This is a genomic window from Megasphaera jansseni (genome assembly GCF_047974155.1).
In the GTDB taxonomy this organism is placed as follows: Bacteria; Bacillota; Negativicutes; order Veillonellales; family Megasphaeraceae; genus Megasphaera.
Genome location: NZ_JBHYRR010000023.1, coordinates 1 through 51,190 on the forward strand (window position 1 = coordinate 1; position 51,190 = coordinate 51,190).

75 protein-coding genes, 1 tRNA gene and 1 pseudogene are annotated in these 51,190 nt (G+C 46.0%); 68 read left to right on the forward strand and 9 right to left on the reverse strand.

What is annotated here, in order from left to right; all coding sequences use genetic code 11:
- A tRNA-Arg gene (locus tag ACE418_RS09210) sits at nucleotides 1-77 on the forward strand.
- Here ACE418_RS09210 and ACE418_RS09215 read toward each other — a convergent pair.
- From ACE418_RS09215 to ACE418_RS09225, 3 genes are all read right to left on the reverse strand, one after another.
- Nucleotides 64-1,674 (reverse strand): recombinase family protein, encoded by a 1,611-nt coding sequence (locus ACE418_RS09215; protein WP_416450337.1) that lies wholly within the window; start codon nucleotides 1,672-1,674, stop codon nucleotides 64-66. The genes ACE418_RS09210 and ACE418_RS09215 overlap by 14 nt on opposite strands.
- A gap of 75 nt (nucleotides 1,675-1,749) precedes the next feature.
- Nucleotides 1,750-2,310: a hypothetical protein gene (locus ACE418_RS09220; RefSeq protein ID WP_416450338.1), complete on the reverse strand. Its 561-nt coding sequence runs from the start codon at nucleotides 2,308-2,310 to the stop codon at nucleotides 1,750-1,752.
- Between the two features lie 19 nt (nucleotides 2,311-2,329).
- Nucleotides 2,330-2,758 (reverse strand): helix-turn-helix domain-containing protein, encoded by a 429-nt coding sequence (locus tag ACE418_RS09225; protein WP_416450339.1) that lies wholly within the window; start codon nucleotides 2,756-2,758, stop codon nucleotides 2,330-2,332.
- A 184-nt stretch (nucleotides 2,759-2,942) separates the two neighbouring features.
- Here ACE418_RS09225 and ACE418_RS09230 point away from each other — a divergent pair, with 184 nt between their 5' ends.
- The gene (locus ACE418_RS09230) at nucleotides 2,943-3,158 is read left to right on the forward strand and encodes a helix-turn-helix transcriptional regulator (RefSeq protein WP_113856250.1); all 216 of its coding nucleotides are present in this window, start codon (nucleotides 2,943-2,945) and stop codon (nucleotides 3,156-3,158) included.
- A 69-nt stretch (nucleotides 3,159-3,227) separates the two neighbouring features.
- Nucleotides 3,228-3,554: a hypothetical protein gene (locus ACE418_RS09235; RefSeq protein WP_416450340.1), complete on the forward strand. Its 327-nt coding sequence runs from the start codon at nucleotides 3,228-3,230 to the stop codon at nucleotides 3,552-3,554.
- On the opposite strand, the gene ACE418_RS09240 is transcribed toward ACE418_RS09235, so the two are convergent.
- Complete coding sequence (locus ACE418_RS09240; protein ID WP_416450341.1) at nucleotides 3,522-4,052, reverse strand: hypothetical protein; 531 nt, start codon at nucleotides 4,050-4,052, stop codon at nucleotides 3,522-3,524. The genes ACE418_RS09235 and ACE418_RS09240 overlap by 33 nt on opposite strands.
- Nucleotides 4,053-4,128: 76 nt before the next feature.
- Here ACE418_RS09240 and ACE418_RS09245 point away from each other — a divergent pair, with 76 nt between their 5' ends.
- The 47 genes and pseudogenes from ACE418_RS09245 (at nucleotide 4,129) to ACE418_RS09475 (ending at nucleotide 35,104) form a co-directional block, all read left to right on the forward strand.
- Nucleotides 4,129-4,566: an HNH endonuclease gene (locus ACE418_RS09245; RefSeq protein WP_416450342.1), complete on the forward strand. Its 438-nt coding sequence runs from the start codon at nucleotides 4,129-4,131 to the stop codon at nucleotides 4,564-4,566.
- Nucleotides 4,550-4,942, forward strand: a complete 393-nt coding sequence (locus tag ACE418_RS09250; RefSeq protein WP_416450343.1) for a hypothetical protein — start codon at nucleotides 4,550-4,552, stop codon at nucleotides 4,940-4,942. Before ACE418_RS09245 ends, ACE418_RS09250 begins: the two co-directional genes overlap by 17 nt.
- A gap of 195 nt (nucleotides 4,943-5,137) precedes the next feature.
- Nucleotides 5,138-5,347, forward strand: coding sequence for a hypothetical protein (locus ACE418_RS09255; protein WP_294001933.1), 210 nt, complete (start codon nucleotides 5,138-5,140; stop codon nucleotides 5,345-5,347).
- Nucleotides 5,348-5,493: 146 nt separating this feature from the next.
- Nucleotides 5,494-5,661 (forward strand): hypothetical protein, encoded by a 168-nt coding sequence (locus ACE418_RS09260; RefSeq protein ID WP_278967795.1) that lies wholly within the window; start codon nucleotides 5,494-5,496, stop codon nucleotides 5,659-5,661.
- On the forward strand, nucleotides 5,630-6,241 hold the full coding sequence (locus tag ACE418_RS09265; protein WP_416450344.1) for a hypothetical protein: 612 nt from the start codon (nucleotides 5,630-5,632) through the stop codon (nucleotides 6,239-6,241). Before ACE418_RS09260 ends, ACE418_RS09265 begins: the two co-directional genes overlap by 32 nt.
- 129 nt (nucleotides 6,242-6,370) lie before the next feature.
- Nucleotides 6,371-6,745, forward strand: coding sequence for a hypothetical protein (locus ACE418_RS09270; protein WP_416450345.1), 375 nt, complete (start codon nucleotides 6,371-6,373; stop codon nucleotides 6,743-6,745).
- Between the two features lie 12 nt (nucleotides 6,746-6,757).
- Complete coding sequence (locus ACE418_RS09275) at nucleotides 6,758-8,542, forward strand: PcfJ domain-containing protein (RefSeq protein WP_416450346.1); 1,785 nt, start codon at nucleotides 6,758-6,760, stop codon at nucleotides 8,540-8,542.
- Nucleotides 8,543-8,545: 3 nt separating this feature from the next.
- Nucleotides 8,546-9,430: a DUF3102 domain-containing protein gene (locus tag ACE418_RS09280; RefSeq protein WP_416450347.1), complete on the forward strand. Its 885-nt coding sequence runs from the start codon at nucleotides 8,546-8,548 to the stop codon at nucleotides 9,428-9,430.
- Nucleotides 9,431-9,625, forward strand: a complete 195-nt coding sequence (locus ACE418_RS09285; RefSeq protein ID WP_416450348.1) for a hypothetical protein — start codon at nucleotides 9,431-9,433, stop codon at nucleotides 9,623-9,625. It abuts the gene before it with no gap.
- A 148-nt stretch (nucleotides 9,626-9,773) separates the two neighbouring features.
- Nucleotides 9,774-10,613, forward strand: a complete 840-nt coding sequence (locus tag ACE418_RS09290) for a rolling circle replication-associated protein (RefSeq protein WP_416450349.1) — start codon at nucleotides 9,774-9,776, stop codon at nucleotides 10,611-10,613.
- The gene (locus ACE418_RS09295; RefSeq protein ID WP_292017201.1) at nucleotides 10,561-10,980 is read left to right on the forward strand and encodes a RusA family crossover junction endodeoxyribonuclease; all 420 of its coding nucleotides are present in this window, start codon (nucleotides 10,561-10,563) and stop codon (nucleotides 10,978-10,980) included. Before ACE418_RS09290 ends, ACE418_RS09295 begins: the two co-directional genes overlap by 53 nt.
- A gap of 12 nt (nucleotides 10,981-10,992) precedes the next feature.
- Entirely contained in the window at nucleotides 10,993-11,496 is a 504-nt protein-coding gene (locus ACE418_RS09300; RefSeq protein WP_416450350.1) for a hypothetical protein, read from the forward strand.
- Nucleotides 11,493-11,717 carry a DUF551 domain-containing protein gene (locus ACE418_RS09305; protein ID WP_416450351.1) on the forward strand — a complete coding sequence of 75 codons (225 nt, stop codon included), beginning with the start codon at nucleotides 11,493-11,495 and terminating at the stop codon, nucleotides 11,715-11,717. The genes ACE418_RS09300 and ACE418_RS09305 overlap by 4 nt, the downstream gene beginning before the upstream one ends.
- Before the next feature lie 2 nt (nucleotides 11,718-11,719).
- A complete protein-coding gene (locus ACE418_RS09310; RefSeq protein ID WP_416450352.1) occupies nucleotides 11,720-12,349 on the forward strand; it encodes a hypothetical protein in 630 nt (209 codons plus the stop codon).
- Entirely contained in the window at nucleotides 12,346-12,819 is a 474-nt protein-coding gene (locus ACE418_RS09315; protein WP_416450353.1) for a hypothetical protein, read from the forward strand. The genes ACE418_RS09310 and ACE418_RS09315 overlap by 4 nt, the downstream gene beginning before the upstream one ends.
- A 548-nt stretch (nucleotides 12,820-13,367) precedes the next feature.
- Nucleotides 13,368-13,883, forward strand: coding sequence for a hypothetical protein (locus ACE418_RS09320; protein ID WP_416450354.1), 516 nt, complete (start codon nucleotides 13,368-13,370; stop codon nucleotides 13,881-13,883).
- Nucleotides 13,867-15,810: a phage terminase large subunit family protein gene (locus ACE418_RS09325; protein WP_416450355.1), complete on the forward strand. Its 1,944-nt coding sequence runs from the start codon at nucleotides 13,867-13,869 to the stop codon at nucleotides 15,808-15,810. Before ACE418_RS09320 ends, ACE418_RS09325 begins: the two co-directional genes overlap by 17 nt.
- Nucleotides 15,804-16,043 (forward strand): DUF6148 family protein, encoded by a 240-nt coding sequence (locus tag ACE418_RS09330; RefSeq protein WP_416450356.1) that lies wholly within the window; start codon nucleotides 15,804-15,806, stop codon nucleotides 16,041-16,043. The genes ACE418_RS09325 and ACE418_RS09330 overlap by 7 nt, the downstream gene beginning before the upstream one ends.
- Nucleotides 16,044-16,058: 15 nt before the next feature.
- Nucleotides 16,059-17,678, forward strand: coding sequence for a phage portal protein (locus ACE418_RS09335; protein ID WP_416450357.1), 1,620 nt, complete (start codon nucleotides 16,059-16,061; stop codon nucleotides 17,676-17,678).
- Nucleotides 17,659-18,756 (forward strand): head maturation protease, ClpP-related, encoded by a 1,098-nt coding sequence (locus ACE418_RS09340; RefSeq protein WP_416450358.1) that lies wholly within the window; start codon nucleotides 17,659-17,661, stop codon nucleotides 18,754-18,756. Before ACE418_RS09335 ends, ACE418_RS09340 begins: the two co-directional genes overlap by 20 nt.
- A complete protein-coding gene (locus ACE418_RS09345) occupies nucleotides 18,756-19,094 on the forward strand; it encodes a head decoration protein (RefSeq protein ID WP_416450359.1) in 339 nt (112 codons plus the stop codon). Before ACE418_RS09340 ends, ACE418_RS09345 begins: the two co-directional genes overlap by 1 nt.
- Nucleotides 19,095-19,112: 18 nt before the next feature.
- Nucleotides 19,113-20,165: a major capsid protein gene (locus ACE418_RS09350; RefSeq protein WP_416450360.1), complete on the forward strand. Its 1,053-nt coding sequence runs from the start codon at nucleotides 19,113-19,115 to the stop codon at nucleotides 20,163-20,165.
- Nucleotides 20,166-20,179: 14 nt separating this feature from the next.
- Nucleotides 20,180-20,431, forward strand: a complete 252-nt coding sequence (locus tag ACE418_RS09355) for a hypothetical protein (protein WP_416450361.1) — start codon at nucleotides 20,180-20,182, stop codon at nucleotides 20,429-20,431.
- Nucleotides 20,428-20,757, forward strand: coding sequence for a hypothetical protein (locus ACE418_RS09360; RefSeq protein ID WP_416450362.1), 330 nt, complete (start codon nucleotides 20,428-20,430; stop codon nucleotides 20,755-20,757). Before ACE418_RS09355 ends, ACE418_RS09360 begins: the two co-directional genes overlap by 4 nt.
- Nucleotides 20,741-21,292: a hypothetical protein gene (locus ACE418_RS09365; RefSeq protein ID WP_416450363.1), complete on the forward strand. Its 552-nt coding sequence runs from the start codon at nucleotides 20,741-20,743 to the stop codon at nucleotides 21,290-21,292. The genes ACE418_RS09360 and ACE418_RS09365 overlap by 17 nt, the downstream gene beginning before the upstream one ends.
- On the forward strand, nucleotides 21,289-21,795 hold the full coding sequence (locus ACE418_RS09370) for a hypothetical protein (RefSeq protein ID WP_416450364.1): 507 nt from the start codon (nucleotides 21,289-21,291) through the stop codon (nucleotides 21,793-21,795). The genes ACE418_RS09365 and ACE418_RS09370 overlap by 4 nt, the downstream gene beginning before the upstream one ends.
- Entirely contained in the window at nucleotides 21,788-22,084 is a 297-nt protein-coding gene (locus ACE418_RS09375) for a hypothetical protein (RefSeq protein WP_416450365.1), read from the forward strand. Before ACE418_RS09370 ends, ACE418_RS09375 begins: the two co-directional genes overlap by 8 nt.
- A gap of 2 nt (nucleotides 22,085-22,086) precedes the next feature.
- On the forward strand, nucleotides 22,087-23,526 hold the full coding sequence (locus ACE418_RS09380; protein ID WP_416450366.1) for a phage tail sheath family protein: 1,440 nt from the start codon (nucleotides 22,087-22,089) through the stop codon (nucleotides 23,524-23,526).
- Between the two features lie 13 nt (nucleotides 23,527-23,539).
- Nucleotides 23,540-24,067 (forward strand): phage major tail tube protein, encoded by a 528-nt coding sequence (locus ACE418_RS09385; protein ID WP_278967835.1) that lies wholly within the window; start codon nucleotides 23,540-23,542, stop codon nucleotides 24,065-24,067.
- A 15-nt stretch (nucleotides 24,068-24,082) separates the two neighbouring features.
- Nucleotides 24,083-24,451 (forward strand): hypothetical protein, encoded by a 369-nt coding sequence (locus ACE418_RS09390; protein ID WP_416450367.1) that lies wholly within the window; start codon nucleotides 24,083-24,085, stop codon nucleotides 24,449-24,451.
- A 32-nt stretch (nucleotides 24,452-24,483) separates the two neighbouring features.
- Nucleotides 24,484-24,630 (forward strand): hypothetical protein, encoded by a 147-nt coding sequence (locus ACE418_RS09395; protein WP_416450368.1) that lies wholly within the window; start codon nucleotides 24,484-24,486, stop codon nucleotides 24,628-24,630.
- Nucleotides 24,623-27,022 (forward strand): phage tail tape measure protein, encoded by a 2,400-nt coding sequence (locus ACE418_RS09400; protein WP_416450369.1) that lies wholly within the window; start codon nucleotides 24,623-24,625, stop codon nucleotides 27,020-27,022. Before ACE418_RS09395 ends, ACE418_RS09400 begins: the two co-directional genes overlap by 8 nt.
- Nucleotides 27,015-27,218, forward strand: a complete 204-nt coding sequence (locus ACE418_RS09405; RefSeq protein ID WP_416450370.1) for a tail protein X — start codon at nucleotides 27,015-27,017, stop codon at nucleotides 27,216-27,218. Before ACE418_RS09400 ends, ACE418_RS09405 begins: the two co-directional genes overlap by 8 nt.
- A 4-nt stretch (nucleotides 27,219-27,222) precedes the next feature.
- On the forward strand, nucleotides 27,223-28,380 hold the full coding sequence (locus ACE418_RS09410) for a phage late control D family protein (RefSeq protein ID WP_416450371.1): 1,158 nt from the start codon (nucleotides 27,223-27,225) through the stop codon (nucleotides 28,378-28,380).
- Nucleotides 28,370-28,831: a baseplate assembly protein gene (locus ACE418_RS09415; RefSeq protein ID WP_329991444.1), complete on the forward strand. Its 462-nt coding sequence runs from the start codon at nucleotides 28,370-28,372 to the stop codon at nucleotides 28,829-28,831. Before ACE418_RS09410 ends, ACE418_RS09415 begins: the two co-directional genes overlap by 11 nt.
- Before the next feature lie 12 nt (nucleotides 28,832-28,843).
- Complete coding sequence (locus ACE418_RS09420) at nucleotides 28,844-29,320, forward strand: phage tail protein (protein WP_329991443.1); 477 nt, start codon at nucleotides 28,844-28,846, stop codon at nucleotides 29,318-29,320.
- Nucleotides 29,320-29,625 (forward strand): GPW/gp25 family protein, encoded by a 306-nt coding sequence (locus tag ACE418_RS09425; protein ID WP_416450372.1) that lies wholly within the window; start codon nucleotides 29,320-29,322, stop codon nucleotides 29,623-29,625. The genes ACE418_RS09420 and ACE418_RS09425 overlap by 1 nt, the downstream gene beginning before the upstream one ends.
- Nucleotides 29,622-30,737, forward strand: a complete 1,116-nt coding sequence (locus ACE418_RS09430) for a baseplate assembly protein (protein ID WP_416450373.1) — start codon at nucleotides 29,622-29,624, stop codon at nucleotides 30,735-30,737. Before ACE418_RS09425 ends, ACE418_RS09430 begins: the two co-directional genes overlap by 4 nt.
- Nucleotides 30,730-31,371: a phage tail protein I gene (locus tag ACE418_RS09435; RefSeq protein ID WP_329991439.1), complete on the forward strand. Its 642-nt coding sequence runs from the start codon at nucleotides 30,730-30,732 to the stop codon at nucleotides 31,369-31,371. The genes ACE418_RS09430 and ACE418_RS09435 overlap by 8 nt, the downstream gene beginning before the upstream one ends.
- Nucleotides 31,355-31,915: a phage tail-collar fiber domain-containing protein gene (locus tag ACE418_RS09440; RefSeq protein WP_416450374.1), complete on the forward strand. Its 561-nt coding sequence runs from the start codon at nucleotides 31,355-31,357 to the stop codon at nucleotides 31,913-31,915. Before ACE418_RS09435 ends, ACE418_RS09440 begins: the two co-directional genes overlap by 17 nt.
- Before the next feature lie 10 nt (nucleotides 31,916-31,925).
- Nucleotides 31,926-32,240, forward strand: a complete 315-nt coding sequence (locus tag ACE418_RS09445; protein ID WP_416450375.1) for a hypothetical protein — start codon at nucleotides 31,926-31,928, stop codon at nucleotides 32,238-32,240.
- Between the two features lie 11 nt (nucleotides 32,241-32,251).
- Nucleotides 32,252-32,533, forward strand: coding sequence for a hypothetical protein (locus ACE418_RS09450; protein ID WP_416450376.1), 282 nt, complete (start codon nucleotides 32,252-32,254; stop codon nucleotides 32,531-32,533).
- Nucleotides 32,533-32,664 (forward strand): annotated as a pseudogene (locus ACE418_RS09455) (hyaluronate lyase N-terminal domain-containing protein); the annotation flags it as partial. The gene ACE418_RS09450 and the pseudogene ACE418_RS09455, both read left to right, overlap by 1 nt.
- Before the next feature lie 96 nt (nucleotides 32,665-32,760).
- Nucleotides 32,761-33,582 (forward strand): hypothetical protein, encoded by an 822-nt coding sequence (locus ACE418_RS09460; protein ID WP_416450399.1) that lies wholly within the window; start codon nucleotides 32,761-32,763, stop codon nucleotides 33,580-33,582.
- An 11-nt stretch (nucleotides 33,583-33,593) separates the two neighbouring features.
- Entirely contained in the window at nucleotides 33,594-33,902 is a 309-nt protein-coding gene (locus ACE418_RS09465; RefSeq protein WP_416450377.1) for a hyaluronate lyase N-terminal domain-containing protein, read from the forward strand.
- A gap of 14 nt (nucleotides 33,903-33,916) precedes the next feature.
- The gene (locus tag ACE418_RS09470) at nucleotides 33,917-34,408 is read left to right on the forward strand and encodes a gp53-like domain-containing protein (RefSeq protein WP_416450378.1); all 492 of its coding nucleotides are present in this window, start codon (nucleotides 33,917-33,919) and stop codon (nucleotides 34,406-34,408) included.
- Between the two features lie 267 nt (nucleotides 34,409-34,675).
- A complete protein-coding gene (locus tag ACE418_RS09475; protein WP_416450379.1) occupies nucleotides 34,676-35,104 on the forward strand; it encodes a hypothetical protein in 429 nt (142 codons plus the stop codon).
- A gap of 1,059 nt (nucleotides 35,105-36,163) precedes the next feature.
- On the opposite strand, the gene ACE418_RS13640 is transcribed toward ACE418_RS09475, so the two are convergent.
- The 4 genes from ACE418_RS13640 to ACE418_RS09480 form a co-directional block, all read right to left on the reverse strand.
- The gene (locus tag ACE418_RS13640) at nucleotides 36,164-36,433 is read right to left on the reverse strand and encodes a gp53-like domain-containing protein (RefSeq protein ID WP_458575132.1); all 270 of its coding nucleotides are present in this window, start codon (nucleotides 36,431-36,433) and stop codon (nucleotides 36,164-36,166) included.
- Nucleotides 36,376-36,609, reverse strand: a complete 234-nt coding sequence (locus ACE418_RS13645) for a gp53-like domain-containing protein (RefSeq protein ID WP_458575133.1) — start codon at nucleotides 36,607-36,609, stop codon at nucleotides 36,376-36,378. Before ACE418_RS13645 ends, ACE418_RS13640 begins: the two co-directional genes overlap by 58 nt.
- Nucleotides 36,605-36,904: a gp53-like domain-containing protein gene (locus tag ACE418_RS13650; RefSeq protein WP_458575131.1), complete on the reverse strand. Its 300-nt coding sequence runs from the start codon at nucleotides 36,902-36,904 to the stop codon at nucleotides 36,605-36,607. Before ACE418_RS13650 ends, ACE418_RS13645 begins: the two co-directional genes overlap by 5 nt.
- Before the next feature lie 158 nt (nucleotides 36,905-37,062).
- A complete protein-coding gene (locus ACE418_RS09480) occupies nucleotides 37,063-37,314 on the reverse strand; it encodes a gp53-like domain-containing protein (RefSeq protein WP_416450380.1) in 252 nt (83 codons plus the stop codon).
- A gap of 1,128 nt (nucleotides 37,315-38,442) precedes the next feature.
- Between ACE418_RS09480 and ACE418_RS09485 the strand changes: the two genes are divergently transcribed.
- On the forward strand, nucleotides 38,443-38,640 hold the full coding sequence (locus ACE418_RS09485) for a hypothetical protein (protein ID WP_416450381.1): 198 nt from the start codon (nucleotides 38,443-38,445) through the stop codon (nucleotides 38,638-38,640).
- A gap of 193 nt (nucleotides 38,641-38,833) precedes the next feature.
- Here ACE418_RS09485 and ACE418_RS09490 read toward each other — a convergent pair whose 3' ends face one another.
- Entirely contained in the window at nucleotides 38,834-39,874 is a 1,041-nt protein-coding gene (locus ACE418_RS09490; RefSeq protein WP_416450382.1) for a tyrosine-type recombinase/integrase, read from the reverse strand.
- 51 nt (nucleotides 39,875-39,925) lie between these two features.
- Between ACE418_RS09490 and ACE418_RS09495 the strand changes: the two genes are divergently transcribed.
- The 17 genes from ACE418_RS09495 (at nucleotide 39,926) to groL (ending at nucleotide 51,028) form a co-directional block, all read left to right on the forward strand.
- Entirely contained in the window at nucleotides 39,926-40,375 is a 450-nt protein-coding gene (locus tag ACE418_RS09495; RefSeq protein ID WP_416450383.1) for a hypothetical protein, read from the forward strand.
- Complete coding sequence (locus ACE418_RS09500) at nucleotides 40,376-40,510, forward strand: hypothetical protein (protein WP_416450384.1); 135 nt, start codon at nucleotides 40,376-40,378, stop codon at nucleotides 40,508-40,510.
- On the forward strand, nucleotides 40,507-40,953 hold the full coding sequence (locus ACE418_RS09505) for a phage holin family protein (RefSeq protein ID WP_416450385.1): 447 nt from the start codon (nucleotides 40,507-40,509) through the stop codon (nucleotides 40,951-40,953). Before ACE418_RS09500 ends, ACE418_RS09505 begins: the two co-directional genes overlap by 4 nt.
- Nucleotides 40,950-41,534 carry an N-acetylmuramoyl-L-alanine amidase family protein gene (locus ACE418_RS09510; protein WP_416450386.1) on the forward strand — a complete coding sequence of 195 codons (585 nt, stop codon included), beginning with the start codon at nucleotides 40,950-40,952 and terminating at the stop codon, nucleotides 41,532-41,534. Before ACE418_RS09505 ends, ACE418_RS09510 begins: the two co-directional genes overlap by 4 nt.
- Nucleotides 41,535-41,566: 32 nt before the next feature.
- A complete protein-coding gene (locus tag ACE418_RS09515; RefSeq protein ID WP_416450387.1) occupies nucleotides 41,567-41,857 on the forward strand; it encodes a hypothetical protein in 291 nt (96 codons plus the stop codon).
- A 325-nt stretch (nucleotides 41,858-42,182) separates the two neighbouring features.
- Nucleotides 42,183-42,326 carry a hypothetical protein gene (locus ACE418_RS09520; protein WP_350635843.1) on the forward strand — a complete coding sequence of 48 codons (144 nt, stop codon included), beginning with the start codon at nucleotides 42,183-42,185 and terminating at the stop codon, nucleotides 42,324-42,326.
- A 32-nt stretch (nucleotides 42,327-42,358) separates the two neighbouring features.
- Nucleotides 42,359-42,508: a helix-turn-helix domain-containing protein gene (locus tag ACE418_RS09525; protein WP_416450398.1), complete on the forward strand. Its 150-nt coding sequence runs from the start codon at nucleotides 42,359-42,361 to the stop codon at nucleotides 42,506-42,508.
- 311 nt (nucleotides 42,509-42,819) lie between these two features.
- Nucleotides 42,820-43,227: a UPF0158 family protein gene (locus ACE418_RS09530; protein ID WP_416450388.1), complete on the forward strand. Its 408-nt coding sequence runs from the start codon at nucleotides 42,820-42,822 to the stop codon at nucleotides 43,225-43,227.
- An 18-nt stretch (nucleotides 43,228-43,245) separates the two neighbouring features.
- Nucleotides 43,246-44,220: a thiamine-phosphate kinase gene (gene thiL / locus ACE418_RS09535; RefSeq protein ID WP_416450389.1), complete on the forward strand. Its 975-nt coding sequence runs from the start codon at nucleotides 43,246-43,248 to the stop codon at nucleotides 44,218-44,220.
- A gap of 11 nt (nucleotides 44,221-44,231) precedes the next feature.
- Nucleotides 44,232-44,702 (forward strand): tRNA (adenosine(37)-N6)-threonylcarbamoyltransferase complex ATPase subunit type 1 TsaE, encoded by a 471-nt coding sequence (tsaE, locus tag ACE418_RS09540; protein ID WP_416450390.1) that lies wholly within the window; start codon nucleotides 44,232-44,234, stop codon nucleotides 44,700-44,702.
- The gene (gene tsaB, locus ACE418_RS09545; RefSeq protein WP_416450391.1) at nucleotides 44,686-45,396 is read left to right on the forward strand and encodes a tRNA (adenosine(37)-N6)-threonylcarbamoyltransferase complex dimerization subunit type 1 TsaB; all 711 of its coding nucleotides are present in this window, start codon (nucleotides 44,686-44,688) and stop codon (nucleotides 45,394-45,396) included. The genes tsaE and tsaB overlap by 17 nt, the downstream gene beginning before the upstream one ends.
- Entirely contained in the window at nucleotides 45,387-45,860 is a 474-nt protein-coding gene (gene rimI, locus ACE418_RS09550) for a ribosomal protein S18-alanine N-acetyltransferase (RefSeq protein WP_416450392.1), read from the forward strand. Before tsaB ends, rimI begins: the two co-directional genes overlap by 10 nt.
- A 17-nt stretch (nucleotides 45,861-45,877) precedes the next feature.
- On the forward strand, nucleotides 45,878-46,888 hold the full coding sequence (gene tsaD / locus ACE418_RS09555) for a tRNA (adenosine(37)-N6)-threonylcarbamoyltransferase complex transferase subunit TsaD (RefSeq protein ID WP_416450393.1): 1,011 nt from the start codon (nucleotides 45,878-45,880) through the stop codon (nucleotides 46,886-46,888).
- Between the two features lie 32 nt (nucleotides 46,889-46,920).
- The gene (locus ACE418_RS09560; RefSeq protein ID WP_416450394.1) at nucleotides 46,921-48,333 is read left to right on the forward strand and encodes a histidine kinase N-terminal domain-containing protein; all 1,413 of its coding nucleotides are present in this window, start codon (nucleotides 46,921-46,923) and stop codon (nucleotides 48,331-48,333) included.
- Between the two features lie 3 nt (nucleotides 48,334-48,336).
- A complete protein-coding gene (locus ACE418_RS09565; protein WP_416450395.1) occupies nucleotides 48,337-48,927 on the forward strand; it encodes an ANTAR domain-containing response regulator in 591 nt (196 codons plus the stop codon).
- 136 nt (nucleotides 48,928-49,063) lie between these two features.
- Nucleotides 49,064-49,345, forward strand: a complete 282-nt coding sequence (gene groES, locus ACE418_RS09570) for a co-chaperone GroES (protein WP_020723787.1) — start codon at nucleotides 49,064-49,066, stop codon at nucleotides 49,343-49,345.
- Nucleotides 49,346-49,396: 51 nt separating this feature from the next.
- A complete protein-coding gene (gene groL, locus ACE418_RS09575) occupies nucleotides 49,397-51,028 on the forward strand; it encodes a chaperonin GroEL (RefSeq protein ID WP_416450397.1) in 1,632 nt (543 codons plus the stop codon).
- The last annotated feature ends 162 nt before the right edge of the window (nucleotides 51,029-51,190 follow it).

A 51,190-nucleotide genomic window follows, 5' to 3' on the forward strand; every position in this document is an offset into this window, starting at 1 on the left:
GACTCGGTAGCTCAGCTGGATAGAGTGACTGACTACGAATCAGTAGGTCTAGGGTTCGAATCCCTACCGGGTCACCAAACAATCTTCACTCGAACCCCGCAGCATTTTGACTGCGGGGTTTTCGAGTATATTGGGAACTGCAGTGTAGTTATAATATATGTCTACACGCTTTCCAGTCACTACGACACGACGGATGAAGTCATCGAAGGTATCGAGGCTATATCCGTCTTTTTTATTTGCCCGTTCTGTCAGCTGGTTCAGATAATAGACGACCGCTTCTTCAGTAATTGGGATAATATGAGTGTCTAATTTAAGGCCGTCAAGTTGCGCATTTAGATCTGTGAGCTGTTTTTCATAGGTCTCAATATTGTTTGTTATGGTTTGGGAGATAAGGCCGTTTTCAACGGCTTTTACGCTGTTTTTTAATCGTTTTTCAATATCTTTGATTTGAGATTCCAGGCGCAGTTGTTCCGCCGGCTTATGTTCCAGTTCGGCCTTTTGGATGGCCATACACTGGTCTGCAATGCATTTTACGGCGTCTTTGTTTTTGAGTATGTTGATAGTGGTATCAAGGACTAATTTTTCCAGCTTGTCACGGCTTATGTTTTTGGCATCACAGGCAATCTGAGACCGCGCAGCTTTTTCTGATTTATTATTTTTGGAAGAGCATTGGTAATAGTAGTACGTGGTGCCTGTATGACTCTTGCCACAATATCCGGTCATGGGAAGTCCGCACGTGCCACAGTAGATTTTCCCTGTCAGGGCATACTGGGGTGACACGCGGCGGGCGGTATTGCTTTTTCGTTTGCGAGATTCAAATAAATTCTGCATAGCTGTATATTGCTCCTGTGTGATGAGTGCCGGGGCATAATCAGGATAGGATGTACCGGCCCAGGTAAATGTTCCCGTGTAGATCTGATTCTTGAGGATGCGGTTCAGGCTGTTGCGCGTGAAGTTGCATCCTCTCTGGGTTTTGATACCCAAGCTATTTAATTTGCTCAAAATATCTGTCGTTTTTACACCTGATAAGTACTTATCATAGATTTCGGAAACCAGATGGCCTGTTGTGGGACTGATGGCCAGTTTATTTTCCGATGTGAGTTCATAGCCAAAGGGAACAATGCCACCAATCCACTTGCCTTCAAGGAGATTTTCCGTCATTCCCCGTTTGACTTTTTGGGATAATTCGGCACTGTAATATTCGGCCATACCTTCAATAACGGACTCCAGAAGGATTCCGCTGGGATCATCTTTGATATTTTCCTTGGCCGACAATACTTTGACTCCATTTTTCTTGAGGCGGTGTTTATATATGGCCGAATCGTAGCGACTGCGGGAAAATCTATCGAGCTGATAAACGATTACATAGTCAAATAGATGTTTGGCACTGTCTTTGACCATTTGCAGGAATGACGGGCGCTGATCCGTGCGGGCAGACATGGCCCGGTCGATATAGGTATTGATAATATTGATTTCATTGGCCTCTGCAAAGGCCCGGCATTCACGAATCTGGCCATCAATGGATTCTTCCCGCTGTTTGTCACTGCTGAAGCGGGCGTAAATAACTGCATTTTTTGTCATAATATAATCAGTCCTTCTTTCTAAAACAAGGCTGATTATGGTATAATAAATACGTAAATCAGCCCAAGCAAACACAAGATTTACACTTGCCATGCAGTACGCCAATGCTGCTGGCACCCCCGTTTCCTGTTAGAGCAGAAAACGGGGATTTTTTTATTTTGACAGAAACTATTTATTTACCCAATTATGGACTTTTTCTATAGAAGTTTTTGCATCTGCTGCGGACGGAGCGCCAGAATAGCTGCTTACGAAATCATCATAAGTTCCATTGGGATTGTTTTGCAGAAATTTAGTGTAAAGTATGTATACCTTATAATCATTCTCACTGGGCTTATTATCCCAGTCTTTATCCACACGAATGTTCTTTGTTACTTTTCCGTTTACGGTTTGCATGCTTCCATATGAGTATGGAACTCCAGCTACATCTGTATCAGAAAAATTAACGAATACATTCTTAGCGCCAGTAGTGGATTGAGCTGTCGTAAACAGCGCATTGCCAACTTTTTCCAACTGCGCTTCCGATACTGGAGCATCTTTGATAACAGCTAAGTAAGCAACTTTGTTAGATTTTTTATCTGTTGTGATTGCCTGATATTCAGGCATCGCTACGTCGCTTTGCGTCGTCTTAGGCTGTGGTGATGATTTTCCGGTGTCGGATCCACATCCCGCAACTGAAATCGTCACGATGACTGCACACAATAGAGCAGCTGCCAGTTTTGATTTTTTCATAAGAATCAACTCCTTTTTTTCATACATCTGTTTTTTTACCGTCATAAGGTAACTGGGATTCTGCTACCATCAAGTTATCTTTTTCGGGCTTTTTTTTTGTAGATTCTGAGGCCAATTTAAATTTGATAAAATCGCATACTGATGATTGAGCTTCTGGCGATAGCATACGGAATTCAATTATTAGTTTTTTTTCTTGCTCAGTATACTCTGAAATGAGGGATGGAGAGGTAACTAAAGAGATTGGAACAATATTACCTTTTGAAAGTTCATCTACGCTAATGCCAAAATAACTGCAAATTTTAATAATATTACTAATACTTGCATTATCGACTCCACGTTTAAGGATGCTAGTCATAGTGGAATAAGGAATATTAATTGTAATACAAAAGTCTCTTAAACTTTTATGCTTTGATAAAATTAATGATTTTAATTTATCTTCTATAGTCACAATTATCACTCCACCTTAAATTGAACAACCTATTTCTAAACATATCATAGCATTAGAATACCGAAAAATCAATATAAATTAACGAATATTCGTAAATACATATTGACATTAACGAAAATTCAAATATAATATAATTAAAGTTAACGAATTTTCGTTAATACAGGCGATATAAGGAGGTGAAAAAATGTATTATCCGAATTTAGAAGCAGAATTAAAAAGAAAAAATATCAGACGAATAGATTTAGCTAAAGCATTGGGATTAGCATTGTCTACAATATCTGATAAGTTGACAGGCAAAAGCGACATTAGCCTTGCATTAGCAAAAAAAATAAAGGATTTTTTAGGGGTGGATACTCCTTTAGAAGTTTTGTTTGCTACCGAAGGCAATAAAGTTGCCTAAATCAGGCAGTACTAGAGAGAAGGGAAAACATGGAAGGAATTATTTTGAAGTGATTAAAGAGGTGAGGACATGGACATGGTGAATGAAAAAGAGCCTCGCATGAACGAGGCTCAAAAAGAACTTCTGAGGCAATATCAAGAGTACTGTAAGGGAACGCTTAGCCAGGAAGAGAAGAAAAGATTTGAAAAAATATACCGACTGCTATACATACAAGGATTTCAGAAAGAAAATAGTTGCCTTTTATATATCTTATGGTGTTGCCTTTTTGCACTGCTCATAGATGCCGGATATAAGGCCGTAATTGGTGGAGATTGGATAACACCATTAGCAGGTTTAAGCGGGATGATCGTTTTTGGATTCATATTATTTTTTATTGCCGGTATTACTCCTGATTAAGTATTTGTTGGCAATGATCTTGATTAAAGGGGGTAATGCAAAGAACAAAATAAAGCTTGAAACAGCAAATTTGCCAATATATTCATCAATAAATTTTATGCGTTGGGAAAGGGTATGATGAATAGATTGTGATTCAAATTCTAATTGATTTAAGTCAGTGGAGGAAATTCCTTTTTTTACCAATGCCCCTTGAATCAATATGTCATAAGCAAGCATTTGTACACGTAGAGAATCATCAAAAATTTCGATGTAATTTAACGTGTAGGGTTCAAGAAGATGAAATTGGGAGCAAGAGTTTTCAATGGTTGACTGACTGTGCTTCATGTTTTTAATTATTTCATTATTTAGCTGAATCCACCAAAGGTAATTTTGATATATTTGTTTATCCTTATTCACGGTTTTACGCCAATTTTTATAAAAATATACCACTATGCTGAAAATGGCTGAACCAATTCCAGTAAAAACAATTTCAAGCATTGTATTCGTTTCCTCAAGCATTGTATTCGCCTCCCGTTGATATGAGTATAACACGGAGGGAAAGAAAACGGAAAGGAGATAAAAAGGAGGTGACAAAATGACCGATGAAGAACTTGCCCGACACTGGGAAGATGCGCAGGCCAGACAACGGGAACAAAAAGCCAGAGAACGGGAACGGAGACATAAACCGATTCCGAAAGCTATTAGACAACAGGTGTATGAAAAGTTTGGTGGCCATTGTGCCTACTGTGGGGCACCACTTGCATACAAGGATATGCAGGTGGATCATATCGAGGCGCATTCCGTAGGAGGTGCGGATGAACTGGAAAATTATAATCCAGCCTGCCGGATGTGCAATTTTTACAAAGGTACTATGACTATTGACCGGTTTCGCGATGAACTGGAAAAGGTCCAGGGACGACTCAAAAAAGTATATATTTATCGATTGGCCTTGAAATATGGGCTGATAGAAGAAAAAGAAAATAAAGTTGTTTTTTATTTTGAAAGGCGGTGCGGTAATGGAAGCAACGAATAAATGGACATACGCATTAGGGGATGAAGAAAACTATAATGGCATCTTCTTTGATAGTAAAGAGGACGCCTTGGATGAAGCTATGCAAGAAGCCAGACTGGAAGATGTTTCGACAGTATGGGTTGGACAAGTAGAACGATTCCAGCCGGTCATCAGTATTGCAGACGAATTATTCTATCAGTTGCAGGAACAGGCATACGAAGAAGCCGATGACTATAGCATCGGATGGCTGGATAATGTCACGAAAGATGACCAAGACGAACTGGATGAAGCTATTAAAACATGCTTTATCGACTGGCTGAATGCACATCCGGAATATAAGCCGAATTTTTTTACAGTCACGGATGCAGAATGCATCAAGGTACAGAAGGAGCGATGAGATGTATACGTTGTCGGACTTTATTAAAGAATTTGGGAATCCTAAGCGGATTATTACACGCCGGAAGCGGAATGCGGACGGTGTATATCGTGTCAGATGGCCAAAAGCCATGATGCACTATTACACATCTCATCACTGGGATGGAAAAACGGTACAACTTCAAAATGGAATCATCGTCAAAAAGGGGGACTTCTTATGACAACAGATATACCGGCCTGGGTAAACAGCAACTACGAACTGTATCAGATCCAGATGCGCCGGCAGCAAATGCTGGAGGACCGCATCAGAGAAACATACGCCGAAGATTATGGCGACCCGTTAACGGCGGGAGAAATTATCAAGGCAGGGCTGGGAGCAGCCGCGTTTCTTGGATCCTTTGGTATGGCCGTCATCATTATGTCGTAGAAATAGAAAAGGCTCTGTGCTGGAACACAGAGCCAATGTCCTGCCAGGAGCTATTTTACCGGCAGGCCTATAAAATTGTTGATTCATTATAACACGATATGAATTTGCATTGCAAGATAGATGTAGAAATAAAAGGAGGAATTGGAATGTATACGACAACACTGGCAGAAAAAATAGTGGAATTTTATCGCAATCCGGAAAATATGAGGAAATTCCGGGAATGGCAGAAAAAGAGGCATGAAGAAGAACAGCGGGAAGCGGCAAATACGAAACTGGTTGCGGATGATGTGCCGGCAGCAGGAGGAGCATTATGAGAGAGGTCATGAACACTATCCGGCAATCTATTGGAATTTTCCTGGGGATGCAGTTATTCTTGGTGTTCATCCTGGCAAAAGTAGGAATGAAATTGGCCGTCAGATTATGCCGGGGACTTCGTTCGTTGATATAGGAGGATATTTGATGCTTGCTTTATATTTATCTCATCCATATGGGGGCAAAGAATCGAACGCCATGGATGCGGACAGGATTGCAATGGAACTGCAGTTAAAATTTCCGCAGATTGCTGTATTTTCACCCATCCACGCTGTACGCAATGATTATGAAACTACTCCTTATCCTATCGGGCTGATGTACACATTAGAACTGCTATGCCGATGCGATATTATTTATTTTTCTGGTGATTGGATGAATAGTTTAGGCTGCACGACAGAATATCTGCAAAGTAAGGCCATGGGAATTGAACAGGTCACAAGCGTTGCAGAATTAGAACAGCGGTTGGAGCACATGGAACTAGGAAAAAATAGGAACAACAGGAACCGGCACCCGATTAACCTGTTGTATGTAAGGAAGCTGATTGATCATGCAAAAGATTTGCTCTGGCAAGAAAGACAATAACGGAATAAAACATATCAGATTACGGCTGGCGTGTATGGGAGTACTGACATTTGCCTTCTGGTATGGACTTATTTCATTAACGATTTGGGTAATACAAAATTTATTTTAATGCAAAAAGGGCTGATTTACATGGATATGAATCAAATCATAGAACGTTGGCAGAATGAATATGATAACAGCACGGATGCCTGTATCCGGATGATAGGGCAGACGGCTATCTATTACATAAAAGAGCATCCGGAAGAATCCGAAAAAATAACAGATGACCTTACTTTGAAGGGATGCATGGATTTCATGCGGGAACGGGCCAGGAAAAACCAGAAAAATAATGTCGGAGTGGCAACGATGGAAGACCTGTATGACTATTTCCATTTTGGTGGTAGAATCGTGCAGCCATTATTATCGGCACAGGATGTCGAACGGTGCATGCCTGGCCAGACCGTACATCCGGTAACACATAATGAACCGAAACGGGTAACACTTGATATTGATGACCTGTTATAGGAGGTGGATGAAATGAAAGCATATGAAATCACGCCTTCAGAACTGGAAAATGAATTTTACTCATTTCAATGTTCAAAGAAAGAATTACATTGGATCCTCACTCATACGATGGACAGTCAGTATATCTGTGTCACCCGTGGAGCTATGGCCAAAGAAGAATATCTGAATCAACATCCGGAACTGAGAAATACCAATGGTCATGCGGTAACCAATAAGACGAGATTTGGATATTGTACGTTCTGTCATCATTCCTTCCGGATTCCGGATAACTGGACGATAGAAAAAATGGATACATGGTATCCATTCAAACGATATAGCTGCCCGTATTGCCATAAAGAGCATCAGCTGATATACGCTGGCAAGGGCATGATGAATAAAGTATTAGGAACCTATGTGACATTCTTTTCCCGGAGCCGGAAGAATAAAGATGTTATCCTGGCAAAAAATGTAGTAGCGTATCTGCCTATGGATCAGGGATACCGGAATGTCCGGCCGATAGCATATGTTGTCGGGATGATGCGGATGGAAATTGGCAAAGGAACAATCTATTATTGCCGGGACGTGGATTATGCCGGCGGACAGTTTAAAACGCCGTTCTGGTATTCAGCAGGAGACGATGGCATCGGTACCCCGTGGAACCGGGTAGAACACATAGGACCAGGCGATGTATATAAATGGGCAGACCGTGGATTAATCGATTATGTAGATTGGGATAGCCTGGATGATATATGTCAGACATCAGCCTGGCGATATTGTGCGGTGAAATATTTCCGGAATTATTATGAAGGATGGTCTGAGGGAGCAGAGTATGCATACGTATCAGTGGCATATCTGGATTTATATTCCCGGTTCCCGCAAATCGAATATATGGTTAAAGGCGGGCTGATTGGGTGCGTCTTGCGTAAGATACATGGCCAGAGCACCTATCCAGCTATCAAGTGGCAACAGTATAAATCTCCTAAACAGATGATACGGTTTGTGCTGACAAAGAGGGAAAAGAAACATCTCTATGAACTACAGGAAGAACATACCCCTATGTCAGTGAACGCATTGAATATGTTAACGGTTATGCAACAGACCGGGAAGCGATGTACGTTGGAAGAAGCCAGTATGATGCAAGGCGCTTACTCGAGCATGAAGGATAACGGCTTACTGAATGACAAGAATCTGCCATCGGCTCATCAGATTATCATGTATTGTGAAAAGCAGTTCGATAAGATGACGCGTGAACATGGGAAGCCGGGCCTATCTCTTAGAGCCTGCATCTGTGATTATTTGGACTATTACAAGGAAATCAAAGAACTGGGATATGATCTGACAGACCGGCAGTATCTCCGGCCACGTGATTTATACGAAGCGCATCGGCATTCATCAGAAGCGGTCCGGCTAAAGATGAGGGCCGATATCGAAAGACGGCACCGGCAGTATGCAGAACAGCAGGTAGCGATGCTGGAAGAACGGAATAAGAAACTGCAGTCGTACTGCTTCCATTCGGATCTGTTTTTCATCCGGCCGTTGCAGACTGTTGAAGAATTCATACGGGAAGGAGCTGTCAACCATAACTGTGTAGCAACATATACCGATTCACATGCCAAAGGCGATACCACAATCCTGGCTGTACGGCAAAAAGCAGCGCCGGATGACGTATTTTACACGATGGAAGTACGCGACAATCAAATCATGCAGTGCCGGACAAAAAACAATGAACCAGCCCAGGCTGGGACGGCTGTATATGCTTTTGTCCAACAATATGAAAAAGAAATTTTACAACCCAAACGTATAAAAAGAGGTGCATAGAGGATGACAGATATCATCAATGTAGAAAGTACGGCCATCGGTGTCCGGACAGCGGATACGATTGCCACGGAAATAAACACGATAAAAAGGCAGACGCAGAAAATCATGCTGGCGTCGTCTATTGAAATCGGAAAGAGATTGACTGAAGCCAAAGACATGATTGACCATGGCGCCTGGGGGAAATGGCTGCAAGATAATGTGAATTATTCCGAACGTACAGCCCAGAACCTGATGCGGGTATATGACCAATACGGCGACAAATTCGGGATGACGGAAATGGACAGTTTATTTGCATCCGGTGCGCCCAATGTATTTGAAGAATTGTCATATACGCAGGCGCTGGCGCTTTTGTCACTGCCGACAGATGCAGAACGGGAAGAATTCGTCAAGGAAAATGATGTGGCCAGCATGTCTACGCGGGAATTGCAGGAAGCAATCAAAGCCCGAAAGGAAGCGGAAGACCGGGCAATAGATGCAGAAAAACGCGCATGGGAAGCGAAAGAAAAATTAAAGGAAGCGGAAAACCGGGCATTGCAGGCTGAGGATAAAGCCCGGAATGCGGAACAATCTGATTTGTATGACGAACGACTGACAGCCGCAGAACGTGAACGGGATGTACTGCAGAAACGTGTACTGGAATTAGAAGCCAGGCCAGCGATATCCGATGCAGGCCAGAAAGAAATTGAAAAGTTAAAGAAGAAAATACACGTACTGGAAGCAGCCAGTACAGATGAAGACCGGATGAAATTTACAGCACACATGAAAATCATACAGAACGCGTTCAATGCGATGCTGTCAGACATCGAAAATATTACAGACAATGAAAAACGTACAAGATATATGAGTGCGGCACAAAAAATGCTGGAAAAGTTGGGAGAGTTTTTATAAATGAACAGGAATGAATTCGAGACATGGGTATTGAATCGGATCCATGAGGTAGGAATCAGAGAACATGTCTGCCTGAAGGAAAATAATCATGCATATTACCGGTTCGTTTTGAAGAACGGGGAAGAACATTATTTTAAAGATTTATCCAATGACCAATTGCAGTATCTGGGATTACGAATTGAAAGTGATAAGTAGAACCAGATACTGCAGTAGGTAGTCTCAGTTATATATACATAATTATATGGGAAAGTGAAATTTTTTAGAGGTGTCGGCCTCTTTGCGGGCTTGTAATGGGAATTAAGATATCGACGTTGCAAAATAATCATAGGAGGGACAACCAAGTATGAGTTTTGTGAGAGAAAAGAAAACCATATGTGGAGAAAACTACATAGAGATGGATCTGTTTGAGATGACCAACATGCATCTAAAAGGTAAGCCGGATAAACGGAAAAATGCATCGACTATGAAACAGATTGCCCAGAACAATAAAAATGCACGCAGATATTTCATCCAGCTCGTGAATACGAATTTTGGAGAAAATGATTTCTGCATCCATGCTACCTATGCCAGGGCGTGCATGCCATCGACTGTAGAAGAAGCAGAGAAAAATGTGACAAACTACATGAGACGGATTAAGGCCAGGAGAAAAAAAGAGGGTCTGCCATCACCACGATATATCATTGTCACGGAATACCGGACGAAAGAGGATGGACGGCCTACAAGAATCCATCATCACATTATCATGGACGGGATGCTTGACCGGGATATGGTGGCTGATTTATGGAGAGCTCCCCGGAAAAAAGGAGAGCATAAGGGACGAAAACTGGGAATGGTGAATGTGGATAAGCTGCAGCCTGATGAATATGGCCTGGAGGCATTAGCCAGATATCTGACAAAAGGGCTGACGGGGAAAAAGAAATGGCATCCCAGCAAAAATTTGAAAAAGCCAGTTGTACGGAAAAATGATTACCGGTACAGCCGGAAAAAGCTGATCAGCCTGACAAGCCAGACAGACTGCCCGGACGTATGGCAAAAATTATATCCGGGATACCTGTTGACGGAAGCCAGCGCCGTATTTACCACTGATGCGGGATGGCATATTACCGTAAAAATGAGGAGGGATATAACCTATGCTAAAAATCACAATTCCGGCCACTCTTCCCGGGCTGAACGAATATGTTAAAGCCAATCGTTCGAATGTCTATAAAGGAAGCAGAGTGAGCCGGGATGCCCACTATATTTGCAGACTGGGAGCCTTGCCAATCAGAGGAAAGATGCTGGCAAAATGTATGCCTGTCTTCCGGTGGTATGAGCCAAACCGGCGCCGGGATAAAGACAATATTGCCATGGCCAAAAAGTTCATACTGGACAGCCTGCAGGAAATGAATGTGCTGGAAAATGACGGATGGACACAAATCATGGGATTCATTGATGAATTTTATATCGATGCGATGAACCCCAGAGTGGAAGTGCTGTTATTCGAGCCAGCTGATGCGGATGAATTCTTTAAGGAACTGAAGAGATGGACACTGATGCTATGGAACCGATAGGAGGGGAGTACCATGCTGATTACCGATATTAGCAAGCAGGTAGGAAAAAATGGGACAAAAATCAACATATCCTATTTGAAGGACCGGGATGGGATTGTAGATAAATACACGTTGACAAGTGTAGAATTACCAAGGCCGGAAATGCTGGATATATGGAGCGCCATCAATATAGCCTTTCAGCGGGTAAATCCTGCCTATAACGATGAAGAAACATGGCTGGAATTTGATTTTCACAAATGCAATATCAAATATGGTGAGGACCGGCAGGGGAAGACTGTCATTAAAGCATACAAACTGACGGGAACAATGTTGTGGGATTATATGGGATTCTGCAATATTGTTACGGACTGGTTGGCACCTCAACAGAACATGGAACTGACGGCAGCTGTTGATAAGCTGACGGTTGAAGCGTCTCTATATGCTAAAGGAAAGCGGGCACAGATGCAGCTGTTTGATGACAAGACGATACAGGATGCAGAAGTGATTGACAGCCGGAGAGGAGTGATGAAGAAATGAGATGGGTAGATGTCAGAGATTGTATGCCGGATCCGGAAGACAGAGTGCTGGTAGCTATGCATGTACAGGCCGTGAAACCGGTGGTGGCTGTCGGGCAATTCCGCAAAGATTATTGGATCATCGACGAATGTTCCAGACCTGTCAGGCTGAATGAAGTGCAGTACTGGGCACCGATTCCCATGATTCCACGTGAAAGAAAATTGGAAGGAAAGGGGAAATGACTATGATCGCTGCCAGCATAAAAGCGTATGAACATGAACAACATTTGTGGATCTATGAAGATGCAGGAGCCCAGTTTTCAGAAACGCTTCTTTTCATGGCTCTTCACGATGAATTCGGCTTTGGCCAAAAACGTATGGAGCGAATCGTAAAATACTGGAATGAACTGCCGGAAAAGGAAATGAATTTACGGGAATGGATACAGTGCATAGCGAAATATGGATACGACAATAAAGAAATGGACCGGAGGTATGCCGTGAAAGTCCTGCCATTGGCATCGTCTGGGTTGATGCGGAGGAATAAGATTAACGGCAGGGAATACAAAGACCGGATTCATAACGTAATTTTAGGAGCCGTTGTGATTACCTATCATATCCTCATTCAGCATTTCCGGTTTGATGCGGACCAGTTGCAGAGATTATCCAGGCGCCTATATGGATATGCCTATGCATTACGTGATGAAGCATTGAGAATCACCATCTACGATTTTATGGCCATCATGAAAAAGGAATGTGGCATTGGCTATGATATCCTGACAGAATACGAAAAGCAGAATGGGAAAATAAAAGTCGGCCCAAAGTGGGGAATTAATATGATAACAGGAAAAGCAAGGAAGAGAGATGAAAACATATGACTAATGAGCAATTGATAGCTAAGACGTATTTAGAGCAGTTAGGGACTATTGGAGGTGAGATTGAAGCACGCAAGTATGCGATTGAAAAGGAATGGAAAATGGTGGTGGGGGGAATGGGGAACGGACATCTGACATCGCAGATTTCCCTGGCCCCGGCCCACGGTACGAAAAAGTACGGATGGAATGCAGAGAATATCAACCACTATTTGAAATTGCGGGATGAGCAACAGCATAAAATCCAGGAGCTGATAAAGAAGCGGAATGTACTCATGCAGATGATTGATGATATTATCGAAGTACGATTGCGGACATTATTGATTGAACGGTATGTGAATCAGAGGAGTTGGGGAGAAATAGCGAGATTCATGAAATACTCTGAGGCATATACCCGGAAAGAGCTGCATGAAATTGCTCTGGAAAGTTTCTACAAAATTCTGGTTCATTCGGATTTTTACAAATCAAGAAAATAAAATTACAAATACCCCCGTTTATCCCCGTTTATCCCCGCTTTCAATGTGATATAATGTATGGTGTAAATAAAGGATGAGGAAGGAAGCCTGCGATGGCTTCCTTCTTTTTATACCCAGCTTGCGGGAACGGAGGGATGGTTATGAGAGTAGACTGTAATAACTATCGTTGTGCTCATAACAAGCATGGTATATGTATGGCAACTCATATCATCCTACATAGAGAGCGATGTTTGTCGTTCTTGTACAAGCGGCATGCACCTGACAACCGGACAGCATTAAACCACGGACCTGTACGACAAGGGAGCAGGAGACGCGTGTTTCGATAACCATATTGCATAGAAATAGTGAAAAATTGCGGGTCCTTTGGGTTAACAATAAACGCTTGCGCGACCGCGGCGCCCAAAAAGCGCTTAGATTTTTGGCTTTTTTCAGGCTTATTTATAAAAATATTAATGGCTTATATGCAATATGGGTATAATAAAATGTGTATTAATTAGCCTTATTTATTCAGCGAACAAAAATTTTTATAAAAAATATAAGAATGGAGTATGGGTGTGAAAATCTCGAAGGACTTGAAAAAGCTGACAACTACACAAACAGAATTGGCCAGAGCCCTGGGATTGACACAGCCACGGATACACCAGCTGATCCAGGATGGCATAGTAGAACGGGATGACCATGGTGCTGTGCTGGTAATTGCCAGTCTGCAAAACTATTATCGGACGCAGACAGGCGGAACAGACGGCGATGAACTGGATTATATGGAAGAGAAAGCAAAACACGAGAAAATCAAACGTGAGATTGCAGAACTCAAGTTGGCCATGATGGAAGGAAACGCTTACAGCGCAAAAACAGTTGAATTGGTAATGACAGAAATGCTGTCAAACCTGAGAACACAGCTACTGGGGTTACCGACAAAACTGGCTCCTCAGCTGGAAGGGAAGAAAAAAGAGCGGATTTATACTATTCTGACACACGAGATAGAAGAAAAGCTGTCTGAATTGAGCGAATACAGCCCAGATCTGTTTATTGATGAAGAGGTGGTGGATGATGATGAAACATAGACTGAAAACAGCTAATGAGTTATGGAAATACGCATCTATCCATGGATTAAAGCCGCTGCCAAAGACGTCTGTCAGTGAATGGGCTGATACATATCGTTATTTATCACAAGGTGTCTCAGCAGAGCCTGGGAAATGGAGAACAGAACGGGCAGAATACCAAAGAGAAATCATGAACGCATTCACCGAGCCTGGTATTCATCGGGTCGTTGTTAAATCGGCGGCACAAATCGGGAAAAGCGATATCATGAATAATGTTATCGGTAGGTTTGCCCATCTGGATCCGGCCACTATCATGATGATACAGCCGACGATTGATATGGCTCAGGATTACAGTAAATCACGTATTGCTCCCATGATACGCGATACGCCGGTGCTTAGTCAGATTTTCTACAATGTCAAAAGCAAACAGGATAACCAGACCGCAAAAACCCGCGATGGAAATAATACAATCCTCAGCAAGATATTTCCGGGCGGAAGGCTTATCATGTGTGGGGCTAATAGTCCGGCCGGCCTGGCAAGCCGCCCCATCCGTATTTTGCTTGCGGACGAAGTAGACAGATTTCCGGATAGCGCCGGAACAGAAGGTGATCCGGTCGATTTAGCGGCTAAGCGTATGACGACATACTGGAATCGCGTTATGGGGCTTTTTTCCACTCCGACCAATGAAGGGAGCAGTCGCATTGATTTAGAGTACAATGCTGGCACCCAGGAAGAATGGCAGCATGCCTGTCCAAATTGTGGAGAATGGCATCTGATACGGTATATTGATATCGTTACTGATGCGGATGAGTATCAGAGTGCTGACGGGGCGAAGCATGTTGTAGTAAAATCAGTAAAATGGAGATGTCCGGAATGTGGGTTTGAGTTTACCGAACGACAGATGAAAAACGCCAAACAAAAATATATAGCGAAGAATAAAACTGCGGTGCAAAATGGCATTCGCAGTTTTTTTGTCAATGCATTTACGTCTCCGTGGCTGAGTTGGAACGATATCATGCGCGAATGGCTGGAAGCCAAAGGAGATCCGGCTAGAGAAAAAGTTGTCGTTAATACCCGATTTGGGGAAAGTTATCGAGTCCCAGGGGCATTTGAAGATCATGAAATTTTTATGCGGAGAAGAGAAGCCTATGGTGCAGAACTGCCAGACGGCGTGCTTATGCTGACTGCAGCTGTCGATACACAGGACAACCGGTTGGAGTATGAAGTGTGCGGCTGGGGAAGCGGTGAAGAAGCCTGGGGGATAAAGAAAGGCATCATTTTAGGCAAGCCGGACCAGGAATCAACGTGGAATGAATTAGATTCTATCTTAAACCATACCTATACGTTTACTGATGGAACCGGGCTAAAGATTTTACGGACATTTATTGATTCCGGCGGGCACTATACAGGCAGTGTATACCGATACTGCGAGCGAAACTTTGCGAAGCAGCGGTTTGCCATTAAAGGGTATGCGAACAGTCCTGGTATACCGCTTAACTACAAAATAGGTAAGGCTCATAACACTCCGATTCCGCTTGTTATTCTGGGGGTAGACGATGGTAAGCAACAAGTCATGAACCGGTTGGCAATCAGTCAGCCAGGACCACAGTATATGCATTTTCCTTTGGATGAAGATGATACAGGATTAGCAAATCGGGGATATGACGAACTGTATTTTAAAGGGATTATCTCAGAACACAAACGGCGGATAAAAAAGAATGGCGTTATCCGTGAAATATGGGAAACGACTGCTGGTGTACGCAATGAACCTCTGGATTTGAGGGTATATAACCTGGGATGCATGTACAGTTGTCATCCCGATTGGGAACAGATGACAGAAATACTTTCTGCAGCCAAAGAAGGAAAATCGGTAAAGACGAGACTGGAAGTGCCAAAGAAAAAAAGAAAAGCAAGAAAAAAAGCAAGCAAAGCAACTGATATATGGTAGGTGGTGATGGAATGAGCAATACGGTGCAGAATGAACGATTAGCACGATATCTGGAAGCAGAAAAAGCGGTTCTTATGGGACAGTCATATACGATTGGTACACGCACTCTGACTCGTGCAGATCTATCTACAATCCGGGCAGCCATTGATGACTTGATTGCCGGCGGTGCCCAGCTAGATGGGACGGAATCGGTACAAACAGGAAGAGCCAAAAGAATTGTCTTTTTAGGTTAGGAGGGCTAAGGCTACATGAGAAAAAAGAAAAAAATGGTATCAAAAGCGAAGGCGAGAATGCCGACGAAAGAAATTACCAATAGTGGCTATTCGGAGGGCGGGGCGTCCCATAAGAGTAATATCCTCAAGGCATACCGGCCAGTAAAATATTCGTCTAAAGCAGACATCAACGCCAATCTGTATACGCTTCGGAACCGCAGTGCAGATCAAGCGATTAATACGCCAATTGGGTCGGCAGCAATCAATACCAGCGCTTTGCATACGATAGGCGTTGGTCTGCATGTATTTCCGCGCCCTAAATTCAAGATACTGGGGATGGATGCCGAGACAGCGCGTGACTGGTCGAGAAAAGCTGCTCAGGAATTTGATTTATGGGCATCATCTACGGCGTGCGATATATCTCATCGCAACAGCTTCTATGATTTGCAGGATATCAATTATACGGGGTATCTCGTAGATGGAGACGCTTTCTGTCTTTTCCGGCGCAAACCACCTACTAAAGACTATCCATATTCATTGCGGTTGCAGTTACTGGAAGGAAATCGGATTAGTAATCCTTTGGGGCGTGACTATTATGGGGTAATGGGCCCCTATGCTGTAGAAATGGCCGCACCGACTTCAGGAAATAGAATTATATCCGGAGTCGAGATAGACATGGATGGAGCGGTTGTTGCATACTGGGTGTCCAATAAAGTACCGGGGGATCCAGTCGATGTAGGACGGGTAGCAGACTGGGTACGTATCAAAGCGTTCGGCGATATATGCGGCATGCCGAATATGGTACAGACATGTCACGATACCAGGCCGGAGCAGTATAGAGGTGTACCGTACCTGGCTCCGGTAATTGAGACATTGAAGCAGGTTAGCCGATATACATCAGCAGAACTTACCGCAGCTATTGTAAAATCATTTTTCGCATTATTTTTTACAGAAAGTAATACCAGCGGGGCGACATTAAATGACATTTTGGGAACAGCCAGAAATGATGATCCAATGGCGCCCGTTATCGATGTTGACGAATATGCATTGGGGCCGGGGACAATGAACGCCTTGCCACGAGGCGTAGATGTAAAAAGTGTTGATGCGGCCAGAAGCATGTCTACTTTTGACACATTTACAACGAAATTGCTGGAAATGGTCGGAAGCGCGATTGGACAGCCGTATGAAGTGTTGATGAAGCACTTTACCTCATCCTATTCGGCTTCAAGGGCTGCATTGCTACAGGCCTGGGAAGAGTATAAACGCCGGCGTGTCTGGTTTGCACGCGATTTTTGCCAGCCAGTATACGAAATGTGGCTTGCTGAAGCGATTGCCATGGGACGGATTGAGGCGCCAGGATTCTTTACGGATCCGCTAATCAGGAAGTGCTGGTGCAATGCCAATTGGTATGGACCGACAATGAGCATTCTCGACCCGCTCAAGGACGTAAACGGCAGCGCTTTGCGCACGCAATACGGATTGAGCACACGGGAACGGGAAGCGGCAGAAATGACCGGTACAGATTTTGAGGAAAATATCGAACAACTGGCGTATGAACAACGGCTGCTTGAGAAATACGGCATTGCCGGGGGCGATGAAACAACTGGGGATGCCGGGAAAGGAGAAAAAAAGACAAATGAAGGAGAAAATAAATAAATTTTGGAAATTTGTCAATGAAGCGGAAGGGAATGCAGCAGAACTGCTGATTTACGGAGCCATTGCCAGCCAAAAACCATGGTACAGCGATGATGATGATAGTGTCTACCCCACACAGTTCCGAAACGATTTAAAGGCCTGTGGCGGGAAGAATCTGACCGTCCGTATCAATTCCGGTGGTGGGGATGTATTCGCGGCACAGACTATCTATACCCTGCTGAAAGGGTATACAGGTGACGTTACCGTACACATCGACGGTATGTGCGCCAGTGCGGCGACGCTGATTGCTTGTGCGGGTGACAAGATTGTCATGCCCCGGAATGCCTTGTACATGATTCACAATCCGAAAACGTTTGCGTTCGGTGATTTTGGTGCGGACTACATGCGCCAGACGGCAGATATCCTGGATACAGTTAAGCAGACCATCGTCAACGTATATGTAAGTAAGTGCAATGGGGAACTGACTGCGGAAGAAATCGGCCACATGATGGATGATGAGACCTGGATGACAGCAGATGAAGCGGAAGCGTACGGTTTCATTGACGAAATTGATGATTATATCGTCACGGCAGAAATCAGGAACAACATGTTATTCATGAACGATATTGCTTATCACGGTCATGGTGATATCCAGAAGATTTGTGAAATGATTGGAGAGAAAAAGCACATGAAAAATAATGATCTTGTAGCAAAAATTGCGAATGTACTAGGCATCAGTCCTGCAGAACCGGCAGTGCAGGAAAACCAGGCAGAAAAACAACGTATTGCCGGCCTGGAAGCACTGAAAACGGACAATGTATATGGTAATGCAGTCATTGACCAGGCTATCAAAGAAGGAAAGACAGCGGCGGATGTGAAGTCGCTCATTGATGCGGTAAACGCAGTCGAAGCACCGAAGAACGAAGCAAGTGAAGCCTTAGACAGCATCCGGGCTCTGATTGAGGATCAAATGCGCTCTGGAAGTCAGGAGGTCAAGCCAAGCCCAAAGGCCGGTATGGGAACGAGCAAAGAAAATCAGAAAATGCAGGATATCAATGATGTGGTTACGGCTGCAAACAAGATGAGAGGTGTCAAATAATGGCAATCAAGGAGACAATGAAATTTACACATGAACAAATGTATGGCGGGCCAGAAAAAGAAATTCTAATGGCTAATGTCACCATTACGCCGGGGACGGCAATGGCAAAAGGCACGCTCATGACAATTACAGGGAAAACAGCAGCAGCAACGGCTAAAGATGGTAATGCCAATGCGGTTTTGGCATATGACATCGACGAAAAAGCAACGACAGCTACTGTATATGTATCAGGACGCTTCAACCGCAATCAGCTTCATGTAACAGCAGATGGAGATACGGTAGCTGCGCATGAAGAACAGTTGCGGGATTATGGGATTTATCTGACTAGCAATGTGTAACTAAAGGAGGAATGTACAATGGCTATTGATTATAGAGACACAATTTCGTTATTACAGGCTATGGAACGCATTACACCGCCTGCCTCTTTTCTACTTGATACGTTTTTCCCGGTCATTCCGCAGGTAGCCGTACAGACGCGGATTGCCGTAGAATACCGCAAACGCGGCCGTCGTCTGGCTCCATTTGTGACTCGTGGTGGAAAGGGTATCAACCTTAATTTGGAAGATTCCAAGTCGGACATCTATACACCGCCGATGATTGGGCCGCGTCGTATCCTTGACCCGGATCGCGTCAATGAACGTGGCTTTGGGGAAAATATTTACAGTACCGTTACGCCGGCACAGCGTGCAGCTGCACAACAGGCAGAAGATCTGGTGGAACTGCAGAACAGCATCATCAATCGCAAGAGCAAGATGGCAGCGGATTTGTTGCAGACAGGGAAGTGCGATATTTACGGATATGCTGATGATGGGCAGACTGCGTTATTGGATACGGTAAGCTATGATTTTGATCATACAGTTGTGCCCAGTACCAAATGGGATCAGGCGGGAGCCACTATTTTCAGTGACATCAAAAACGCCTCGGAAATGGTACAGGAAGATGCAGGATTAGTGCCGACTATCATGGTATGCGGTAAAAATATCGCAGACTATATGCTGGGAAATGATCAAATTATGAAATGGCTGTCTGTGCCATTAGCCAGTAATTTGTCTCTCATGAGCATCCAGCCGTCTATTGTCAGCCCGCAGGTTATGCGTGTGGGAATGATTCAGGCACTGAATCTCGAAATTTATACCTATGCGGAAACCTATGTGGATGATGATGGCAATGTGCAGAACTTCCTGGATCCGGATACAGCCATTCTGGCGGTACCTGGCAGAGGACGGCAGCTTCATGGTGCAGTTACTCTGGTCAATGATGCGGGCAATGGTTATGATACGTATGCCGCCCAGTATGTACCGTACTATATGGGCTCCAAAGAATCCCAGCAGGTCGCACTGGCCATGTACAGTCGTTGTGTGTTGGCCCCGGAATGCGTGGATGACTGGGCTGTTATTAAAGCTAAATAGATGGAGGTAGCATCATGGATATTATGGTTATGCATGGAGCACTCAGTGCCGGCGGTAAGCTGTACCGGAAAGGTGATATTATCACGGTTGACGATGCAAAAGGTGAAGACCTGATGAAACAACATCCGGATCAGTTTTGTCAGGCTGTAGGCAATACAGATAAGCCAGATGTCAATGTACCGGATAAAAGTGCTCCCAAGGTACCGGAAAAAAGCGCTGAAGCCGAATTACCATCTGCTGATTTATCAGCAGTAGTCACAAAATGAGCGGATTCAGAGACATGGTTTCGGCAGATCTCGACATTTTCATTAATGGCGACGAGTTTGCCGAAGACCATGATTTAAATGGAACGCTGTGTAAAGCTGTTATTGATACGATGGACAGTAAAGAAAATTTCTTTAATAGCCAGACGTATGAGCCATACGGTGGTATATCTGGACGATTGATGAAAGTGTATGTTAAGGCGTCGGATTTGCCGGAAATTCCAGCAGAAGGAACGGTATTCAGGGTAGACGATGAACCATTGATAATCAATAAAGCTTCAGTAGAAATGGGTATTGTTGTTATTACGTTACATGGATCTGAGGGATAATGACATGATATCAATTGAGGTACGCAACCAAGATATAGCAAAATTGGAAAAAACACTGGCACAGTTTTCTGGGGATAAGCTTGCCGCATGTATTGACAGAGCGACATACCGCGGGGCATTGCATGCCAGGAAAGTAGCAATCAAGCAGATACGAAGCATTTACACCATTAAATCCGGAGAACTTCGGAACGCAGCACCCATTAAACGGAGCGGTTTAGTATCTACCATTGATATCAAAGGCCCGTTTTTGCCAGTTGAACATTATCGTGCAGCCAGCAGGGCTAAGGGCATATTCGTAACTATTAAAAAAGGGAGTGGTGCATTGGTACCCATGTCGTTCTCTAAAGGTGGCAAGGGAGGAGTTTTCCGTAAAAGAATCGGGCCTAAACGATATCCCATTGAAGGCTTGCATGGGCCAGCCATCCCCCAGCTATATGGCAATAAGGCCGTAGTGGAACTAATGGAACAGGAAGGGATGAACGTTTATGCAGAACGCCTGATGCACGAATTAGAGCGATTGGTTGGTGAGGCATGATGTCACAAATCGTAACACCATGGCAATGTGCGTCAGAAATCACGGATTGGCTGAAAGAACAAATCAAATCCTCATCGGAGTATTCGAAATTGCTTGATGTAGAAACAGGAAATATCAAGATATATCCGGGATTCCTGCCTTATGTAGCAGATAAAAAATCGAAAGAGAAATTATGTCCGGCTGTTGTCATCCGGCCAACGACCATATCCGACCTGGAAATGGAATCTACGGCATCTATGGCTGTATTAGTAACGACATACGATGAAGATATGATTAATGGCTGTCAGAGCTTGTATAGATTAATGGAGGTAATTAGGGAGCTTCTATTGGACAACAATCCCATCAATAGGCGATGGGAAATAAAGAACGGAACTATGGAATCTACCATCCCGGATGAACAGCCATATCCTATGTGGTGGGGGCGGATTGATTTTGATGTCAATGTGCAACAGCCACGTACAGTCAGTGAATTTATATTAGGAGGGCCGAAACGTTTTGGATGAGACTAATGAAAAAAAGACACAAAATGCGGTAGCAGAAGAAACAAAAGCTGTTGAAAACGCATATACAGGGCCGGTGATATACGTAGGACCGAGCTTCCGGAATTCCAGACTGAATCACTGTATGATTTTTTCTGAGATTCCCGTGCCGGAAGGTGAAGACAGCGTATTGAAGCATCTTTTTGTCAAACCGGCAGAATTAAATGATGCATTGAGGGCCGTAGAGAAGAAAGGGACGGCACTCAACACATTTTACCAGAAAGCAATCAGAAATAATAAAGGGGGTAATTAATAATGGCGTTTTTCCATGGCATCAAGACATCGGAAATTGATACTGCGGTTGTAGCTACGGCTCAGACAACGGCCGGACTTCCGGTCGTATTCGGCACAGCTCCGGTACATTTGGCAGAAGAGCCGAAAATCAACGAACCAGTCATCTGCTATTCCTGGTCCGAAGCGAAGAAATATTTAGGCTACCACGAAGACTGGGATAAATACACGTTGTGCGAGCCGATGTATGCAGAATTCAAACTCTTTGCCGTTGCTCCAGTGGTATTCATCAATGTACTGGACCCGGCCAAACATAAAAAGAGTGTATCCAGTACATCAATCACGGTAAGCCGGAAATCGGCAACCATCAATGATGACGTTATCCTATCTTCGTTAACAGTATCGGCTACATCGGCAGGATCCGCCGCAAAGGCAGGGACTGACTATATTGCCGCGTACGATGATGACGGGAATACAGTAATCTCTGTTCTGGAGGGAGGAGCCCTTGCAGACGCCAGGAATATTTACGTTGCCTATGATGCGGTCGATGCGTCGTTGGTCAAAGACGCAGATATCATCGGTGGCGTAGGTACGAATGATGCGGTCACAGGGCTGGAATTGATTAACTACATTTACAGTAGATTTTCGCTTGTGCCGGGCATTATTGCTGCACCGGGCTGGTCTCAGCATCCGGAAGTAGCCGCTGTGATGCGGGCCAAATCCCGCAATATCAACGATGTATTCCGTTGCAGTATTCTGACCGATATCGATACGACGGAAGTAAAATCGTATAGCGGCTGTAACCTTTGGAAAAGTGGCAATGGTTATACCGGCGTTGCTGAATCTGTATGCTGGCCAATGGGAAAAATGGGCAATCATTGCTATTACATGTCCACTATTGAAATGGGCGTAATTGGCCAGGTGGATGCGTCGAATGATGACATTCCCTATGAATCGCCTTCCAACAAATCTGTACCAATTACAGGACTGTGTCTGAAAGATGGTACAGAAGTTACGTTGGAACTGACGCAGGCCAACTTGCTTAATGGCCAGGGCATTACCACGGCACTGAACTTCGGCGGTGGTTGGAGACTTTGGGGCAATTATACGGGGGCTTATCCGGGCTCTACGGATCCAAAAGATACGTTCCTTGCTGTCCGGCGTATGTTTGACTGGGATGACCAGGTATTCATCCTGACCTATTGGCAGCGTCTCGACAAGCCTGGTGTTCCTCGCAATATTCAGATTATTTTGGATTCTGAACAAATCCGCCTGAATGGACTGAAATCACGAGGCTATATTCTGGATGGCAGTATTGAATTTTTGGAAGAAGAAAATCCAACAACGGATCTGGAAGCGGGCATATTCAGATTCCACAAGAAGCGCACGCCGCCGATTCCGATGCAGGAAATCGATACTATTTCAGAATATGATGTCAACGCGTTCAACGCATTGTTTGAATAGAGGTGAATAGCACATGGAAATTAATAAAATGCCGGAAGTCCTGAATGATTTCAGGATTTATGATGAAAACAGCGACACATTATATGGTGTGGCCAAGATTGAACTGCCTGATTTCAAAAGTATTACGGCGACCATTAAGGGGGTAGGTGTCGGGGGAGAAATCGAAGCACCGGTGTTAGGGCAGTTCGAGTCTCTGGAAACAAAGCTTACGCACAACATCAATGACAAATGGAACCTGACCATGGTAGGCGGCAGGGCCGTAGCTCTGGAAGCCAGAGCGGCCAATCAGTACTGGGACAGTGCCAATAACAATTACGTAATGGAAAAGGTACGAGTGGTTATCCGTGGCCGGACTAAACAGATGTCCGGCGGCTCCTGGGAACCAGCATCTACAACCGATGCTGAAAATACGATTGAAACGACGTATATCAAGTACGAAGTCAATGACAAAACGCTCCTGGAAGTAGATAAGTATGCATATAAATTTGTTGTCAACGGCACGGATATCATGCAGCCGATTCGCGATGCTTTGGGCATCTAAATGGGAGGAATCTAAATGAAGAAAGAAAACGAAGAAGCAAAAGTTGTTGAAGCGGAAGTCATCCAAGACAAGCAGATGGCCCTGCCCAGTGACCAGGTTATCCACCTGACGCGTGCTTTGCCTGATGGAAAAGATATCTTATATCTGGATTTTGATAAAATTACGGGATATACCTTGCTCAAATGTGAAAAAGAAGCAAAAAAACAGGATGCAAGTATTGTCGTGCCGGCATTGTCCCAGGTTTATCAGTCCCATGTAGCTGCTGTAGCAGCAGGTATCAAATACGATGACATTTTGTCTTTGCCGGCAAAAGACTTTACGGCCATCATGATTAAGACGCAAGGTTTTTTGCTAGGTACGGCCTCACCGAACGACAAGGAGTAACAGCCGGGCTGTTTATGAGGAATACTGTCAGGATGGCAAAATATACGCATACTCCGATAGATTTTTTCCTGGATTTGCCTGTCGAGGAGTATGCATCCTGGCAATCTATCATCAACGCTGAAATCGAAAGAGAAAATAAAGCGATAGAAAGCGCTGGGAAAGGAGGACGCCGTGGCTAATAGAGTACTTGAAATGGCCATTGCGATAAAGGGACAGCTGGATGGCAGCGTTGGCAGTGCCATGTCGCGGGCTGTTGCTCAGGCCAAACAGATGCAGTCACAGATTAAAACTGCAAACCGGGAACTGCAGAACTTGCAGAAACAGGCGGCTAAACAGCAAAACAGCAAAGGATATGTCGAATATGATACTGAATTGGCTGTTTTACAAGCTCAGGTCAGAAAGAACGAGCTGGCCAAGCAATACGAAGGGACAATGAACCGTATCAATGCAAAGCAAAAGGCATCGGCAAATTTATCCCAGGCTGTAAGCAATCTCAAAGCCGGAGCTGTCGCCGCGGCGGCTATTGCGGCACCTCTGGGCATTGCAGCCAATGAAGCCATTAAGTATGAATCGGCCATGGCTGATGTCAGGAAAACAGTAGATTTTGACACGCCTGAGCAATTCAAGCAAATGGGTGCTGATATCCTCCAGATGTCACAGGAATTACCTATGTCAGCAGAAGGCATTGCGCAGATTGTTGCCGCTGGTGGACAGGCAGGCATTGCCAGAGAAGATTTAAAGCAGTTTGCCACTGATGCGGTGAAGATGGGCATTGCCTTCGACATCACTGCTGACCAGGCTGGCGAAATGATGGCCAAGTGGCGCACGGCTTTTGGTATGAGCCAGGGAGAAGTTGTACAATTGGCTGATCAGGTCAATTATTTGTCGAATACAACAGCGGCAAGCAGTGATTCTATCTCGGATATCGTTACCAGAGTCGGTCCGTTAGGTCAGGTCGCTGGCATGAGCGCTGCCCAGGTAGCTGCTGTTGGCGCGTCCATGGCTTCCGTCGGCGTGCAATCTGAGGTGGCGGCAACGGGCATCAAGAATATGGCATTGGGCCTGGTGGCTGGTGAAGGGGCAACCAAGACACAGGCAGAAGCATTTCAACAGTTAGGTCTATCAGCGACAGATGTAGCTAAACGGATGCAGGAGGATGCACAGGGAACGATTATTGATGTGCTGTCCCGGGTTAAACAATTACCAAAGGAAATGCAGGCCTCTGTATTGAGTGACTTGTTTGGCAAGGAATCCATTAATGCTATTGCACCATTACTGACCCAGCTGGATAATTTGAAAGATAACTTCAATAAAGTCGGCGATGCAACTCAGTATGCGGGCAGTATGGACGCAGAATATCAGGCGCGAGTAGGGACTACGGCCAATCAATTACAACTGGCTAAAAACAATTTAGTGGCGTTGGCCATTAATGTTGGCAGTATCTTATTGCCAGCTATTTCTTCTGTGGCCGGAGCCCTGGCAACAGCGGCAGGCGGCATTGCATCGTTTATTTCTCAACATCAGACTTTGGCAACTGTAATCATGGGAGTCATAGGAGCCGTACTTGCATTGACTATGGCCGCTCTGACTATCCGTACCGCAGTGGCTTACTATAGATATATGGTTGAATCTATCCACATGGTACGAGATGCTCACGTTGCAGCTACTATTGCCAGTAGAGCATCTACTGTGGCCACCATTGCTGCCGGCGCAGCACAAAGAGCGTTTGCAATGGGCGCACGGATTGCCGCTGCGGCACAAATGGCACTCAATGCCGTTATGGCCATGAATCCGTTTGCCTTACTTGTCATCGCTATTATGGCTGTGGTAGCGGTATTAGTGTATTTGTGGAACACCAATGAAGGGTTCAGGAACGCATGCATTGCGGCCTGGGATGCTATTAGTTCAGCCGTATCCAGTGCATGGCAAGCCGTATCTGATGCGGCCAGTGCGGCCTGGGATTATATTACCAGCGCTGTATCAAGCGCTTATAGCTTTATTGTTGGTATTTTTGACTCCATCATGGCCGTGGCCGTATCTGTTTGGGACGCTGCTGTCAGCGCTGCGCAAAGTGCCTGGGATAGTATTACGTCAGCGGTCGGCCAGGGCGTGCAATGGTGTATTGATCAATGGAATACCTTGACAGAAGTATTGTCCCATCCTATTGACGCTATTGTGAACTTTATCAAAAGTGGCGACAGCGATGCTGCATCTGCTGCCGGACAATCCGCAAACGGTGGCGTATTTACTCGGCCCTACCTGACATGGGTAGCAGAAGCGGGACATCCGGAAGTAATCGTGCCGATTACCCATGACGCCAATGCCTATAATTTATGGGCAAAAGCCGGTCAAATGCTGGGCGTATCGCCGAATACGCCGGTCAATGTATCGGCCCCGGCTGTTTCCGGAGGAAGTGGCCGGCAGTATACATTCAGCCCGACTATTGTTGTACAGGGCGGCAGCCCAAATACAAAGCAGGAAATATCCCAGCTTATGGACCAGAAGATGCGTGAATTTGAACAGATGATGAAGCGGGTAGAAGCAAATAGGAGGCGGTTGAGCTATGAGTAATACATACAGTACCGTGCAAGGCGATATGTGGGACATGATTTCATACCGTGTGTATGGATCTGAAAAGTACGTAAAAACATTACTGGAAGCCAACCCGCAATTTCGTGATGTCGTAGTGTTCCCGGCAGATATTGTGCTGACGTGTCCGGATGTTAACCTGACGAATACATCGACATTGCCACCATGGAAGCGGTGATTGAATGGCTGTATTGCAATCGTTACAGAAAAAAATAACAAAACTGAAAGAACAGGCAACGGCCGGTTTACTGGCGCAAGAGCACATCGGCCGGCGTGCCTGGCTGATTGTAACGTATAATGGCAAAGATATATCCGAATCGTTGGCACAGTACGTACTGAGTTTCAGCTATACAGATAATCTGACTGGGCAGGTAGATGATATATCCATTACCCTGGAAGACCGTGCTGAATTGTGGGAAGCGGATTGGATGCCAGAACGAGGCGCTACCCTTGATATTACAATTTGCACATATAACTGGTCAGATTTGTATAGTGAAGAACAGGATTTACAGCTGGGAAAATTTGAAATCGACGAACTTGAAGTAAGTAGTGCACCGAATGTCGTGACGATTAAAGCGGTTGCTATATCTATCGGTGACGATAGCACACTGAGAAGTACGCTGAGGTCGCATACCTGGGAAAATATCTCTGTACAAAAGGCGGCCAATGATATTGCCTGGCAGAATGGCATGAAACTGCAATGGTATTGTGATGACAATCCGAATATAGATAAGCTGGAACAGAACGATGAATCAGATTTGGATGTATTGCAGAAAATCTGCGATGATGCCGGCTTTGCCCTGAAAGTAACGACAGATACCATCATCATTTTTGATGTGGAAAAATTTGAGAAGGAAGACGTATATGCGGAATATTATCACCCTGGTACAACCATACTGAATATTGTGGAAAACCAATCGAAACCAGTTCAGACAGATGCGCTTTTGAATTACAGTTTCAAGGCCAAAATCCGTGATGTATATAAAAAGTGTCATGTCAAGTATGCGAAAGACAAAGATAAGTCCGTCATAGAATCGACATTTGTTGCTCCAGATAAGAAAGAGAAAGAAGGAGCAACATTGGAAGTACATCAGCAGGTATCTTCGCAGGCGGAAGCTGACCGGCTGGCCAAGAAAAAATTACGGGAAAAGAATTGCGAAGAATTTACGGGCAGCTTTTCATCTGATGGGAATATGGGACTTTGTGCAGGAGAAACGATTGAGATGCTTGGATTTGGGAATTTTTCCGGGAAATATATCATTACCCAGGCCAAACATGATATCAGCAGCAGTGGCTTTACCAGTAGCGTTGAGATAAGGAAGTGTTTAGATGGCTATTGATGACAGAAACATACTTAAGTTATTGGCACGCTGCATTCGCGTTGGTCGTGTATCATCTGTCGATACAGCGGATGCATCGGCCAGGGTGACATTTCCTGATCATGATGATGTTGTGTCACCGCCACTGAAGATTATCATGAGAGGATGTAAAGAGGCAAAAGATTACTGGTTGCCCGCTGTGGATGACCAGGTATTATGCATTTATACGGCAGATGGCGGCGGTAAAGGCACAGGGGCAGGGTATATATTGGGTACGATTTACAGCACTATAGATGCGCCTCCTGGCGGCGGGTCCAGGGTACTCAATGTACCGAATGATTTACATATCCATTGCGGTAGTTTGGATATCACATCTGGGTCAGGCGATATCACAGTAAATGGTATTTCCCTGGTCAATCATACGCATGGAGGGGTAGAGCCCGGCGGCAGCAACACAGGTAAACCGCAGTAAGGAGAGATGCTTATGTATATCGGGTATATGGGATCAATCATATTCGGGGTGGCTGAGCATTATCTCGTTACGCCGGATGAAGTAAGCCGGTCCGGGGAGGCGCGATGGCAGACGCATGATTTAATTATGAATAAGCCTGTAGCTCAGTTTATTGGCCCTGGGCAGGAAGAACTATCGTTCAAGTTACGCCTCATGACGCAATATAATGCTACCCCAGAACGACAGTTAAAGACGCTTAGAGAAATGCGTGATAATGGCATGGTGTTCCCACTGATCATTGGCGGTAAGCCTGTATCGCAGAACTATTGGTATTTAGAAAGCGTAGAAGAAGCAGAAGCTATCTACAATGCCTACGGGAAAATCTTGTATATTACGGCCAGTGTCAAACTCAAGGAATATGATTTGGAAAATACGGATGAAGAGTCAAATGTCAATAAAATTGGCAGAGCGTATAACGTAGTTACTACATTATTTGGAGGTGGATTGTAATGCAGTATGAAGTATCGGTGAAAGCCCCGGAAATCATTGATATCGCGCCGAAAAACGATGTAAATGAAATATTGCAGAACGTTCGCACTATATTAGCGACTACAAAAGGAACCATTCCCTTAGACAGAGGATTCGGCATTGATGGTTCAGTTATCGATATGCCGACGATGCAGGCACAAGCGTATTTGACGAATGAAATATTCCAGGCAATCCGGAGATATGAGCCCAGGGTATCTATTGATAACATTACATTTGATGGGGAGATTACTGGAAAATTGATTCCCAAGGTGGTGATTACGATATGAAATTATCTGACTTACCAGATATTGAATTTGCCAATGCTGATGAGGAGACTGTAAAAGCGGCCGTGCTGGCGGAATATACAGAAATAACAGGCCGGACACTGGCAACAGGCGACCCGACACGGCTGTTTCTGCTGGTGATTGCAGAACTCATTATCCGGTTGCTGAACAAGATGAACTATACGGGCAAACAGAACCTGCTGAAATATGCAACTGGTGACAATCTGGATGAACTGGGGGCATTTTCGGACACGGACCGGATTCCGGCATCTGCAGCTACAACGACATTACAGATTACGTTGTCGGCGGTACGTGAGCAAGAAACTATCGTGCCCAGTGGTACGCGGGTAGCAACGGCCAGCGGTATATATTTTGCTACGGATGAAGATGTGGCGATATTAGCAGGAAAAACGGTGACAACTGTTAAAGCAACCTGCCAGACAACAGGAGTTACGGGAAATGGATTCTTGCCGGGAGAAATCAACAATATTGTGGATCCTATTGCTTATGTGGCATCTATTACTAATACAACAACCAGTGCCGGCGGCGCGGACCGAGAAGAGGATGACGCATACCGCGAACGGATTCATGAATCGCCGGAGCGATTTTCGACAGCCGGGCCGACCGGGGCCTATGAATATTGGGCAAAATCAGCAAACAGTGCAATCATTGACGTAACGGTATACAGTCCGTCGGCCGGCGTCGTAGAAATACGACCATTGCTGACAGGTGGTACAATTCCTGAACAGGAAGTATTAGATACTGTAGGTGCTATCCTAAATAAGGAAAAAGTGCGGCCACTGACAGATCAGGTACAGGTAAAAGCTCCGGAAACCGTCAGTTATGATATAAGCTTGACCTATTATATTGACCAGGGCATATCGGAATCTACAGTGCAGGAAGCAGTATCCGCAGCCATAGGCAGCTACAAGTTATGGCAGTCTGGGAAAATTGGCCGGGATATCAACCCATCCAGGCTAATCGCCAATGTGATGACCGTAACAGGCGTCAAACGTGTAATTGTAACTTCACCTACATTTACGAAGCTGACAAATGTGCAGGTGGCTCAAGCCGGTACGGTAACGGCCAGCTTAGGAGGTAGTGAAGATGAATGACGATGAATACAAGGTTGCCGAACATCTGCCGTCATCCATTGATGCGGAGCCTATAACCAGCTTGGCCCAAGTAGCTGACGTAGAACTGGGAAAAATCAATACTGACCTGTTGCTGATTTATCCGGCCATAGACAGTCTGAATGAACAGCTGATCGATTATTTAGCTGTCCAGATGCATGTAGATGAATATGACGATACGGAGAATTTGGATGTCAAAAGGCAACAGGTAAAGCAGTCATTCCTGCTGCATAGGCTAAAAGGTACAAAATATGCTGTGCAGAAAGCTGTATCGACGGTATATCAATCAGCGAAAGTAGAAGAGTGGCCGGAATATAGTGGTGAACCATATCATTTCCGTGTGACAGGTATAACGGCACCGATGAATGAAACAAAAACCATCAATAAATTGGTGCGGTTAATCAATGCGTACAAAAATACACGGTCCTGGTTGGACTATGTCCAGTTTAACAGGCTGTATAGACAGACCTTTTTGTTCGGCGGAAATGTCAATCTAGTAAGAAAAACGACAATTACGTTTGATTTGAAACAAAAGATAATCACGCAGAAGGATATACATGTATTAGTCGGTGTTGGTATATATAAGGAGGTAACGATTAATGGCCAACTGGAATAAAATTACCATGACAGATGTCGGGGCAGCGTTGCAGGCTAAGGTCAACGCGGGATTGACGACATTGAAATTTACGCGTGTTGCCATAGGCTCTGGAAGCAGAACTGGAGGCTTAGGCAGTGCGACAGGACTAGTGAAAGAAGAGCTAACGCTGGGTATAAACAGCATTACACAGAACGGAAGTAAGGTAACACTGGACCTGACGATTAGCAATAGCGGCTTAAAAACTGGCTTCAAGATTACGGAAATGGGTTTGTTTGCAACTGATCCTGATGACGGAGAAATCATGTATGTAGCCCTTATTGATGATAATCCGGATTATATGCCGGCAGAAGGAAGCAGTACAGTCGTACAGCAGGAATTTCAGCTTGTGTTTACAATGAGCAATACCGGCAATGTATCAGCAACAATTAATCCTAATGGTTTTTTGACGGTAGCTCATAACACGGACGAAGCGGCTCATGAAAATATCCTGATGGTAACATCGACAGCGGATAAGCCAGCATCTATGTCAGACCGGGGTATGTGGGTCGAAATCGTCGAGTAGGTGATGCACTATGCTAAAAATCAAGAACATGGACATCTACTATATCCGCGGCGACGATGATGGATTCAGTATCCAGCCGACTGCGGACGATGGCACGGAAATCACGGACTTCACGGGCGTATTTTCGGTGAAAAAGTCATATGATGACACAAATTATGTACTGCAGTGTCCGATGGATGGGACAGTAGTGAACCTGACGCATGATAAGACGAAGAATCTGGCGTATGGCGATTACATATGGGACGTTGAGCTTACTCTGGCAGATGGCATCCGTCAGACTATTGGGCCAGGCAAGTTCCATTTATTGCCGGATGTGACAATTTAAGGAGTGATACGATGGAAAAGCTACACGCTGTATTGTCAGCATCTGGAATCATATCCGCAAAAATGACGGCAGGCGTACCCATGAAGACATCCATCAAGACCAGTGGATACAGCAAGAAAGCAATGGTACGGATGCCCAGAAAAAGTTACTTTCCTAGCTTGGGAGACGTGGATAAACTTTATATCGATGAAAGTGAAGGGATTATCTATTTATGGGATGCAGATACATTGACGTATATACCCATAGCCAGCGACTGGCACCAAATTAATGTGATAAATGGAGGGGAAGCATAATGGCAACACAAATTCTTAAAAACGTAATCTTACAGCTGCGGACTGGCTCTGCAACCCAGTGGGCCGCATCCACCCGAATCCTGGCCGTGGGCGAACCCGGCGTGGAGACCGACTCTGGACGAATCAAGATAGGTGACGGTACTAATCTGTGGTCTGCACTGCCCTGGTCCGGTGCAGCAATCGGTAAGAGCAGCACCAACGGAGCCTTGACAATCAATGGGGCGGACGTGGTAGTGTACGTTCTGCCAACAGCCACCAGCGATACCTTGGGGGGCATCAAATCCGTCAGCGGCACCGGCAAGGTCACTGTGGACAGTGCGACTGGCATCGCCTCTGTAGACAACGTAGCCAGTGCAGACAAGCTGGCTACCGCAAGAATAATCAGTTTATCTGGTGACGTAACTGGCTCCGGGAGCTTTAACGGATCTGCTAACCTGGCCATCACTACTGCTCTGGCAGGGCAGGCCTTTACTGCCGGCACATACACCAAAGTTACCGTCAACACCAAGGGCATCGTGACCGGTGTGGCCCAGCTGAGCGCATCTGATGTGCCTGGCGGGATAAGCGCTGGTAAAATCAGCGGCCTGGGGACGGCAGCCACCAAGAACACCGGTACGGCCTCCGGCAATATCCCGGTGCTGGGGAGCGACGGAAAATTGGACACTGCAGTACTGCCAGCGTTGGCTATTACTGACACGTTTACGGCCACCAGCAAGGCGGACATGCTCAAACTGACCGCCCAGACCGGGGATGTCTGTGTCATCAGCTCCGGCGGTGACAAAGGGAGCTATATTCTGACTAAAGATGACCCGACAGTAGCCGCAAACTGGCAGCTCTTGACACCGCCTGCCGATGCAGTGTACAGCGTCAACGGAAAGACTGGTGTAGTCACCCTGACCACTGCTAATATATCAGAAGGGTCAAACCTATACTGGACCCAGGCGCGGTTTGACACGGCTTTTGCCACTAAAAATTCCACGGCGCTCAAGGACGGGGCAACTATCGTCCATACGACTGACACTGTGGTCATTAACTGCGGGAATGCATAGGTGGTGATTCAATGGCCACAAAAACAATAAACGGCCAGGTTAAGACCAGAATCGATACTGCGGCAAATTGGCAAAGCGTTAACCCGATACTATTGGCCGGGGAACTTGGCATTGAGTCCGACACACATCGGATGAAGGCCGGTGACGGAACGACAGCCTGGAGTAGTCTGCCATACCTGCAAGGTCCATCAAACGTCACACTTAGCGTCGAAGCCTCAGCGGGATCAAGTACCTGGATAGAAGTGCCGACAGAAGATATGTATATAGGCGGAACGGAGCCGACCGACCAGAACACAATATGGCTGGAAGTCAGTGAATAAAGGAGGATAACAACATGAGCATTTTAAAAGGTATTTTACATCACTGGAACAAAACGACAAAATCGTATGATACTATCCATCCGGAAACAGAAGTAGCCCAGGTTACGGACTGGAACGAAGGTATTGTAGCTACCATGGCAAGCACAGCTTTGAGCGGACTTGTTAAGACGCTGTCGTCGGACAGCCTGCTCACACTGCTGATTAAAAAAGTGTTTGAGGCGACAGGAGTTAAATACTCACTGGGCCAGAACGGATATGTGTGTTGGGGATCGTTATTCGGGGGCGTAATTACACAGTGGGGAAGAGAAGCAACTACTACGGGATCTTCGCGAGTTGTCGCGCTTCCCATCGCTTATGATGAGGGATTAAGAGTTTTTGCGTGTGATACTGGAGCGGCTACAGTAACCTATGGTGCTGCATTTAAAACAACGACATCAATAGAGATTTTTTCAAGCCAACCAACCTGGGAATGCGCTGCACAGTATTTTGTAATTGCAAAAGCTTAAACAGTGGGTAATATACACTAATGTGCCTAGGGCTGGGGTGGCTAAAAAAGTTACATACCCGTTAGCACTGTCTAATGTATTTGCGGTAGCCTCATCTGTAGACACACCAGATTCTATCTTACAAACCGGCAATGTGACGACAGAATCATTGGAATGGTCCATTACTAATACCGGATACGAAGCATCAACAGTAAGAAGCATTATAATCGGCGACTAAACAGTGGGGAACTTATACGGTAGTTTGCGACTATCTCCAGGGGCCTCCGGATGGCAGATATGAAGGGCAACATAGTTATAGTTACCCTATTTCTTTCTCTAAGTCATGCTATGCTGCTAGTGCTAATGTATCTGTTGATGTCTCCGGTCCTGGGGATGAAGCCGTATCAATTCGAGGTATCGGTTCATCTGATTTTGCTCTCTGGGGGGAAGTGTCATCAGCGAATGCAACAATTACGGCAACTTGCATATTCGTTGGCGTTTAGACAGTGGGTACATCAAGATTCCATGGCCCGAACATATACGCTGCCAATTACCATGAAATCTATATACTGGCGCGGAAGCGATTTTGGCTATTGTTATGGATATGCATCAGGCGAAAGCACGTCTTCCGTATCTTTCAACGCTTTTGATGTTGGCTCTACGTCTGCAAGAACAACAGCCGTAAGTGCATTTATTGCAGTTATTGGCTCCGTTTGAACAGTGGGGATTTTACACTGAATCTTCAAACGATACTGTTTCACAATTCGGTGTATCGTTACCGCTTACATGCACAACAACTTACTCAATAGCGACGGCTGCAACCGGAGACGACACAGCAAACATTTTTTCCGTAAGTGGGAGTGGCTTTACAGCTCGATGCCATAAATCGCTTTCACCATCGACCTGGGTAAAACGCCCGTTATACTGGATTGCTATTTGCAAATAGCAATCCAGCGCACACCTTGCCCCGACTTATCATATGTCAAGAACTGCAGCTGTGTACCATACACTTTAACGCCGGTGATGCCAGAACTGCCCCCGTGGCTTGTACTCGCATCATTCCAGCTGCATACTGCTTGATATATCACAGATGGCGTTATGGGCAGGTTTAACGTATATACAGTCCAGTAGAGCACCGTATCAATATCTCCCCACTGTCTATCTTCCAATTGCAAGCACTCGTAAATCATAATCTGTTAAAGAGCAGTGTGCTGTGGATGCTGACGTCATCGATACACTCCAACCTTCCGATGGGTGCGTTGCCCCATCTCTATGATACGGAGTCACTAATAATATGACATTTTCTGATGAAAATGCCAGTGGGAAGGTGATATTCTCTCGTGCATTACCTGTAGATACCCACTGTTTACACTACCCCGATTATAATCACATGACACCTAGTATCTGAGGTGGTACCCGGCCCATATATAATAAGGTCATCTGGGCTAAATCCAAAAGAATATCTAGCCACCCCATGGTCTGATACCACGCCAGCTAGGCATCTATTCACCGTAATAGGGAGAGAAACTTTATACTTAGCGTTCCCTGTTATAACATAAAGTCCCCACTGTCTAATACCCGACGACTATTGCCCGGAACCCCCAGACTCCTGACGTATTTGTTGTGACTATTATTTTTGATGTGCTAGAAATATAAGCAGCATAATTGATGCCAAGAACAGCCCCGTCCATTCCTACTACTGTGCCTGTTTGTGTAAGTGCAATTGGTAAAGTAACTTCAGCTTGTGTGCCGGAACCTGCATAATATATCCACTGTCTACTTGCCAATGGCTATCCATCGAAGGTTAGGTAAAGGGCTATCATTACCACGATACCTGAAATCGGTGCGAGTCAAGTCATCACAACAAGCTAAAGGAGACATATTTGTTATAGACACGGCCAAAGAAACATTATCACTTTGAAAGGATATTGGTAGATTAATGCGCTGGGTTGATGAGTTGCAATTAATTGAGTATCCCCACTGTGTGCCTATCGGCCTACGATAAAATAGGTAGGTGACCCGGCCGTTGTCCCGTTTATCCGGAATTGTACCTGGCTTATTGTTGTTTGTTGGTCATTCCAGATGATGGTTACGTCTGTAGTGTCGTCGGAGAGCCCCGCCATGGTTGCGACACAGCGAAGTACAGCTGCTGAGAAAGAAATTGGAAGAGTAGCCGTCCGATATACGCCGTCAACCGTGTAGGCATATCCCCACTGTCTAATACCCTATGGCAATGATATAAAATTCTGTATCCGCCGTAAATGTAGTTTCGCCGTATAGCGCGCAGCGGCTTCGAGAGTCTAAATAGACTGCGGAATGGAAAACTGTATGGTTATTATTCATATGCGTTAAAACGACAGACTGCGCTTGAGCTGGATAAATCAGCGGGTATGTAAAATATCCGAAGTTTGAACCGCTCTTTATTGTGATATTTCCCCACTGTTTACTTGCCGATAAAAATCGCATAAAACCATGGTGCGGTAACGTATGTGTCATTTGTTCTAGCCCAGTATGCATAAGATTGTAGGCCGTTAATTACTACCGCTAATGGTATGACCCCAGACCCGCTATCGATTCCAACCGCACAAAATCCGCTGTTAGTAAACGCTATTGGTAATGTATCTTGGATGCCAGATGCGTTTGTCGCTTTGGCGTTTTTGTTATATACCCACTGTCTATTTGCCGATAATTAATGCTTTATAGTATCCTGCCGACGCACTACTTGCAATCCGTGCACTGGTTAAAGTAACTTTATTATCTACAATCAAAAATGTATAGTTCTTTGCCTGGGTGATACTTGCTGTGTCCCAGTCTGTCAGGATAATCTGATAGACATCGCTTGCAAAAGCAACAGGGAATGATATGTCATCATACGTTTGTCCGGCCGGAATTGCCGATTTTATCCACTGTTTATAGTCTCCCGACAATCAGTATATACGCACCATCTTCAGCCTGACCATTTCGTGAAACGGTAACAGTGGCATTATCTATGATAATTTCTCGCTGGAATGTATGAGTTGCATATCCAACCCCAGAAATCAATGCTATCATGTTCTCCGCCATTGTAATGGGAAGCTGCACAGTTGTAGTTCCAGAGCTGTAGCTATATATCCACTGTTTAAACACCGATATCAATCAACTTAAACCCGCATCCGTACGAGCTTGCTTTAATGTAGACGCCAGAGGTTGTAGGCATTACAGATATAGTTTTTAGTGTGTCTGATGTAGCACCCATGCTATGCACGGCAACGGGGACATGAAACGTGGTTGGCGAAATAGGCAATGAAAATTCTGCGGCTTCCGTCGCCTTATCAGTTATCCACTGTTTAGCTACAAAAAATAAACCAATGATGGTTTGTGCCGTTTGCTGATGCTGCTTCGGCATTACCATTGTAGGGGAGACCGGAATATATGGGCCAAAATATTAAAGCTCCACTTTCGTAGGTTAATGATGAATATGTACCGCCGGTATTCCATTTTATGCCTGTATCTACTACTGCTCCTGCAAAAAATGTGTTAAATGCAATTGTAGGCGTGATGGCTTGTCCATTTGGAGAACTGCTATATGTAACAGTTCCCCACTGTTTAATATCCTAACGAAAAATAGAAAACCGAGAATGGGGTAACGGGTGCATGCACGATGAACGAATTTGTAGCAAAATCGCCCACCCCGTATGCTTTACCTTCCATCCCGTAATCAACTGCAATTGCAAAAAACTGCGTAGTTGAGTAGGCAATGGGGAGCGAAATTGTTGTATCGCTTGTTTGGTTATCCCCGGATAATCCCCACTGTTTACATACAAAAGATTAACCAATGGTAATTCGTACCATTTTTGCTCACCGTTTGCGGGGATCCTGTGTATTGTGGCCAAAAAATTAATGAGTTGTTCTCATATGACAATCCAGCAAATGTTCCACCTGTATCCCATCTTATTCCTGTGTCAGTAACAAAACCTGCAAAAAAGGTGTTAAAAGAAATTGCTGGTACGATTACTTGACCATTTGGGTTACTGTTATATGTAGTATATCCCCACTGTTGAAAGGAGATGAATAAAATGTCAGAATCTATGTATTTAATGTTAGGGAACGCTAATGACAAAAAGCGGGCAAGCGTTGTTTTAAGTGAAGTAAGCAATGCAATTTATGCGATGGATGTCGTGGCCAGAAGCTACGGCGTAGAATTTAATGATAATCTTATCAAGCAGCTCTACGATGAGCTGGAAAAACATATAAATCAAATGGCTCAGTCGTAAATTATCAAAAATATTTCGTTAAATGAGAATTGCATGATTGCTGTTATCAGCCAAATATTTAATTTTTAAAATTCTGTAATGCATACGAAATCTGATATTTTAATCATAGCAAATTATGAACACGAAAAAACGCCAATGAATGCGTATTTAACAACATTCAAGGCGTTTTTATTTTGAGCAAATTATGTGCAAATTATTGTAGTAGTTCTATGCATTTGCGAAGCTGTCGTAAGGATTTATGGGTATATACCCGGTCGGTCACATTACCTCCGGCATGACCTAAAATCCTACGTTTTGCATTTTCATTGGCGCCGGCATTATCTAGCAATGTCGCGACGGTATGACGGGTGTCATGAGGCGTGTGATTTTGACCATGAATTTGGACCATTACTTTGTTCCATATTGCAGACCGGTATTGTGAATATTCATATGGATTGCCATCTGTATTACAAATCAAAAATTTACCAGGGGCCTGTAATCGGCTTTCGATGAATGGTAATATTCGCGAATGAATTGGAATGATGCGGATACCAGATGACGTTTTTGATTTTGTGATGCGAATATATCGTTGTCGTAGATTAATATTGCATTTTTCAAGGTGAAGTAATTCACTGACACGCATGCCGGTATACAGCAGAATTAATACAGTATCCCTGTCAGGGATATCGGTTTGCTTCCATAATTTGTTGATTTTCTGGCGCGAGAATACATGATGCGGATACACCGGGTGATTTCTACCAATGGATAGTAGCAACGCATAATTTGTACGACATATATTAGACTTTTGCGCATATTTAAAAAGCAGGCTCAGTAAATTTTTAACCTTTTTACAACTTGAATATGATAGATGTTGTTTTTGCCGCATGGAATCAATAACGGATTGCAAATCGAGAAAAGTTAAATCAGAAAAAGGTTTGTCATACAAGGAAAAGCAATGCTTATATGAATTTTCATAGCTAGCCTTCGTACTATTTGACAGTTCAGTATTTTCATTCAAATGGAATGGAAGCCATCTGAAATATAATTCAGAGAACGTTATTGTTTTTCTACGGAAAGGGCGGTGATCTTGGTGATGATCAGCATAATAATTGGCTTGGAATACTTTCGCATCATATATCGATTCAAACGACGCAATATATTTTTGCTTGCCAGCGACGGTAGTTACAAAAGCATACGGCCTCCTCCGATTACCTCCCATAATTCTGATGCAGCCATAGCCATTAGGATTTTTCATAAGAAACACCTCATTACATTTTAGTTTACATTTTATTATAGGAGAAAACATATGAATAAAACCAATGTCCAATATTATGGGGCAGGGTTTGATGCAAACGGACGTCGAATCGTGTCTAAGATTTGTGAATTTGATCCAGAAAAAGAAAGAAATAGTGATAAGGTATCTGCCTTGATTAACGAAATTAAGGCCATGTCTGAAGATATCGCTGTTGCAGAAATTATTAATGCAGATGCCTATGACCAGTATTTAAATGGGGGATGCATCAGAGATAATACGACGGGGAAGCCGGTTAAATACGTTCCGCCAGAACCGACTGCCGAAGAAAAGAAAGCCAGTGCTGCATCTAAAATCGCTGCTGAATACACCCCTCAGCTCGATGAGCTAAAAGAGAATCTATTGACAGCAGTAATGACAGGAGACACAGAACTTGAAAGTGAAATTAAAGCGGAATACCAGGATTTGATTACTGCATATAACAAAGAATTGGAGGCGTTATAAATGAAACGGTGTAAATTGTGTGCTCGTAAATTAGATGACAATGGGAATTGCGAAAATGAAAAATGCCCAGAATGCATTCGTGCAAAAATTAATAAAGCAGCAGAAGAAAGCACCGCAAAGGAGGAAGATAAATGATAGAAGCAGTAATCAATTTTTTTCGCGAGATGGCCCCAGCATGGCCCGAAATAGAGTGGGGAGCAGCAGTATCATGCGTTGGAACCATTTTTTCATATCTTGTTGGATGGAATACGGTAATAGAAGCATTATTAGTGGCCATGGCCATTGATTATATTACTGGAATTTTGGCGGCATATATTAATCCCAATATGCAGCTCAATAGTCAACGCGGATTCAAGGGAATATGTAAAAAAATCGTGATACTGTTGCTTGTCGCATTGGCACACGAATTAGATCGGGCAACTGGACAGCCGGCTGTCCAATCGCTAGTTGTGTGGTTTTTTCTGGGAAATGAGGGTTTATCAATTATTGAGAATGCGGCAAAAGCTGGTTTACCGGTGCCAGCCAGATTAAAAGATACATTAGAACAATTGACCAACAAAAAGGAGGAACGAAAATGAAGGTATTTATCAATCCGGGACATGATATTAAGTATGATAGTGGTGCTGTACATTATGATGCGAATGGAAATGTAGATTTGCGCGAATGCGATGTAGCACTCAAAATTGGCACTGCGGTGAAGGAATATCTTGAAGCGGCTGGCTGTGAGTGTTACTTGATGCAGAGCGACAATTTAGCGCCAACACCGACAGGCCGTAGCGACTACGACGATCGCCAGGGATTGACGGTTACCGAAACTGCAAATGACTGGGGCGCTGATATTTTTGTCAGCATCCACTGTAACGCCGCTTCGGGCACGGCTCGCGGCACAGAAACGGAATGCTACAGCCAGACGGGTGATGGAGGACGTTTAGCCCGGTGCATTCAATCCCAACTCATTGACAGCATTGACACCGTTGATAGGGGAGTAAAAGAAATGCCAGAATTGTTGGTGTTACGATATACAGATATGCCGGCAGTGTTGGTTGAAACAGCTTTTATTGACAACGACAGCGATATGATGCTGTTAGTAGAAAAATGGGATGACATTGCCCGTGCAATTGCACGCGGTGTAACTGACTATATACAATCGATTTTTTAATTAAAATCATTAATATAAGGAGAAATAAAATCATGAGCAAATGGACTGAAGTACGTGATGGATTAGTAGCAGCATTAGATACCAGTGAAGTAGTGGAATCTGCTAAACAGCAGGTAATTGAAAGCTTAAGCAATGAAGGGATGGCCGCGCTTGAATCCGTAGCAGATAAATTCGTTACCCAGATTCAGGCACAGGCTGCTAATGAAAGCGGCTGGAATGCTATCCGCGACAAGTTCGTACTGCCACTGTTAATCAACGGCACGATTTGGCTGGCTAAATTGGTGCTGAGCAAGAGCACAATTGCAGAGCAGAAAACTGAATAACAGCTAAAAACAAAGAAAACCCGCCAACTCAGCTAATAACTGGCTTGGCGGGTTTATTTTTTTACCATTATACACGTTTAAACGCTTGACAATATTCGTTAAAACGTGTATAATATAATCATAAGGAGGAGGTGATGCTTATGGATAAAGATGATATAGAGTGGTTGATATCGCTGATTGTTACTATATGGTTAGCGGTTAGAAAGCCAAAAGAAAAAGCCCCCAAACGTAAACGCCGTCGCAAGCAAAAACGTTAGGAGCTGAGCGGGAAGGGAAGCCGCAAACTTCCCTTCTTGCTTCTATTATAGCATAGGAGGACTGAAAAATGAAGATGATAGCAATATTATGCGGAATCATAGGAATGATGATTGCTATACAATGGGATATAGAAACGGGGAAAGCATTTATTACAGGGGGTGTAGCAGGATTATGGATGGAACATTTAGTGAGAAAGCTTTATTTGAAGTAATGACTGCGGCAGAAGCCGCAGAAAAATGGGGAATGAATCCGAGATCAATACAGCAAGCCTGTACTGGGTATAAGGGTGGGAAACCCAGGTTTTTGGACAAAGAGGCCCGGAAGGCTGGAAGAATATGGCTCGTCACAAAAACAGGCATGGAACGACTGTATGGACCGGAGCCGAAAAACTAAGCTACATATTTTGAACACATAAAATGATTTATAAAAAATGTAAAGAGGTTAGAGTGAACATTTAAACGGTTCACCATTGGAAAAAGCTCACGCATTTTGCGTGAGCTTTTTTATAGTTTGTAGTACGGAGTTTGTAGTTGGTAGAAGTTGGTTTTAAATTTTTAGACCTTCACTATAAACTACAAACTGCAGACTTAATACTCAAAAAGAGGCTGTCTTAATGCGACAGCCTCTTTTGCCTACTTTAGGCAAGCCCTTATCCATGCTATAATAGGAACATCGTAGAATGTGAAAAAAAGGGAGTGTAAGTTATGACAGTCCAGTTGGAAGAAATTTTGAAAGCTTTTGAACTGAACAATCCGTATCTCAAGTTTTATTTGAATAAAAATGATGGCCATATGGCGTTAGTCACTGAAATCCCAGGGGACGACACGGCGGAAAACGAAGTCACAGCCAATCCGTCAGCCTATCTCAAACTGCCGACCCAGGCCGATTTGGATTTACCGGAAATGATCAAGGGCTTTGTCCCGATGATGAAGGACCCGAAACAGCGGGCCGCCTTCCAGCAGTCCATCGATGCGGGCAAGACCGTGTCCCAGCTGGAACGGGAGCTGAAGGACATGGGCCTGGTCCAGTTCTGGTATACCTTCCAGCGCATGGAGTTCCGCAAGATTGCCAAGAAATGGTGTGAAGATAACCATATTGCTTATGAAGAATAACGTCGCGGAGGCTCGATTATGAAAATTTCAGATATCGGTGAATTTGGCTTCATCGATGCCATCAAAGAGAATACCCTCTTCCATCCGGAGAATGTTGTCGTCGGCATCGGCGATGACGGAGCTGTCTATACGACGACTCCAGGCTGGCAGCAGGTAGCGGTCATTGATACGATGGTCCAGAACAGCCATTTTATCATCGGGAAGACCGCGACCTGGCACGATGTCGGCTTTAAAGCTGTTGCCTCGAATCTCAGCGATATCGCTGCCATGGGGGCTGTACCGACCCATATTGTCCTGTCGACGGCGCTGGCACCGCAGATGGAAGTGGACGATGTCATTGCCATGTATCGCGGCATCAAGGATATCTGCCAGGACTATCAGGTCAATATCCTCGGCGGCGACACGGTCATGTCCAAGGAAGGCGTCGTCATCACCGTAGCGGCTTTTGGTGAAATCGAAGCGGGGAAATCCCTGCTCCGCAGCGGCGCCCAGGACGGCGACGTCATCGCGGTATCGCACACGATTGGCGATTCGGCAGGCGGCCTGGACGTTCTCCTGGCAGGCCAGACGGGATATGATACCCTGAAGAAGGCCCATCAATACCCGAAACCGCAGGTGGAACTGGGGCGGCTGCTGGTTGCCCACCATTGCCACAGCCTGAATGACATCAGCGATGGCCTGGCCAGTGAATCCAATGAAATCGCCAAGGCCAGCGGCGTCGAACTGGTCATCGACCGAGATCAGGTACCGACGAGCGAAGCCTTGAAAGCCTGGGCCGCGGCTTCGGGCAGGGACATTTGGAAATTCGTCTTCAATGGAGGCGAAGACTATGAACTGGTCTTTACTATGGCGCCGGAAGATTTCCAAGCTTTGCAGGCCGTCTATCCGGCCGTCCAGGTCATTGGCAGTGTCCATAACGGTCCGGGACGGGTCCTGCTCCGCCACGATGGGGAAGAACACGTCCTGCCGCCGACGGGATGGACGCATTTTTAGGAGGAGAGAATATGACCCTTGATATAGCAACTCATTCGGAATCAGAAACGATTGCCTTAGGAAAAGCCTTGGGGCCGGTCCTCCGCGACGGCGATGTCCTGGCCCTGCGCGGCGATCTCGGCGCGGGCAAGACCCATTTTGTCCAGGGCATCGCGCAGGGGATGGGCATTGAAGACGTCGTCGTCAGTCCGACATTTACCATCCTGAATTACTATGAAAATACGATTCCTCTCCAGCACTTCGACTTTTATCGGCTGGAAGAAGAGGATGAATTAGACGATCTGGGCTTTGATGATTATCTCGAAAGCGGTGTCACCGTCATCGAATGGTCGGAAAAATTCCCGGACCGCCTGCCCGACGATGCTGCCATCGTCACGATTGAAAAGACGAGTCCCGACGACCGCCTGTTTCATTTTGACTTCCGCGGCAGCCGTTGGCAAGCTGTAGAAAATGAGGTAAAAAATTATGCTCTTAGCCATTGAAACATCGAGTCTCGTATCGAGTGTCGCCTTGCTTCACGAAGACACGCTGCGGGCTGAACTCACTATCCAGGCACGGCTGACCCATTCGGAACAGCTCATGCCGCATATTGCCGATATGCTGGACAAGGCATCGGTCAAGAAAAATCAGATTGACGGCGTCGCCGTTGCCGTCGGCCCCGGCTCCTTTACGGGCCTGCGCATCGGGCTGGCGACGGCCAAAGGCTTGTCGTTTGCCTGGAACGTGCCTATCGTCGGCGTGACGACCCCTATCAGCCTGGCCTGGAATTTCGTCGGCGTCTCCGACCGCATCTGCACGCTCATTGATGCCCAGAAGGGGAATGTCTATGCCGGCGTCTACCGCTGGGACCGGACGACGCTGACGACGGAAAAAGACGTGTATATTGCGCCGCGGACGGAAGTCCTGGAAACGCTGAAACAAGAAGGGCGTCCTGTCGTTTTCTGTGGCGATGGCGCCTTGAAAGGACGTAAGGAAATCGAAGGGCAGAGCCCCTTGTTCCGCATGGCCCCGCCGACGATGGTCATTCCCAGAGCCGGCAGCGTCGCCCTGGCAGCGAATGTCCGCTTTGCGGCAGGAGATTATGACGATTGCATGACCCTGACTCCTTCCTACCTGCGCCGCAGCGAAGCCGAAGTGCTTTGGGAAAAACGCCACGGTGGTGCCTCATGCCAGTAACGGTCCGTCAGGCCGGCCGCGAAGATTTGCCGTACATCATTGCCATCGAAGAGGCTTCCTTTTCCGTCCCCTGGTCCCATCAGTCCCTGGCGGCGGAACTGGATAACCCGTCAGCCTGCTATTACGTCCTGGAAGGGGACGATGGACAGGTCGCCGGCTATGCCGATGTCTGGCTCGTCGCCGATGAAGGGCAGCTGGCCAATATCGCCGTTCACCCGTCTGCGCGGGGCCGGGGATATGGTGAAATCCTCCTGCGCACGGCCATGGAAGCGCTCTTCCGGAAAGGCTGCACGAGTATGTTCCTGGAAGTCCGCCAGTCCAATACACCAGCGCAGGGATTGTACCGCAAATTGGGCTATGAAGCCGTTGCCATCCGCAAGGGCTATTATTCCCAGCCGACAGAAGATGCGTGTATCATGAATTGTAAGAAAGAAAATTATCAATGGCTCGGCCATTCACTATAGAAAAAAGGATGAAATCTATGTATACCTTAGCTTTAGAAACGAGTTGTGACGAAACGTCGGCTGCTGTCATCGAAGACGGCCGCCATATCCGTTCCAACATCATATCGACCCAGGTGCCGATTCACCGGAAATTCGGCGGTGTCGTACCGGAAATCGCCTCGCGCCAGCACATCGAGTACGTCATGCCCATCATTAAAGAAGCGCTCGACACGGCCGAAGTCACCTTAGCGGACATCGACCATATCGGCGTCACTTACGGACCGGGCCTGGTCGGAGCCCTGCTGGTCGGCGTCGCGGCGGCCAAGGCTATCAGCTTTGCGGCAGATAAGCCCTTAGTCGGCGTCAACCATATGGAAGGCCATATTTTTGCCAACTTCCTCAGCCATCCCGATTTGGAACCGCCTTTCCTGGCGCTCGTCGTTTCCGGGGGCCATACCCAGCTGGTCCAGATTAATGGCTATAACTCTTTCAAACTCATGGGCCAGACCCGTGATGATGCAGCCGGGGAAGCGTTCGACAAGATCGCCCGCGTCATGGGCTATCCCTATCCGGGCGGCCCACAGATCGACAAGCTGGCTAAAGAAGGCAATCCGGATGCCATTGCCTTTCCGAAGGCCCTCCATGAAAAGCACAACTTTGAATTCAGTTTCAGCGGCCTCAAGTCAGCCGTCCTCAATTACCTGCACACGCAGGAACAGCGGGGGCAGTCCTATAATGCGGCAGATGTCGCCGCCAGCTTCCAGAAGACCGTCGTCGAAACGCTCGTCGAAAAGACGATGGATGCGGCCTCGTATTGCGGGGCCAGGAAGATTGCCGTCGCCGGCGGCGTCTCGGCCAACAGCGGCCTGGCTGCGGCGATGAGCGCGGCCTGTGCGGAAAAGGGCTATGCCTTTTACCGGCCGGAGCCGATCCTTTGTACTGATAACGGTGCCATGATTGGCTGCCGGGCTTATTATATGGCCCTGGATGGCCGCTTTGCCGACTTGACCCTCAACGCCAAGCCGGCCCTGCCGATTACATCGGACTAATAAATATCCTGAGGGGAGATGGGGGATCTTCTATGGTTACACTGGAATCGGTCTGCCGGACAGCCAGTACGCTGTCGCCGGTACAGATCCATATTTTGCAAAATAGTGAAGAATTACTGCAGTTCGCCAGCGACTTATCGCATCGGGAACTCTTTGTCTACGTGCCGGGACGGGAAGCGGGGACCCTGGTCCTGGCGGCTCATCGGACGCCGCTCTTGCAGAAGGGACGGCAGACGGAGACGATGGATCCCGGCGCCGTCTTCTCCCGGTATGAAGAACCTTTCAATTATCAGGTGTTCCAGACGGGACAGGCCATGCGCGGCGAAAAAGAAATCGAATATGGCTGCATGGCACCTATCGTGTCCTATCCTTTCGTCGACAATGGCGGCGGGACCATCGCCGTCGTTTCTTTTGTCGGGGCCGTTGAAGACAACCGCGAAATCCTGACCGAAACGGCTTTCTTATCCTTGCAGGTACCCATGGATTTCCATTCCATGTACCGGCCTTTATCCATTCAGGACGGCGTCGTCCTGGTCAACTGCAACGGCGTCGTCATCTATGCCGATGATATGGCAGACAGCATTTTGCACATGTGCGGCCAGCGCGGGGCGATTACCGGGACTAATATCTACAATACCCGCCTCGACCTGACCGGAGCCAAGAAAGCCCTGTCTCAGGCAGAAGGGCTGGCCGATGATGTGACCTTAGGCGATGCCGTCGTATCACGCCGGGTCATTCCTATCCTTCAGCGGGGCAAAGTCCGCCGCGTCATTTCCATCCTGACCGAGCGGACCGAACTGCATCGCAAGGAAGAAGAACTGATGGTCAAGACGTCGGTCATCAAGGAAATCCATCACCGCGTCAAGAACAACCTGCAGACCATCGCCAGTCTCCTGCGCATGCAGATGCGGCGCACGACGAGCGACGAAGCGCGGGATGTCCTCAAGGAGAGCCTGAATCGTATCCTCAGTATTTCCCTGGTCCATGAAACGCTGTCGCATCATGATGAAGAAAATATCGACATCTCCGATGTGGCGCAGAAATTACTGGGGCTCCTGGCGCACAGCCTGGTCAGCAAGGACTGCCACGTCGAAACGAAGTTTTCCGGGGAAAAACTGCCGCTGCCGTCGGATGCGGCGACGTCTTTGGCGCTGGTCCTCAATGAGCTCATTACCAATGCCATCATCCACGGCTTCGAAGGCCGCCGCCAGGGCATCCTGGCCATTACCATCCGCCGGGACGGTCCGGACGGGGTCCTCATCGTCTGTGATGACGGCGTCGGCATGTCTCACGCGCCTGTCGATACGGGACGCAAGCACCTGGGCATGGCCATTGTGCGTACTCTGATTGAAAAGGACCTGCAGGGGTCGATTGATTTCGATGACGGGGTACCTGAAGGGACTGTCGTCACTATCCGTTTTCCGTTACCAGAGAGGGGAGAATAACCAATGGGATATCGCGTTGTAATCGGGGATGACGAATCGATCATCCGTATGGATTTATGTGAAATGCTGGAAGATGCCGGCCATACCGTCGTCGGTGAAGCGTCCGACGGGGTAGAGGCCCTCGATTTAGTACGAAAGGAAAAACCGGACATTGTTCTCCTGGATATCAAGATGCCCCGGCTGGACGGCATCCACGCGGCCCGTATGATCGGGCACGAAGGATTGGCACCGGTCCTGCTGCTCACAGCATACAGCCAGCAGGATATCGTCGATAAGGCCAAGGATTCCGGCGTCTTGGGATATCTGGTCAAGCCCGTCAGTCCGGTCAATCTCTTCCCGGCTATTGAAATCGCCATTTCCCAGTTCCGCCATCAGCGCGAAGTGGCTCAGCAGCTCGATGATATGAACGAACGCATCGAGACGCGCAAAGCCGTGGACCGGGCCAAAGGCTGTCTCATGGATTTATATCATATCCCGGAACACGAAGCCTACCGCCGCCTGCAGCAGTACAGCATGAAGAACCGGAAATCCTTGAAATCTGTGGCGGAAGCGGTCATTGCCAGTGCCGAAAAGATAAAAAGTCAAAAAAAATAAAACGATTTAGGAAAAAGTCAGGGTGAAAGCCTTGACTTTTTTACCTTTAATGGCTAATATATATATTGTAAGTTAGCACTCGGAAGTAAAGAGTGCTAATAAAGAGTAGCAACTTACTTTTAAGGAGGAATATAAAATGTTGAAACCGTTAGGAGATCGCGTAGTTATCCGTGTATTGGAACAGGAAGAAAAAACCGCAAGCGGTATTTTTTTACCGGACACTGCTAAAGAAAAACCGAGCCAGGGCGAAGTCGTAGCCGTAGGTCCGGGCAAATTGCAGGACGATGGCAAACGCGTTGCTTTGGATGTCAAAGTAGGCGACAAGATTATTTTCTCCAAATATGCCGGCACAGAAGTCAAATTCGAAGGCACCAAATATTTGATCGTCAGCGAACGCGACATTTTGGCTATCATCTAATAAATCATCAATCTAAAAAATACTTAACTTTCACATAGGAGTGTGTTCAACATGGCTAAACAGATTTTGTTCAACGAAGATGCACGCCGCGCTCTTGGCAAAGGCGTAGATGCTTTGGCAAATGCCGTAAAAGTTACATTAGGGCCTAAAGGCCGCAACGTCGTTCTCGACAAGAAATTCGGCGCACCGACCATTACCAACGATGGTGTTACCATTGCCCGCGATATCGAATTGGAAGATCCCTTTGAAAACATGGGGGCTCAGCTCGTCAAGGAAGTTGCAACCAAGACGAACGACGTAGCCGGTGACGGCACGACGACAGCTACCATCCTGGCTCAGGCTATGATTCAGGAAGGCATGCGCAACGTAGCTGCTGGTGCTAACCCGATGATCCTCAAACGCGGTATTGAAAAAGCCGTTGCTAAACTCGTCGAAGAAATCAAGAAACGTTCTATCGCCGTATCCGATAAAGCTTCCATCGCTCAGGTCGCTTCCATTTCGGCTGGTGACGAAGAAGTCGGTGGCCTCATTGCAGACGCTATGGAAAAAGTCGGCAAAGATGGTGTCATCACGGTCGAAGAATCCAAGACCATGGGCACGCAGCTCTCCGTCGTCGAAGGCATGCAGTTCGACCGCGGCTATATTTCCCCGTACATGGTAACGGATCCGGATAAAATGGAAGCTGTCATGAGCGAACCGTACATCCTCATTACGGACCGCAAGATTGCTTCTATCCAGGAAATGCTCCCGGTTCTCGAAAAAGTCGTTCAGGCTGGTAAAGAACTCCTCATCATCGCTGAAGATGTAGAAGGTGAAGCACTGGCTACCTTGGTCGTCAACAAACTCCGTGGCACCTTCAAAGCCGTCGCTGTCAAAGCTCCGGGCTTCGGTGACCGCCGCAAGGCTATGCTCCAGGATATCGCAACCCTCACGGGCGCTACGGTTATCACGGAAGATGTCGGCCGTAAACTCGACAGCGTTACCATGGAAGACCTCGGCACAGCTCGTCAGGTCCGCGTAACCAAAGATGAAACGACTATCGTCGAAGGCCACGGCGATCCCCAGGCTATCAAAGACCGTGTTGCTCAGATCAAAGCCCAGATCGCTGAAACGACGTCTGATTTCGATAAAGAAAAATTGCAGGAACGTTTGGCTAAGATGTCCGGCGGCGTAGCTGTCATCGAAGTCGGCGCTGCTACCGAAGTCGAATTGAAAGATAAGAAATATCGCCTCGAAGATGCCCTCAACGCTACCCGCGCAGCTGTTGAAGAAGGTATCGTAGCCGGCGGCGGCACGACCCTCATCGACATCCTTCCGGCTTTGGATGAATTCGATGAAGAAGGCGACGTACAGACCGGTATCAACCTGGTTAAACGCGCTATCGAAGCTCCGCTCCGCCAGATTGCTGAAAATGCAGGCCTCGAAGGCTCGGTCATCGTGGCTAAAGTCAAAGCTTCGGAAGATGGCGTAGGTTTCAACGCCCTCAAAGAAGAATATGTCGATATGGTTAAAGCTGGTATCGTTGACCCGGCTAAAGTAACTCGTACAGCTCTCCAGAATGCAGCTTCCATCGCAGCTCTCGTCCTCACGACGGAAACCTTGGTCGCTGATAAACCGGAACCGGCTCCGGCAGCTCCGGCAGCTCCGTCTGGCATGGGCGGCGGTATGCCTGGCATGATGTAAGATTAGATTGTAGTGTGTAGTTTGCAGAGACGCCTTTTAAATTTAAAGCCATCTGCTAACCACTAACAACTAGCTCCTAACAACTTAAAAAGGGGCTGTCGCACGAAGGTTTTTGCCATCATGCGAGGCCCCTTCAACTTAAAAGTTTTTCGTTCGTAGTTC

Excerpts from the sequence above, each read along its gene's own strand:
- ACE418_RS09215 (WP_416450337.1), bottom strand. The coding sequence starts at position 1,674 with ATGGCAAGTGTAAATCTTGTGTTTGCTTGGGCTGATTTACGTATTTAT.
- ACE418_RS09220 (WP_416450338.1), bottom strand. The coding sequence starts at position 2,310 with ATGAAAAAATCAAAACTGGCAGCTGCTCTATTGTGTGCAGTCATCGTG.
- ACE418_RS09230 (WP_113856250.1), top strand. The coding sequence starts at position 2,943 with ATGTATTATCCGAATTTAGAAGCAGAATTAAAAAGAAAAAATATCAGA.
- ACE418_RS09235 (WP_416450340.1), top strand. The coding sequence starts at position 3,228 with ATGGACATGGTGAATGAAAAAGAGCCTCGCATGAACGAGGCTCAAAAA.
- ACE418_RS09240 (WP_416450341.1), bottom strand. The coding sequence starts at position 4,052 with ATGCTTGAGGAAACGAATACAATGCTTGAAATTGTTTTTACTGGAATT.
- ACE418_RS09245 (WP_416450342.1), top strand. The coding sequence starts at position 4,129 with ATGACCGATGAAGAACTTGCCCGACACTGGGAAGATGCGCAGGCCAGA.
- ACE418_RS09250 (WP_416450343.1), top strand. The coding sequence starts at position 4,550 with ATGGAAGCAACGAATAAATGGACATACGCATTAGGGGATGAAGAAAAC.
- ACE418_RS09255 (WP_294001933.1), top strand. The coding sequence starts at position 5,138 with ATGACAACAGATATACCGGCCTGGGTAAACAGCAACTACGAACTGTAT.
- ACE418_RS09260 (WP_278967795.1), top strand. The coding sequence starts at position 5,494 with ATGTATACGACAACACTGGCAGAAAAAATAGTGGAATTTTATCGCAAT.
- ACE418_RS09265 (WP_416450344.1), top strand. The coding sequence starts at position 5,630 with ATGATGTGCCGGCAGCAGGAGGAGCATTATGAGAGAGGTCATGAACAC.
- ACE418_RS09270 (WP_416450345.1), top strand. The coding sequence starts at position 6,371 with ATGGATATGAATCAAATCATAGAACGTTGGCAGAATGAATATGATAAC.
- ACE418_RS09275 (WP_416450346.1), top strand. The coding sequence starts at position 6,758 with ATGAAAGCATATGAAATCACGCCTTCAGAACTGGAAAATGAATTTTAC.
- ACE418_RS09280 (WP_416450347.1), top strand. The coding sequence starts at position 8,546 with ATGACAGATATCATCAATGTAGAAAGTACGGCCATCGGTGTCCGGACA.
- ACE418_RS09285 (WP_416450348.1), top strand. The coding sequence starts at position 9,431 with ATGAACAGGAATGAATTCGAGACATGGGTATTGAATCGGATCCATGAG.
- ACE418_RS09290 (WP_416450349.1), top strand. The coding sequence starts at position 9,774 with ATGAGTTTTGTGAGAGAAAAGAAAACCATATGTGGAGAAAACTACATA.
- ACE418_RS09295 (WP_292017201.1), top strand. The coding sequence starts at position 10,561 with ATGCTAAAAATCACAATTCCGGCCACTCTTCCCGGGCTGAACGAATAT.
- ACE418_RS09300 (WP_416450350.1), top strand. The coding sequence starts at position 10,993 with ATGCTGATTACCGATATTAGCAAGCAGGTAGGAAAAAATGGGACAAAA.
- ACE418_RS09305 (WP_416450351.1), top strand. The coding sequence starts at position 11,493 with ATGAGATGGGTAGATGTCAGAGATTGTATGCCGGATCCGGAAGACAGA.
- ACE418_RS09310 (WP_416450352.1), top strand. The coding sequence starts at position 11,720 with ATGATCGCTGCCAGCATAAAAGCGTATGAACATGAACAACATTTGTGG.
- ACE418_RS09315 (WP_416450353.1), top strand. The coding sequence starts at position 12,346 with ATGACTAATGAGCAATTGATAGCTAAGACGTATTTAGAGCAGTTAGGG.
- ACE418_RS09320 (WP_416450354.1), top strand. The coding sequence starts at position 13,368 with ATGGGTGTGAAAATCTCGAAGGACTTGAAAAAGCTGACAACTACACAA.
- ACE418_RS09325 (WP_416450355.1), top strand. The coding sequence starts at position 13,867 with ATGATGATGAAACATAGACTGAAAACAGCTAATGAGTTATGGAAATAC.
- ACE418_RS09330 (WP_416450356.1), top strand. The coding sequence starts at position 15,804 with ATGGTAGGTGGTGATGGAATGAGCAATACGGTGCAGAATGAACGATTA.
- ACE418_RS09335 (WP_416450357.1), top strand. The coding sequence starts at position 16,059 with ATGAGAAAAAAGAAAAAAATGGTATCAAAAGCGAAGGCGAGAATGCCG.
- ACE418_RS09340 (WP_416450358.1), top strand. The coding sequence starts at position 17,659 with ATGAAGGAGAAAATAAATAAATTTTGGAAATTTGTCAATGAAGCGGAA.
- ACE418_RS09345 (WP_416450359.1), top strand. The coding sequence starts at position 18,756 with ATGGCAATCAAGGAGACAATGAAATTTACACATGAACAAATGTATGGC.
- ACE418_RS09350 (WP_416450360.1), top strand. The coding sequence starts at position 19,113 with ATGGCTATTGATTATAGAGACACAATTTCGTTATTACAGGCTATGGAA.
- ACE418_RS09355 (WP_416450361.1), top strand. The coding sequence starts at position 20,180 with ATGGATATTATGGTTATGCATGGAGCACTCAGTGCCGGCGGTAAGCTG.
- ACE418_RS09360 (WP_416450362.1), top strand. The coding sequence starts at position 20,428 with ATGAGCGGATTCAGAGACATGGTTTCGGCAGATCTCGACATTTTCATT.
- ACE418_RS09365 (WP_416450363.1), top strand. The coding sequence starts at position 20,741 with ATGGATCTGAGGGATAATGACATGATATCAATTGAGGTACGCAACCAA.
- ACE418_RS09370 (WP_416450364.1), top strand. The coding sequence starts at position 21,289 with ATGATGTCACAAATCGTAACACCATGGCAATGTGCGTCAGAAATCACG.
- ACE418_RS09380 (WP_416450366.1), top strand. The coding sequence starts at position 22,087 with ATGGCGTTTTTCCATGGCATCAAGACATCGGAAATTGATACTGCGGTT.
- ACE418_RS09385 (WP_278967835.1), top strand. The coding sequence starts at position 23,540 with ATGGAAATTAATAAAATGCCGGAAGTCCTGAATGATTTCAGGATTTAT.
- ACE418_RS09390 (WP_416450367.1), top strand. The coding sequence starts at position 24,083 with ATGAAGAAAGAAAACGAAGAAGCAAAAGTTGTTGAAGCGGAAGTCATC.
- ACE418_RS09395 (WP_416450368.1), top strand. The coding sequence starts at position 24,484 with ATGGCAAAATATACGCATACTCCGATAGATTTTTTCCTGGATTTGCCT.
- ACE418_RS09405 (WP_416450370.1), top strand. The coding sequence starts at position 27,015 with ATGAGTAATACATACAGTACCGTGCAAGGCGATATGTGGGACATGATT.
- ACE418_RS09410 (WP_416450371.1), top strand. The coding sequence starts at position 27,223 with ATGGCTGTATTGCAATCGTTACAGAAAAAAATAACAAAACTGAAAGAA.
- ACE418_RS09415 (WP_329991444.1), top strand. The coding sequence starts at position 28,370 with ATGGCTATTGATGACAGAAACATACTTAAGTTATTGGCACGCTGCATT.
- ACE418_RS09420 (WP_329991443.1), top strand. The coding sequence starts at position 28,844 with ATGTATATCGGGTATATGGGATCAATCATATTCGGGGTGGCTGAGCAT.
- ACE418_RS09425 (WP_416450372.1), top strand. The coding sequence starts at position 29,320 with ATGCAGTATGAAGTATCGGTGAAAGCCCCGGAAATCATTGATATCGCG.
- ACE418_RS09430 (WP_416450373.1), top strand. The coding sequence starts at position 29,622 with ATGAAATTATCTGACTTACCAGATATTGAATTTGCCAATGCTGATGAG.
- ACE418_RS09435 (WP_329991439.1), top strand. The coding sequence starts at position 30,730 with ATGAATGACGATGAATACAAGGTTGCCGAACATCTGCCGTCATCCATT.
- ACE418_RS09440 (WP_416450374.1), top strand. The coding sequence starts at position 31,355 with ATGGCCAACTGGAATAAAATTACCATGACAGATGTCGGGGCAGCGTTG.
- ACE418_RS09445 (WP_416450375.1), top strand. The coding sequence starts at position 31,926 with ATGCTAAAAATCAAGAACATGGACATCTACTATATCCGCGGCGACGAT.
- ACE418_RS09450 (WP_416450376.1), top strand. The coding sequence starts at position 32,252 with ATGGAAAAGCTACACGCTGTATTGTCAGCATCTGGAATCATATCCGCA.
- ACE418_RS09465 (WP_416450377.1), top strand. The coding sequence starts at position 33,594 with ATGGCCACAAAAACAATAAACGGCCAGGTTAAGACCAGAATCGATACT.
- ACE418_RS09470 (WP_416450378.1), top strand. The coding sequence starts at position 33,917 with ATGAGCATTTTAAAAGGTATTTTACATCACTGGAACAAAACGACAAAA.
- ACE418_RS09475 (WP_416450379.1), top strand. The coding sequence starts at position 34,676 with ATGGCAGATATGAAGGGCAACATAGTTATAGTTACCCTATTTCTTTCT.
- ACE418_RS13650 (WP_458575131.1), bottom strand. The coding sequence starts at position 36,904 with ATGCATACTGGGCTAGAACAAATGACACATACGTTACCGCACCATGGT.
- ACE418_RS09485 (WP_416450381.1), top strand. The coding sequence starts at position 38,443 with ATGTCAGAATCTATGTATTTAATGTTAGGGAACGCTAATGACAAAAAG.
- ACE418_RS09490 (WP_416450382.1), bottom strand. The coding sequence starts at position 39,874 with ATGAAAAATCCTAATGGCTATGGCTGCATCAGAATTATGGGAGGTAAT.
- ACE418_RS09495 (WP_416450383.1), top strand. The coding sequence starts at position 39,926 with ATGAATAAAACCAATGTCCAATATTATGGGGCAGGGTTTGATGCAAAC.
- ACE418_RS09500 (WP_416450384.1), top strand. The coding sequence starts at position 40,376 with ATGAAACGGTGTAAATTGTGTGCTCGTAAATTAGATGACAATGGGAAT.
- ACE418_RS09505 (WP_416450385.1), top strand. The coding sequence starts at position 40,507 with ATGATAGAAGCAGTAATCAATTTTTTTCGCGAGATGGCCCCAGCATGG.
- ACE418_RS09510 (WP_416450386.1), top strand. The coding sequence starts at position 40,950 with ATGAAGGTATTTATCAATCCGGGACATGATATTAAGTATGATAGTGGT.
- ACE418_RS09515 (WP_416450387.1), top strand. The coding sequence starts at position 41,567 with ATGAGCAAATGGACTGAAGTACGTGATGGATTAGTAGCAGCATTAGAT.
- ACE418_RS09520 (WP_350635843.1), top strand. The coding sequence starts at position 42,183 with ATGAAGATGATAGCAATATTATGCGGAATCATAGGAATGATGATTGCT.
- ACE418_RS09525 (WP_416450398.1), top strand. The coding sequence starts at position 42,359 with ATGAATCCGAGATCAATACAGCAAGCCTGTACTGGGTATAAGGGTGGG.
- ACE418_RS09530 (WP_416450388.1), top strand. The coding sequence starts at position 42,820 with ATGACAGTCCAGTTGGAAGAAATTTTGAAAGCTTTTGAACTGAACAAT.
- thiL (WP_416450389.1), top strand. The coding sequence starts at position 43,246 with ATGAAAATTTCAGATATCGGTGAATTTGGCTTCATCGATGCCATCAAA.
- tsaE (WP_416450390.1), top strand. The coding sequence starts at position 44,232 with ATGACCCTTGATATAGCAACTCATTCGGAATCAGAAACGATTGCCTTA.
- tsaB (WP_416450391.1), top strand. The coding sequence starts at position 44,686 with ATGCTCTTAGCCATTGAAACATCGAGTCTCGTATCGAGTGTCGCCTTG.
- rimI (WP_416450392.1), top strand. The coding sequence starts at position 45,387 with ATGCCAGTAACGGTCCGTCAGGCCGGCCGCGAAGATTTGCCGTACATC.
- tsaD (WP_416450393.1), top strand. The coding sequence starts at position 45,878 with ATGTATACCTTAGCTTTAGAAACGAGTTGTGACGAAACGTCGGCTGCT.
- ACE418_RS09560 (WP_416450394.1), top strand. The coding sequence starts at position 46,921 with ATGGTTACACTGGAATCGGTCTGCCGGACAGCCAGTACGCTGTCGCCG.
- ACE418_RS09565 (WP_416450395.1), top strand. The coding sequence starts at position 48,337 with ATGGGATATCGCGTTGTAATCGGGGATGACGAATCGATCATCCGTATG.
- groES (WP_020723787.1), top strand. The coding sequence starts at position 49,064 with ATGTTGAAACCGTTAGGAGATCGCGTAGTTATCCGTGTATTGGAACAG.
- groL (WP_416450397.1), top strand. The coding sequence starts at position 49,397 with ATGGCTAAACAGATTTTGTTCAACGAAGATGCACGCCGCGCTCTTGGC.